General features: G+C 66.3%; 58 protein-coding genes and 3 tRNA genes (2 of these 61 cut by a window edge). 26 read left to right on the plus strand and 35 right to left on the minus strand.

Annotated elements, in window-relative coordinates; all coding sequences use genetic code 11:
• Positions 1-989, minus strand: partial view of a catalase/peroxidase HPI gene (gene katG, locus ASE48_RS21190; RefSeq protein ID WP_057169124.1) — the 5' end (the start) only. Its footprint begins 1,231 nt before the window's first position; 989 of the gene's 2,220 nt are visible here — the first part of the coding sequence; the start codon lies at positions 987-989; its stop codon lies off the left edge, out of view.
• A gap of 36 nt (positions 990-1,025) precedes the next feature.
• Positions 1,026-1,436: a Fur family transcriptional regulator gene (locus ASE48_RS21195; protein ID WP_442928751.1), complete on the minus strand. Its 411-nt coding sequence runs from the start codon at positions 1,434-1,436 to the stop codon at positions 1,026-1,028.
• A 128-nt stretch (positions 1,437-1,564) separates the two neighbouring features.
• Here ASE48_RS21195 and ASE48_RS21200 point away from each other — a divergent pair, with 128 nt between their 5' ends.
• Positions 1,565-2,749 carry an alpha/beta hydrolase family protein gene (locus tag ASE48_RS21200; RefSeq protein ID WP_082614329.1) on the plus strand — a complete coding sequence of 395 codons (1,185 nt, stop codon included), beginning with the start codon at positions 1,565-1,567 and terminating at the stop codon, positions 2,747-2,749.
• On the opposite strand, the gene ASE48_RS21205 is transcribed toward ASE48_RS21200, so the two are convergent.
• Together ASE48_RS21205 and ASE48_RS21210 are read right to left on the minus strand one after the other, a co-directional pair.
• Positions 2,746-3,420 carry an SIMPL domain-containing protein gene (locus ASE48_RS21205; RefSeq protein ID WP_057169126.1) on the minus strand — a complete coding sequence of 225 codons (675 nt, stop codon included), beginning with the start codon at positions 3,418-3,420 and terminating at the stop codon, positions 2,746-2,748. The two genes, ASE48_RS21200 and ASE48_RS21205, sit on opposite strands and share 4 nt — an antisense overlap.
• Positions 3,421-3,497: 77 nt before the next feature.
• Complete coding sequence (locus ASE48_RS21210; protein ID WP_156409308.1) at positions 3,498-6,167, minus strand: Ig-like domain-containing protein; 2,670 nt, start codon at positions 6,165-6,167, stop codon at positions 3,498-3,500.
• 486 nt (positions 6,168-6,653) lie between these two features.
• Between ASE48_RS21210 and ASE48_RS21215 the strand changes: the two genes are divergently transcribed.
• The 4 genes from ASE48_RS21215 (at position 6,654) to ASE48_RS21230 (ending at position 12,226) form a co-directional block, all read left to right on the plus strand.
• Positions 6,654-7,613, plus strand: a complete 960-nt coding sequence (locus ASE48_RS21215) for a GGDEF domain-containing protein (RefSeq protein WP_235571413.1) — start codon at positions 6,654-6,656, stop codon at positions 7,611-7,613.
• 8 nt (positions 7,614-7,621) lie between these two features.
• Positions 7,622-9,283 (plus strand): SLC13 family permease, encoded by a 1,662-nt coding sequence (locus tag ASE48_RS21220; RefSeq protein WP_057169128.1) that lies wholly within the window; start codon positions 7,622-7,624, stop codon positions 9,281-9,283.
• Complete coding sequence (locus ASE48_RS21225) at positions 9,283-9,939, plus strand: GNAT family N-acetyltransferase (protein WP_057169129.1); 657 nt, start codon at positions 9,283-9,285, stop codon at positions 9,937-9,939. The genes ASE48_RS21220 and ASE48_RS21225 overlap by 1 nt, the downstream gene beginning before the upstream one ends.
• Positions 9,940-10,003: 64 nt before the next feature.
• Positions 10,004-12,226: an MMPL family transporter gene (locus tag ASE48_RS21230; RefSeq protein WP_235571414.1), complete on the plus strand. Its 2,223-nt coding sequence runs from the start codon at positions 10,004-10,006 to the stop codon at positions 12,224-12,226.
• Here the strand turns inward: ASE48_RS21230 and ASE48_RS21235 are convergent.
• A complete protein-coding gene (locus ASE48_RS21235) occupies positions 12,223-13,062 on the minus strand; it encodes a PE-PPE domain-containing protein (RefSeq protein WP_057169130.1) in 840 nt (279 codons plus the stop codon). The two genes, ASE48_RS21230 and ASE48_RS21235, sit on opposite strands and share 4 nt — an antisense overlap.
• Before the next feature lie 357 nt (positions 13,063-13,419).
• Between ASE48_RS21235 and ASE48_RS21240 the strand changes: the two genes are divergently transcribed.
• From ASE48_RS21240 to ASE48_RS21260, 5 genes are all read left to right on the plus strand, one after another.
• Positions 13,420-13,692 (plus strand): hypothetical protein, encoded by a 273-nt coding sequence (locus ASE48_RS21240; RefSeq protein WP_057169131.1) that lies wholly within the window; start codon positions 13,420-13,422, stop codon positions 13,690-13,692.
• An 84-nt stretch (positions 13,693-13,776) separates the two neighbouring features.
• On the plus strand, positions 13,777-15,477 hold the full coding sequence (gene oxc, locus ASE48_RS21245; protein ID WP_057169132.1) for an oxalyl-CoA decarboxylase: 1,701 nt from the start codon (positions 13,777-13,779) through the stop codon (positions 15,475-15,477).
• Positions 15,474-16,961, plus strand: coding sequence for an AMP-binding protein (locus ASE48_RS21250; protein ID WP_057169133.1), 1,488 nt, complete (start codon positions 15,474-15,476; stop codon positions 16,959-16,961). The genes oxc and ASE48_RS21250 overlap by 4 nt, the downstream gene beginning before the upstream one ends.
• Before the next feature lie 73 nt (positions 16,962-17,034).
• The gene (locus ASE48_RS21255; protein WP_057169134.1) at positions 17,035-17,352 is read left to right on the plus strand and encodes a hypothetical protein; all 318 of its coding nucleotides are present in this window, start codon (positions 17,035-17,037) and stop codon (positions 17,350-17,352) included.
• 74 nt (positions 17,353-17,426) lie between these two features.
• The gene (locus ASE48_RS21260; protein WP_156409309.1) at positions 17,427-17,879 is read left to right on the plus strand and encodes a hypothetical protein; all 453 of its coding nucleotides are present in this window, start codon (positions 17,427-17,429) and stop codon (positions 17,877-17,879) included.
• A gap of 156 nt (positions 17,880-18,035) precedes the next feature.
• Here the strand turns inward: ASE48_RS21260 and ASE48_RS21265 are convergent.
• Positions 18,036-18,118, minus strand: a tRNA-Leu gene (locus ASE48_RS21265).
• Positions 18,119-18,334: 216 nt separating this feature from the next.
• Between ASE48_RS21265 and ASE48_RS21270 the strand changes: the two genes are divergently transcribed.
• The 7 genes from ASE48_RS21270 (at position 18,335) to pknB (ending at position 27,762) form a co-directional block, all read left to right on the plus strand.
• The gene (locus tag ASE48_RS21270; protein ID WP_057169136.1) at positions 18,335-19,747 is read left to right on the plus strand and encodes an FhaA domain-containing protein; all 1,413 of its coding nucleotides are present in this window, start codon (positions 18,335-18,337) and stop codon (positions 19,745-19,747) included.
• Between the two features lie 82 nt (positions 19,748-19,829).
• A complete protein-coding gene (locus ASE48_RS21275; protein ID WP_057169137.1) occupies positions 19,830-20,297 on the plus strand; it encodes an FHA domain-containing protein FhaB/FipA in 468 nt (155 codons plus the stop codon).
• A complete protein-coding gene (locus tag ASE48_RS21280) occupies positions 20,294-21,814 on the plus strand; it encodes a PP2C family protein-serine/threonine phosphatase (RefSeq protein WP_057169138.1) in 1,521 nt (506 codons plus the stop codon). Before ASE48_RS21275 ends, ASE48_RS21280 begins: the two co-directional genes overlap by 4 nt.
• Complete coding sequence (locus tag ASE48_RS21285; protein WP_057169139.1) at positions 21,811-23,232, plus strand: FtsW/RodA/SpoVE family cell cycle protein; 1,422 nt, start codon at positions 21,811-21,813, stop codon at positions 23,230-23,232. Before ASE48_RS21280 ends, ASE48_RS21285 begins: the two co-directional genes overlap by 4 nt.
• A complete protein-coding gene (pbpA, locus tag ASE48_RS21290; RefSeq protein ID WP_057169140.1) occupies positions 23,229-24,704 on the plus strand; it encodes a D,D-transpeptidase PbpA in 1,476 nt (491 codons plus the stop codon). The genes ASE48_RS21285 and pbpA overlap by 4 nt, the downstream gene beginning before the upstream one ends.
• Positions 24,701-25,894: a protein kinase domain-containing protein gene (locus ASE48_RS21295; protein ID WP_082614330.1), complete on the plus strand. Its 1,194-nt coding sequence runs from the start codon at positions 24,701-24,703 to the stop codon at positions 25,892-25,894. The genes pbpA and ASE48_RS21295 overlap by 4 nt, the downstream gene beginning before the upstream one ends.
• Complete coding sequence (pknB, locus tag ASE48_RS21300; protein ID WP_057169141.1) at positions 25,891-27,762, plus strand: Stk1 family PASTA domain-containing Ser/Thr kinase; 1,872 nt, start codon at positions 25,891-25,893, stop codon at positions 27,760-27,762. The genes ASE48_RS21295 and pknB overlap by 4 nt, the downstream gene beginning before the upstream one ends.
• Positions 27,763-27,784: 22 nt before the next feature.
• Here pknB and ASE48_RS21305 read toward each other — a convergent pair whose 3' ends face one another.
• Positions 27,785-28,444 (minus strand): aminodeoxychorismate/anthranilate synthase component II, encoded by a 660-nt coding sequence (locus ASE48_RS21305; protein ID WP_057169142.1) that lies wholly within the window; start codon positions 28,442-28,444, stop codon positions 27,785-27,787.
• Positions 28,445-28,470: 26 nt separating this feature from the next.
• Complete coding sequence (locus ASE48_RS21310; protein ID WP_057169375.1) at positions 28,471-29,265, minus strand: DUF881 domain-containing protein; 795 nt, start codon at positions 29,263-29,265, stop codon at positions 28,471-28,473.
• 42 nt (positions 29,266-29,307) lie between these two features.
• Here ASE48_RS21310 and crgA point away from each other — a divergent pair, with 42 nt between their 5' ends.
• Both crgA and ASE48_RS21320 read left to right on the plus strand, forming a co-directional pair.
• Positions 29,308-29,589, plus strand: coding sequence for a cell division protein CrgA (gene crgA / locus ASE48_RS21315; RefSeq protein ID WP_057169143.1), 282 nt, complete (start codon positions 29,308-29,310; stop codon positions 29,587-29,589).
• 155 nt (positions 29,590-29,744) lie between these two features.
• Complete coding sequence (locus tag ASE48_RS21320; RefSeq protein WP_057169376.1) at positions 29,745-30,158, plus strand: PH domain-containing protein; 414 nt, start codon at positions 29,745-29,747, stop codon at positions 30,156-30,158.
• Positions 30,159-30,261: 103 nt separating this feature from the next.
• On the opposite strand, the gene ASE48_RS21325 is transcribed toward ASE48_RS21320, so the two are convergent.
• Positions 30,262-30,798: a peptidylprolyl isomerase gene (locus ASE48_RS21325; protein ID WP_200962229.1), complete on the minus strand. Its 537-nt coding sequence runs from the start codon at positions 30,796-30,798 to the stop codon at positions 30,262-30,264.
• Positions 30,799-30,854: 56 nt separating this feature from the next.
• On the opposite strand from ASE48_RS21325, the gene cwsA reads away from it, so the two are divergent.
• Positions 30,855-31,280, plus strand: a complete 426-nt coding sequence (gene cwsA / locus ASE48_RS21330; protein WP_057169145.1) for a cell wall synthesis protein CwsA — start codon at positions 30,855-30,857, stop codon at positions 31,278-31,280.
• A gap of 232 nt (positions 31,281-31,512) precedes the next feature.
• Here the strand turns inward: cwsA and ASE48_RS21335 are convergent, their stop codons facing one another.
• Positions 31,513-31,815, minus strand: a complete 303-nt coding sequence (locus ASE48_RS21335) for a hypothetical protein (RefSeq protein ID WP_057169146.1) — start codon at positions 31,813-31,815, stop codon at positions 31,513-31,515.
• Between the two features lie 179 nt (positions 31,816-31,994).
• On the opposite strand from ASE48_RS21335, the gene ASE48_RS33850 reads away from it, so the two are divergent.
• Both ASE48_RS33850 and ASE48_RS21345 read left to right on the plus strand, forming a co-directional pair.
• Positions 31,995-32,180 carry a plasmid mobilization protein gene (locus ASE48_RS33850; protein ID WP_057169147.1) on the plus strand — a complete coding sequence of 62 codons (186 nt, stop codon included), beginning with the start codon at positions 31,995-31,997 and terminating at the stop codon, positions 32,178-32,180.
• A gap of 155 nt (positions 32,181-32,335) precedes the next feature.
• Positions 32,336-32,566 (plus strand): hypothetical protein, encoded by a 231-nt coding sequence (locus ASE48_RS21345; RefSeq protein ID WP_156409310.1) that lies wholly within the window; start codon positions 32,336-32,338, stop codon positions 32,564-32,566.
• 264 nt (positions 32,567-32,830) lie between these two features.
• On the opposite strand, the gene ASE48_RS21350 is transcribed toward ASE48_RS21345, so the two are convergent.
• Positions 32,831-33,706 (minus strand): hypothetical protein, encoded by an 876-nt coding sequence (locus ASE48_RS21350; RefSeq protein WP_057169149.1) that lies wholly within the window; start codon positions 33,704-33,706, stop codon positions 32,831-32,833.
• Positions 33,707-33,777: 71 nt separating this feature from the next.
• Between ASE48_RS21350 and ASE48_RS33855 the strand changes: the two genes are divergently transcribed.
• Positions 33,778-34,032, plus strand: coding sequence for a DUF7459 domain-containing protein (locus ASE48_RS33855; protein WP_442928743.1), 255 nt, complete (start codon positions 33,778-33,780; stop codon positions 34,030-34,032).
• Positions 34,033-34,058: 26 nt separating this feature from the next.
• Here ASE48_RS33855 and ASE48_RS33515 read toward each other — a convergent pair whose 3' ends face one another.
• The 4 genes from ASE48_RS33515 to ASE48_RS21370 all read right to left on the minus strand — a co-directional run bounded on the left by ASE48_RS33515 (position 34,059) and on the right by ASE48_RS21370 (position 37,374).
• Positions 34,059-34,928 carry a DUF2510 domain-containing protein gene (locus ASE48_RS33515; RefSeq protein ID WP_235571415.1) on the minus strand — a complete coding sequence of 290 codons (870 nt, stop codon included), beginning with the start codon at positions 34,926-34,928 and terminating at the stop codon, positions 34,059-34,061.
• A gap of 257 nt (positions 34,929-35,185) precedes the next feature.
• On the minus strand, positions 35,186-35,386 hold the full coding sequence (locus tag ASE48_RS21360; protein ID WP_156409311.1) for a hypothetical protein: 201 nt from the start codon (positions 35,384-35,386) through the stop codon (positions 35,186-35,188).
• A gap of 443 nt (positions 35,387-35,829) precedes the next feature.
• Complete coding sequence (locus tag ASE48_RS21365; RefSeq protein WP_156409312.1) at positions 35,830-36,732, minus strand: hypothetical protein; 903 nt, start codon at positions 36,730-36,732, stop codon at positions 35,830-35,832.
• 261 nt (positions 36,733-36,993) lie between these two features.
• On the minus strand, positions 36,994-37,374 hold the full coding sequence (locus ASE48_RS21370; RefSeq protein WP_156409313.1) for a hypothetical protein: 381 nt from the start codon (positions 37,372-37,374) through the stop codon (positions 36,994-36,996).
• A gap of 517 nt (positions 37,375-37,891) precedes the next feature.
• Between ASE48_RS21370 and ASE48_RS21375 the strand changes: the two genes are divergently transcribed.
• Positions 37,892-38,245 (plus strand): hypothetical protein, encoded by a 354-nt coding sequence (locus ASE48_RS21375; protein ID WP_057169154.1) that lies wholly within the window; start codon positions 37,892-37,894, stop codon positions 38,243-38,245.
• Here ASE48_RS21375 and ASE48_RS21380 read toward each other — a convergent pair.
• The 11 genes from ASE48_RS21380 to ASE48_RS21415 form a co-directional block, all read right to left on the minus strand.
• Entirely contained in the window at positions 38,234-38,482 is a 249-nt protein-coding gene (locus ASE48_RS21380) for a hypothetical protein (RefSeq protein WP_057169155.1), read from the minus strand. The two genes, ASE48_RS21375 and ASE48_RS21380, sit on opposite strands and share 12 nt — an antisense overlap.
• 240 nt (positions 38,483-38,722) lie before the next feature.
• A complete protein-coding gene (locus ASE48_RS33860) occupies positions 38,723-38,953 on the minus strand; it encodes a DUF7302 family protein (protein ID WP_442928744.1) in 231 nt (76 codons plus the stop codon).
• Positions 38,954-38,980: 27 nt separating this feature from the next.
• Entirely contained in the window at positions 38,981-39,616 is a 636-nt protein-coding gene (locus ASE48_RS21385) for a hypothetical protein (protein WP_057169156.1), read from the minus strand.
• Between the two features lie 12 nt (positions 39,617-39,628).
• Entirely contained in the window at positions 39,629-40,048 is a 420-nt protein-coding gene (locus ASE48_RS32285) for a helix-turn-helix domain-containing protein (protein ID WP_082614332.1), read from the minus strand.
• Positions 40,045-41,835, minus strand: coding sequence for a hypothetical protein (locus ASE48_RS21390; RefSeq protein WP_057169157.1), 1,791 nt, complete (start codon positions 41,833-41,835; stop codon positions 40,045-40,047). Before ASE48_RS21390 ends, ASE48_RS32285 begins: the two co-directional genes overlap by 4 nt.
• A complete protein-coding gene (locus ASE48_RS21395) occupies positions 41,832-42,572 on the minus strand; it encodes a bifunctional DNA primase/polymerase (RefSeq protein ID WP_156409314.1) in 741 nt (246 codons plus the stop codon). The genes ASE48_RS21390 and ASE48_RS21395 overlap by 4 nt, the downstream gene beginning before the upstream one ends.
• A complete protein-coding gene (locus ASE48_RS33865; RefSeq protein WP_442928745.1) occupies positions 42,565-42,726 on the minus strand; it encodes a DUF6011 domain-containing protein in 162 nt (53 codons plus the stop codon). The genes ASE48_RS21395 and ASE48_RS33865 overlap by 8 nt, the downstream gene beginning before the upstream one ends.
• The gene (locus ASE48_RS21400) at positions 42,723-43,010 is read right to left on the minus strand and encodes a hypothetical protein (RefSeq protein ID WP_057169159.1); all 288 of its coding nucleotides are present in this window, start codon (positions 43,008-43,010) and stop codon (positions 42,723-42,725) included. The genes ASE48_RS33865 and ASE48_RS21400 overlap by 4 nt, the downstream gene beginning before the upstream one ends.
• A complete protein-coding gene (locus ASE48_RS21405; RefSeq protein WP_057169160.1) occupies positions 43,007-43,207 on the minus strand; it encodes a hypothetical protein in 201 nt (66 codons plus the stop codon). Before ASE48_RS21405 ends, ASE48_RS21400 begins: the two co-directional genes overlap by 4 nt.
• Positions 43,204-43,701, minus strand: a complete 498-nt coding sequence (locus ASE48_RS21410) for a hypothetical protein (RefSeq protein WP_057169161.1) — start codon at positions 43,699-43,701, stop codon at positions 43,204-43,206. Before ASE48_RS21410 ends, ASE48_RS21405 begins: the two co-directional genes overlap by 4 nt.
• Positions 43,702-43,870: 169 nt before the next feature.
• On the minus strand, positions 43,871-44,104 hold the full coding sequence (locus tag ASE48_RS21415; RefSeq protein ID WP_235571416.1) for a helix-turn-helix domain-containing protein: 234 nt from the start codon (positions 44,102-44,104) through the stop codon (positions 43,871-43,873).
• Between the two features lie 133 nt (positions 44,105-44,237).
• Here ASE48_RS21415 and ASE48_RS21420 point away from each other — a divergent pair, with 133 nt between their 5' ends.
• Both ASE48_RS21420 and ASE48_RS21425 read left to right on the plus strand, forming a co-directional pair.
• Positions 44,238-44,918 (plus strand): helix-turn-helix domain-containing protein, encoded by a 681-nt coding sequence (locus ASE48_RS21420; RefSeq protein ID WP_057169162.1) that lies wholly within the window; start codon positions 44,238-44,240, stop codon positions 44,916-44,918.
• Positions 44,902-46,035 carry a tyrosine-type recombinase/integrase gene (locus ASE48_RS21425; RefSeq protein ID WP_082614333.1) on the plus strand — a complete coding sequence of 378 codons (1,134 nt, stop codon included), beginning with the start codon at positions 44,902-44,904 and terminating at the stop codon, positions 46,033-46,035. The genes ASE48_RS21420 and ASE48_RS21425 overlap by 17 nt, the downstream gene beginning before the upstream one ends.
• 48 nt (positions 46,036-46,083) lie before the next feature.
• Here ASE48_RS21425 and ASE48_RS21430 read toward each other — a convergent pair.
• The 9 genes from ASE48_RS21430 to dnaN all read right to left on the minus strand — a co-directional run.
• Positions 46,084-46,156 (minus strand) — tRNA-Ala (locus ASE48_RS21430).
• A gap of 129 nt (positions 46,157-46,285) precedes the next feature.
• Positions 46,286-46,359: transfer RNA gene (locus ASE48_RS21435), tRNA-Ile, on the minus strand.
• 66 nt (positions 46,360-46,425) lie between these two features.
• On the minus strand, positions 46,426-47,340 hold the full coding sequence (locus ASE48_RS21440; RefSeq protein ID WP_057169164.1) for a DUF3566 domain-containing protein: 915 nt from the start codon (positions 47,338-47,340) through the stop codon (positions 46,426-46,428).
• Between the two features lie 48 nt (positions 47,341-47,388).
• Positions 47,389-49,944, minus strand: a complete 2,556-nt coding sequence (gyrA, locus tag ASE48_RS21445) for a DNA gyrase subunit A (protein WP_057169165.1) — start codon at positions 49,942-49,944, stop codon at positions 47,389-47,391.
• 56 nt (positions 49,945-50,000) lie between these two features.
• Entirely contained in the window at positions 50,001-52,028 is a 2,028-nt protein-coding gene (gene gyrB, locus ASE48_RS21450) for a DNA topoisomerase (ATP-hydrolyzing) subunit B (protein WP_057169166.1), read from the minus strand.
• 208 nt (positions 52,029-52,236) lie between these two features.
• Entirely contained in the window at positions 52,237-52,797 is a 561-nt protein-coding gene (locus tag ASE48_RS21455; protein WP_057169167.1) for a DUF721 family protein, read from the minus strand.
• Positions 52,794-53,954, minus strand: coding sequence for a DNA replication/repair protein RecF (gene recF, locus ASE48_RS21460; protein WP_057169168.1), 1,161 nt, complete (start codon positions 53,952-53,954; stop codon positions 52,794-52,796). The genes ASE48_RS21455 and recF overlap by 4 nt, the downstream gene beginning before the upstream one ends.
• A gap of 2 nt (positions 53,955-53,956) precedes the next feature.
• The gene (gene gnd / locus ASE48_RS21465) at positions 53,957-54,877 is read right to left on the minus strand and encodes a phosphogluconate dehydrogenase (NAD(+)-dependent, decarboxylating) (RefSeq protein ID WP_442928752.1); all 921 of its coding nucleotides are present in this window, start codon (positions 54,875-54,877) and stop codon (positions 53,957-53,959) included.
• Positions 54,878-54,881: 4 nt separating this feature from the next.
• A protein-coding gene (gene dnaN / locus ASE48_RS21470; protein ID WP_057169170.1) for a DNA polymerase III subunit beta crosses the window boundary here: on the minus strand, positions 54,882-55,770 show its 3' portion. 311 nt of this gene lie beyond the right edge of the window; only the last 889 of its 1,200 coding nucleotides appear in the window; the start codon falls outside the window, past its right edge — the gene reads right to left on this strand; its stop codon occupies positions 54,882-54,884.

The raw sequence follows: 55,770 nt of genomic DNA on the forward strand, positions 1-55,770 counted from the left end.
TGGGTCCAGATGACCTCCAGGCCACTGCTGACGGCGTCCATGCCGACGCCGGTGCCCTGCGGGTTGTGCCAGCCCAGACCCTGCAGTTCCAGGGGTGCCGCCTCGGGCTCGGGCCCGACGAGCTCGGCGTCACCGTTGCCGTGGGTCTTGCCGAAGGTGTGGCCGCCGACGATCAGTGCCGCGGTCTCGATATCGTTCATCGCCATCCGGCCGAACGTGTCGCGGATGTCTGCCGCCGAGGACAGCGGATCCGAATTGCCGCCCGGGCCTTCGGGGTTCACGTAGATCAGGCCCATCTGGACCGCGGCCAGCGGGTTCTCCAGATCGCGCTCACCGGTGTAGCGCTTGTCGTCGAGCCATTCCAGCTCGGGGCCCCAGTAGACGTCCTCCTCCGGCTCCCAGCGGTCCTCGCGACCGAACGCGAAACCGGCGGTTCGGAAGCCCATGTCCTCCAGCGCGACGTTGCCTGCGTAGACCAGCAGGTCGGCCCAGGAGAGGTTCTTGCCGTACTTCTGCTTGACCGGCCACAGCAGGCGGCGGGCCTTGTCCAGGCTGACGTTGTCGGGCCAGCTGTTCAGCGGGGCGAAACGCTGCATACCGGTGCCGCCACCGCCACGTCCGTCCTGCACGCGGTAGGTGCCGGCGGCGTGCCAGGTCATGCGGATGAAGAACGGGCCGTAATGGCCGAAGTCGGAGGGCCACCATTCCTGCGAGGTGTGCATCACGTCGATGATGTCGGCGCGCACCGCGTCGACGTCCAGCGACTGCACCGCGGTGGCGTAATCGAAGTCCGCGCCCAGCGGGTTGATCACGTCGGGGTTCTTCTGCAGGATCTTCAGGTTGAGTTGGTCGGGCCACCAGTCACGGTTGCTGCCACCGGCCACCGGCGGCTTGACCTTGCCGAAACCGGCCGGGCAGCCACCCTCGGTCTGATCGGTCTGAGCCTCGCCGATCGGCGGGCTGTCTTCGATGGGTCGATCCTCAGGCACTGTGTAGATCCTCTCCGGGGCTGTCGGACTGGTTGGTTACTTCGAAACGCTCTGTGCGGTGATGCAATCGGGGCACAGGCCCCAGTAGATGACCTCGGCCTCATCGATGGCGAACCCGAGATCATCGGAGGCGGTCAGGCAGGGGGCTTCCCCGACCGCGCAGTCGACGTCGGCGATGACCCCACACGTTCGGCACACGACGTGATGGTGGTTGTCCCCGACACGTGACTCATAGCGCGCCACGGAACCGGACGGTTGGATGCGGCGCACCAGGCCGGCGGCAGTCAGCGCGTTGAGCGAGTCATAGACGGTCTGGTGCGACACCTCGGGCAATTCCGCGCGTACCGCGCGAATGACCGAGTCCGTATCGGCGTGCGGATGCCGGGAAACGGCGCCGAGCACCGCCACCCGGGGACGGGTCACGCGCAGCGAGGCTCCCCGCAGCATCTGCTGAAAGTCCGCTGTCGTGTCCACGCTGCGAGTCTGTCCCGTTTTCTGGAATTAGTCAAGATTAAGCTCGGGGTGAGTCTGAGTCCCGCGAGGAGGACCGCGGGCCGCCGCTTAGGGTGTCGGGCATGGCCGGTCTGCGACGCGCGCTGCGCGCCACTCTGTTGCTCGCCCTTGCAGTCGTCCTCACAGTGCCCGGCGTTGCGCACGCCGCGGCGCCGAACTGGTCCGGGCTGGACGCCCGCCACTACGCGGGCCCCATCCCGGCGCCCGGCAACCTCATCGAAAGCGTCCCGCTGGCACCGGAACTGTCCGTCGCCGGCGCCGGCGCCGGCTACCGGATCCTGTACTCCACCACCGACCAGCACGATGCCCCCGCGGTGAGCACCGCCGCGGTGTTCCTCCCGCGCACGCCGGCACCGCCGGGCGGCTACCCGGTGATCGCCTGGGCGCACGGCACCGTCGGTCTGGGCGACGACTGCACCCCGTCGGCGCTACCCCGCATCCCGCGCGACGACGAATACCTGTCGCACTGGCTGAACCAGGGATACGTCATCGTCGCCAGCGACTACGCCGGGCTCGGCACCCCGGGTCTGATGAGCTACCTCAACAGCGTCACCACCGCCCACGGCGTCATCGACTCGGTGATCGCCGCCCACCGGATGGACATCGCGCTGTCCCCGAAGTGGGCCATCGTCGGCCAGTCCCAGGGCGGTGGCGCAGCCGTCGCCAGTGCCCGCTGGGCCACCGAATTCAGCGCGGGCAGTGGGCTGGACTACCGCGGCGTGGTCGCCACCGGCACCCCGGCGAACATCCAGAAGTTCGTCGCCCAGGCCGGACCCGATCTCCAACTGCCCGAGCTCGGGCCGGTGGCCAACGCCTATACGGCCTACATCATCGCCGCACTGCGCGAGGCGCGGCCCGATCTGGACGTCAACAGTGTCTTGTCCCCGGCGGGCCTGAACGCCGCCGCCCGCGCCGAGACGGTGTGCGTGCATCCGCTCACCGACGAACTGGCACAACTGCGCCCGGCCGACATGTTCTCGGCACCGCTGCTCTCGATCCCCGGGATCGAGGACGCGCTGCACGATTTCATGGGCACGCCGGTCTCGGGATACGACCGGCCGATCTTCCTCGGGGTGGGTCTGCTGGACCGGGACGTCCCGCCGGCGTCCACCTTGGCGTTCTACGACCAGCTGGTGGCCAACAACCAGAATGTCGAACTGCGCATCTACCCGGAGGAAGACCACAGCGGGACGGTGCTGGCCTCGCTGGTCGATTCGACCCCGTTCCTGCACAACGCCTTCGGCTAGGGTCCGCCGGCGAGAAACCGGGCGTCGACCGTCGCGGCCACCTCGATGTCCTCGGGGAGCAGTTCGACATCGCCGCCGCCGGCCGGACTTGCCGCTGCCCGCAGGAAGGTACCGCTGTGGCCGCCTTCTGGATGCGATTGCGCAGCAAGCATTCCGGCGTCGGCGATCGCCACCGGCCGCACCGTATCGAGCTCGAGGGCGTCCGCGTACTGCTGGGCCCGGGCCACGGCATCACGCACGGCGCGGGTACGGGCATCGGCGAACAAGGCGTCGCGGCGGGCGGCGGTGAGCGCCCAGACCACCTGGGCCACCCGGAATCCGCCGGTGCCGGAAACATGTTCACCGACCCACCGCGACAGTGCCTCGAAGTCACGAAACTTCACGTCGATGTCGACCCCGGCGTGGTGCACCATCGGCAACTGCTTGCCGTCCTTGTGCCACGGCCGCTGTGACCAGGTGCGCAACTGGCCGGCCGACCACCAGGTGACCGGTGCCGGATCGAGGGCCTGCAGCCGGGTGACCGAGGCTTTCACCGCGGCGAGATCGTGGGCCACCCGGTCATACACCGTTCCCATGTCCGCGCCCTCGTAGGTGATCGACGCCCGCACGGTCCCCCGCTCGGGCGGCTGGAAGGCGGAAAACGACCCGCGCACGGTGATCTCGGTTGCCATGGGATCGAGCCTAACCACCCTCAGACGCCGAACGGGCAGGTCCGACCGTCACCGATCGAACCTGCCCGCCGGATCTGTCAGAGCCTCGGGCTTATCGGCACGGTGATGATGGCGAAGTTGCTGCTGTAGCCGTTGGAGACGGTCACCGTGAAGATATCGGAGAGGGGGTCGCCGACCAGATCCGCTAAGGCCGATGCTCTGCGGGCCGCAGTCGTCGGCAGGTAAGTGAAGGAACCGTTCGAGTTCATCACCACGGTGCCACTGACCGCGCCCGTGGTGACGGAGTACGTCAGCGGGAGGCCGGACGGATCGGTCGCGGAGACCGAGCTGGTCACCAACCCGTTACCGGTGTTGATCGTGTGCGAGCCCTTCGACGGGGCGCTCGGCGGTGCCGGGTTCGGCGCGATCGGCACGGTGATGGTCGCAATGCTGCTCGTCCCCGCGGCATTCCGAGCCACCACCGTGAAGACATCGGGTGTGGTCACCCCGGCCGAGGCCAGCGTCCGCGCCGCCGCCGACGGCGTGTAGGTGTACGCGCCGGTGGCTCCGTTGAAGTTCAGGGTGCCCGCGATGGTCGAGGTGATGATCTCGTAGGTGACGCCCTGACCGATCGGGTCGGTGGCCGACACACTGCCCGTGACCAGACCACTTCCCGCATTGGTGGTCTGCGACCCGCCGACCGGCGTGCCCGGCTTGCCGTTTGCCGCCGTGATCGGCACGGTGATGATGGTCGGCATGCTGGTGAGGACGCCGTTGCTGGCGACCACCGTGAACACATCGGAGACCGGGCCGATGCCGGCACCGGCCAGCGCCATCGCCAGCGCGGACGGCTGATAGGTGTACCCACCGGTCTGGCTGTTGAAGGTCAGCGTGCCGCCCAGCGTCGAGGTGATCACGTTGTAGGTCAGCGGTTGACCCGCCGGATCCGTGGACCCCACACTGCCGGTCACCAAACCCGTTGCCGGACTGGTGGATTGTGAGACAGTGGTCGGTGCGCTCGGCGTCGCATCGACCGCCGTGATGGGCACCGTGATGATGGCAGGCAGGCTGGTGAGGACGCCGTTGCTGGCGACCACCGTGAACACATCGGACACCGGCCCGATGCCCAGACCGGCCAAGGCCATGGCCAGCGCCGAGGGCTGATAGGTGTAGGCGCCGGTGTTGCTGTTGAGCGTCAGCGTGCCGCCCAACGTCGACGTGAGCACGTCGTAGGACAGCGTCTGCCCGGCCGGATCATTCGATCCGAGCTGGCCGGTCACCAAACCGGTGGCCGGGTTTGTGCTCTGGGACACCGAGACCGGGGTTCCCGGGGTCGCGTTGCCCGCGGTGATCGGCACCGTGATGATCCCCGGCAGACTCGTCAGCGAGCCGTTCTTGGCGACCACCGTGAACACGTCGGAGACCGGCCCGATCCCCAGGCCGGCCAGCGCCATCGCCAGGGCCGACGGCTGATAGGTGTATTCGCCGGTCGCGGTGTTGAAGGTCAGCTGGCCGCCCAGCGTGGAGGTCAGCACCTGGTAGGTCAAGGTGTGCCCGGCAGGCCCGGTCGAACCGACCTGACCCGTCACCAAACCTGTTGTGGTGTTGGTGCTCTGCGACACGGTCGCCGGAATGCCCGGGGTGCCGGCGGTCGTCGCACCGATCGGCACCGTGACCAGTGCGTAGTTGGACGCAATGCCATTGGAGACAGTGACGGTGAAGATATCGCTGAGGGGCGCGATGATGGCGGCCAGTCGCGCCGCTTCCGACGGGGTGTAACTGAACGCGCCGTTGGCGCCCAGCGTGACCTCACCGAGCAGGGGATCGATGGCCACCGTGTAGGTCAGCGCCAGGCCGGACGGATTGTTGGCGCTCAGGAATCCGGTGACCGTGCCGGTTTCCGGGTCCGGCTCGGTGGGCGTGGCGGTGACACCGGTCGGCGGCGCGATGCCCCACTCGGTCTGCAGTTGCCGGAACCAGGTCCATGCCGCGGCAAGGCCCACATCCAGTTGCGGCAGCGGGGAATTGGTGTTGACCCCGAACAGGTTCAGGATTCCGCCGACGAACTTCAGGACCGGAACGGCGATCGCCTTCGGGACCGGCGCCGGGTCGGCCGCGGCAGCTGCGTTGGAGGAGATCTGGTTGGCGCCGGCCAGGGACGTCGTCGACGATGTCGACGCGTAGGTGGTGACACTCGGCGAGGAAGCCACCTCCGGCGTGGTGGAGGTGGCGCCCGCCTGCGGTGCGCCCGGATCCTGGAGAGAGTCCTCGGTGGCGGCGACACTGACCTCGGGCGTCTTGGCGATCTCACTGGCGGCTGTGGCCGCCGAAAGCCGGTTCTGCAGAACGGACTTCGCGCCGCGGACGTGCGTGCCCCGGGTGTTCTTCTTGGTGGTGTCGGCTTCTTCCGGGTCCGGGAGGCCGACGTCGATGCCGGTGTCGTCCTCGGTCGACTCTTCGGGCTCGTTTGTGGTCTGCGGCCCGGTGGTGGACGAATCGTTCGGCGAGGAGCTGTCGTTCTCCGAAGAGCTCTGACCGGTCGGCGTGGACGACTGGCTGCTCGTCGACGTCGAACCGGTGGCACCGTCATCGGCGTAGGCGACCCCGGTGCCGCTGGCCAGGGCAGCGCCCAGGCCGAGGGTCACCGCGCTCGCACCCAGCCAGGCGTACGGTTCCGGGCGCGTGCTCTTGGCGCGGTGGCTGCCGCGACGTCCGCTGCCTGACCGATTCGTCTTGGCGCCCTTCGGCAACCGGTGCCCACCTGCCATCGATGTTTCCCCACTTCATTTCGTTGCCGGTATGGCCCACGCCGTGACGGACATCACAGCGAACAGAATATTAACGCGTACGTTAGTGGGAATCTGCAATTCTGTCAGTTTTTGCCACATGTGTCGCACGATCGGCGTACACGTGTTCGGACCGCAGATTTGGAGGGACACCGCCGTTGCTATCGCGGAGCCGGGAAAGAATACGGGTTCTCGGAAGCTGACTCGCCGGCGGTCGGACCACAGGTGTCGGACCGTCGGTCGAAGTTTGCCAGATCTCCTGGGCGCGGCCCAACACCGAGTACCGGACCGCCAGCGCTTGCGCGGAATTCGCTGGCTGCCGCCCGCCGACGCGCCGGTAGCGGGACGCCGTCAACCTGACAGGCGTTGGACGCCCGTCCATTCGACGCTCTCACCCATCCCGTACCGCAATTCGGTAGGAATGTGCACAATGGTTTGCTGATCAACGCGGGTGGGGACGGGGTGGGTGTGCCGGTTCTGAATACGGTGCTGCGTCGCCAGATGCTGCTCATCTACCTGACGACCGGGCTGGTGCTCTACGTCCTGGCCATCGCGACCGCGTTCGGCCGGCCAGATGCGTGGGGCGAATGGATCTCGGTGGCACTGAGTGTGGTCGGGCTGCTGGCCGCCCTGCCGCGGCAGCTGTGCGGTTGGCGCTACACGGTGGCCCTGGTGTGCGCGTGTATCGCACCCCTGGCCGCGGTGCTGGGCCATCAAGAGCCGGCCGCGCAGGTATGGGCGTTGGTCCCGTTGATCCTCATCGCCGTCTTCGTGCGCAGCTGGCACCGGCCCACGACCGCGCGGGTGGTCGGCGCCCTGCTCGCCGCCGGGGTCAGCGTGGGTATGTGGATCGCCCCGGCACCCGTCCCATGGTTGTGGTACCTGCTGTTCCCGGTGTGCATCCTGGGTGCCGCCGAGCTGCTGGGATTACTGCACGCGGCCCTGATGGAGGCGGCCCTGCGTGACCCGCTGACCGCCGTGTGGAATCGTGCCGGGCTGAACCGGGAACTCGACGACCTGCTGCCGCGCGCACGGCGGCGCGGGGAATCGCTGGCCGTCATCGTGCTGGACATCGACGATTTCAAATCCGTGAACGACCGCGACGGGCACGCCGCCGGAGACAGCGTGCTCATGCAGCTGACCCGGCGCTGGACCCGGCAGCTACCCGCGTCCGCTCTCGTCGGACGGCTCGGTGGTGATGAGTTCGTGGCCATCGTCTCCGGGTACGACGAGAGTCAGGCTCGCGCGCTGGCCGACACCCTCCGCGGGGACGGCCCGGTACACGTCAGCACCGGCATCGCGGTCGGACCCGCCTACGAGCCGGGCTCGTTCGCCAAGATGCTCACCGAGGCGGACCGGGATCTGTACCGGCTGAAGAACGTCCGCAAGAGCAGCCCGCCCGCCGACGAGGCGCCGGCAGGGCGATAATCCCCGGCATGGAGATAGTCGCGGCGATCATCGTCGTCGCCACCCTCACCGCCATGACCACCGGAGCGGTGCCCGCCGTGCTCGCGTTGATCTGCGCGCTGGTGGCGGCGGGCCTCGCCGGTATCGCCACGCCGGCCGAGTTGTTCGCCGGGTTGAGCAATGGCGGTGTCATCACCATCGCGGCGATGCTGGTGATCGCCAAGGGCGTGCTGCACACCGGCGTCATCTCCCGCGTGATGTACCGGCTGCTGGCCGGGGTGGCCACGCCGCGGCAGGCGCTGGGCCGGCTGATCCCGCCCACCGGCGTTGTGTCCGCGCTCATCAACACGACACCGCTGGTGGCCATGCTGATCCCCGCGGCCAGGGAACTGCAGCAACAGTCCGGGGTGCCGGCGCGTTCGGTGTTGCTGCCCATCGCGCACGCAACCACGCTCGCCGGTTCGGCCACCTTGATCGGCACCAGTTCCAACCTGCTGATCGCCGGACTGGCCGCTCCCGCCGGGGTCGAGGTGTCGATGTTCTCCTTCGCACCGGTCGCGGTTCCGGTCGCCATCGTCGGCTGGGTGGTGCTGTTGATCACCGGCCCGCTGATGCTGCGCGGGCGATCCGAGACCGGCGGTGACACCGCGTCCTGGCGCGCCGAGATCCCGATCTCGGCCAATGCCAATGCGGTTGGACGCAGCGCGGCGAACCTCGGCATCCACACCACCCCCGTCTTCGAATTGCTCGAGGTGCTGCGCCGGGGGCGGCCGGTCGATACGGGCAGCGTTCTGCAGGCCGACGATGTACTGGTTTACCGCGCCACCGAAGCGGGTGTGCGCATGCTGTGGGCCAGCCCGCGGTTCGGCCTGTCACCGCAGGACCTGTACATGGTGTCCATCGCCACCAATGAACAATCCTCGGTACGCGTACTCGAGGAGAACGAGGACATCACCGTCGTCGCGGCCGAAGGCGATGAGCGGCTCCGGGACATCCCCGCCACGCCCGGGGAGATGTGCCTGGTGACCGCCGCCTCCCCGGACGTCCTGACCGGCCATCCCTCGATCGGGTTGTGGCAGAAGGTCGCCGGTAAGGCCCCGCAGACCGGTAAGACCTGGGTGGCGCTCGCCATCCTGGTGGCCGTCATCGTCGCCGGTTCGCTGGGCTTGGCGGCCATCGAACTCGTCGCGGTCACCGGGGCGGCGCTGATGGTCGTCACCCGGGTGCTGACACCGCGGTCGGCGGTGCGGGCCCTGGACTGGAACATCCTCGCGATCATCGCCGGTTCGGTAGGGCTGGGCACCATTGTGGTGAACAGTGGCCTGGGCGAACGGATCTCGGACGCGGTGCTCACGCTCTCGGCCGGCAACACCGCCCTGGTGGTGTTGGTGATCGCCATCGGCACCACCTTGTTGACCAACCTCGTCACCAACTCGGCGGCTGCGGCCATCCTCACACCCGTCGCCATCGCGGTCGCGGGCAGCAGCGGCCTGGACCCCGTGCTGCTGTTGACCATCATCGGGACCTGCATCTCGTTCACCTTCCTCAACCCGTTCAGCCACCAGTCCAATCTCATGGTGATGAAGCCGGGCGGCTATTCCACGCGCACCTTCTTCCGCTTCGGGGTCCCGCTGACGGTGGTCTCGCTGGGTACGGTATTCCTGGTCGGGTGGGGGCTACTGTCGACGTGATGACCCACGCGGGAGCGCAATTCGCGTTGCGGATCGCGGTGGACGGTGCCGAATTGGCGGCTCCCTCGGATGCCCAACTCGCCGAGCTCGCCCGCCATGCCGCGACACCGGGGGCGGTGCTGCCCACCGACCAGACGCATTTCGTGAAGTGGATCGACGGGCGGACGCCGCAGCAGATCGAACGTCAGCGCATCGCCCGTGTGCAATCCAATCGCGATCTCACCAGCCGACCGGGCTGGACACTGGATTTGGCGGTTCTGGTCGACGGCGTACCGGTCGGCCTGCAGAGCGTGTCGGGTTTCGAGCAGTGGCCACAGCGCCGGGTCGTCGGCACCACCTCCTGGCTGACGGCGCCGTTCCAGGGCCGCGGGTTGGGCACCCGGGCGCGGGCCGCCGTGCTCGAGCTCGCGTTCGCCCACCTGGACGCCGAGGCAGCGAAATCCTGGGCGCTCGAGGAGAACACCGCCAGCACCACGGTCTCCACCACCCTCGGCTATCGATTCGTCGACAGTCATGTCCTGGCGGAGGACGGTCGCGAGCTCATCGAGCACGTCTACGAGCTGCGGCGCGAGGACTGGCTGGGTTCAGCCGCGCGCAGGCGGATTGCCCCGGTGATCACCGGGGCCGACGCCCTCGTCCGGCAGTTGGCTGTCTGAGTTCGTCGCTGTACCCGACATCACGTGTCAAACCGCCGTCGATGGGCATACATAGCGTGACCAGTTGTCTTGTCTCGAGTACCCGGGGGTTGTGGTGTCCCGTTATCTGTATGCGCTCGGCAGATTCAGTTTCCACCGTCGCTGGTTGGTGCTGGGCGTATGGCTGGCGGTCCTGCTGGGCATGGCGGCGGCCTTCATCGGCCTACGGGGCCAGCCCTCGGACAACTTCTCGATTCCCGGCACCGAATCGCAGCGCGCGGTCGAGCAGCTTCAGCAGAACCTGCCCGCCTTCTCCGGTGCGCAGACTCAGCTGACCATTGCCGCGCCGGAGAACCGTGCGGTCACCGACCCCGCCTTCGCCCCCGCGATCGACCGGGCCGTTGCCAACCTCACCGCCATCCCGGATATCGCCGCGGCCGCCGGACCCGCTCAGACCCGCCAGATCGCTCCCGACGGCAGGGTCGGGTTGGGCACGGTGCAGTGGAAGGCGCCGATCGGCGAGGTGAGCGACGATGCTCTGACCGAGCTGGAGACGGCGATGAAACCGGTGCAGGACGCCGGGCTCCGCGTCGAATACTCCGGCAGTGTCTACCCGGGCTACAAGGTGGAACCCCCGATGATCGCCGAGATCATCGGGATCGTGGTCGCGTTCCTCATCCTGCTGGTCACCTTCGGCGCCGTGGTGGCCGCCGGGCTGCCGATCGTCACCGCCGGCATCGGCGTCGGCATCGGCCTTTTCGGCATCTTCGTGGTGGCGGCGTTCGTCGAGATCCCGTCGGCCACCCAATCGCTGGCCCTGATGCTCGGGCTGTCCTGCGGTATCGACTACGCGCTGTTCATCCTCAACCGCTACCGCAACAATCTGCTGTTGCTGATGCCCCGCGACGAGGCGGCGGCACTGGCCGTCGGCACCGCCGGTGGATCCGTGGTGTTCGCCGCACTGACGGTGATCATCGCGTTGTGCGGCCTCGCGGTGGTCGGCATCCCGTTCCTCACCTACATGGGGGTGGCCGCGGCGGTATCGGTGTTCATCGCCATGCTGATCTCCCTGACCCTGCTCCCGGCCATGTGCGGGTTCGCCGGCGGCAAGGTCGCGAAGTTCATCGACACCCCGCTGCAGCCCGGCCGTGCCAAGCAGGTCGCCCAAGTCGCCGCCTACACCCCACAGCGCACGATGGGCGCCGCCTGGGCCCGCTTCGTGGTGCGCTTCCGCACGCCACTGCTGCTCGGCGGGACCGCGGCCCTGGTGATCATCGGACTACCCGCCCTCGGCATGCATCTCGGGCTGCCCAGCGGCGCGTCTCAACCCGAATCCAACACCTCACGCCAGGCCTACGACCTGACCTCCGAGCATCTCGGCGCCGGCTTCAACGGGCCCCTGCTCGTGGTGGCCGATGTCTCCAAGGCCACCGATCCGGGTGCGGTGGCCACCATCGCCGCCAATATCGGCCGCGAAGACGGCGTGGTGGCCGCGGCGCCGGCCGGCGGCGACAATCGTACGGCCGTCATCCAGGTGATCCCGGAGACCGGGCCCAACGACCTCGCCACCGCCGATCTCGTCCGGCAGATCCGTGCCGACCGCACGGCCATCGAAGCCGGCACCGGCGCAACCATTCTCGTCGGCGGCAACACCGCTTCCAACATCGACACTTCCGACAAACTCGCCGCGGCACTGCCGATCTTCGTAGTGGTCGTGGTCGGGCTGGCGTTCATCCTGCTGACCGTCGCGTTCCGCGCCGCCCTGGTGCCGCTGACCTCGATCGTCGGGTTCCTGCTGTCGGTGTTCGCCGCCCTCGGTGTGCAGGTGGCGGTCTTCCAGTGGGGCTGGGGCGCAGGCCTTCTGGGTGTCACACCGGGCGAGACGATCAGCTTCCTGCCAATCATCCTGCTGGCCATCATCTTCGGCCTGTCCAGCGACTACGAGGTGTTCGTCGTCTCCCGGATCAAAGAGGAACTCGGCAACACCACCGACGCGCTCGAGGCCGTGCGCAACGGTGTCGGTCTGTCGGCACGGGTGGTGACGGCGGCCGCACTCATCATGTTCGGTGTCTTCATCGCCTTCCTCGCCGGCAATGACCCGATCATCAAATCCATCGGCCTCAGCCTGGCCGTCGGCGTCTTCCTCGATGCGTTCGTCGTGCGGCTCACCTTGATCCCGGCCATCATGAGCATCCTCGGCGACAAAATGTGGGCGCACTCCAAGTGGTTCGACAAGTACGTGCCCGATCTGGATATCGAGGGCACATCGCTGGAAGCGGCCCGCAAGAGTCCGGTCGAGGTCCGCTAAGGCGCCGCCGGAATCGGCAGCGTGCCCATCGGCCGGGTGTATGCGGCTTCGACGATGGGACGCAACCGGGCGTCATCCCCCACTTTCTGACTGTTGGATGTCCACTGCTGGGTGACCATCGGCAGGAAATAGGTGGCCGGGGCCCCCAAGATGTAGGTGGCGTTGCCCTCGACGAAGGTCTTGTTGGCGGGGTCGTTGAGACCGATGTTGCTGTAGTCGTTGTGGACCGGTTTGAGCTCGCCCTTGCCGCCCACCAGGCTGGCGGCGCCACGGTTCTTCTTCGCGTCCGCGTTGTTCAGGTCATTCGGGCAGTCCGCGAAGTAGTCGTATTGGCGGGCGATCACTTTGACGGTGTACGGGGTGTCATCGGGGAAGCCGTTCCCGCCGTAGGCGGCCACGCAACCGCTCCCCGGGACGTTGGCGCAGCCGTTGTACTTGCTCTCCAGATCACCGGTCATCACGAATGTCACTGTGGCGGGGTCGATATCGCTGGTGGGCCCGTACCGGCGCAACCAGGCGTCGGCGACCTGGGCGCCCTGGCTGTGCCCGGCCACGATCTTGGGCCCCGGGGTCGAATGCAGCATCTCGTTGAGCTTGTCGGCGCCCTTGTTGGTGTTGGTGGCGCCGGGAAAGTTGTTGTACGGCACTTTGAGCACCTCATTGGGTGCGGCGAACAGCTCCCCGCGCAGCCAGTCGGAGTCCAGCGGTCCGAAAGCCGGCGCCAACGTGAGGACCGTGGCTCCACTCGCGCCCGGGGCGGCCGTCGCCGGCACCGGGGCCACCATGGCCGCGCTCATCCCGAACAGCAACGCGATGGTCGCGCGCAGAATCTTCATCAAAGTTCTCCCCTTGCCGAGACGGCATCCCTGGATCGATCCCCCGCCACGATGGTGCGCGGCGCGGCCCAGGTATCCCAAGCGTCGTGTCGTGAATAGCTAAGAGTTGGTACGGATTTGAGACCACCCGACCGTGAGCTTGGTGCGCGGATCGGGGCGGCACCGACCGGCTCGGCAAAGGCTGGTCGCAGCCCACCGGGCCGTGGACATCGCCCTTCGCACCCGCGGCCCGGGACGCCGCACAGTCGAAGATCTTGCGGGGTCAAGGATTCATGCCCGATATCCGCAATCCCCGTCCCCGCACCCCTACGACCGCGACAATTGTCACCAGGCACCGCGCCCCCTAAGGAGACTCCCATGGTCACACGCACCACCACCCTGCTGGCCGGCGCGCTGCTCAGCGCATCGGCGGCCGTCCTGCCCGTCGTATCCGCGCCGGTGGCCGGTGCCGATGTCTGTGCCGGGGCCGATGGCCGGCACTTCGCCGCCGGCGGGTGTACCAACATCGTCGGCGATGTCGCCGTCGGTGCCGCCATCGCGTCAGCGCACGTACCCTACGTTCCGGGAGAAATCCCCTGCTACACGGTCGAAGGCGTGCCCTACTACACCCCGCCCGGCGATCCCTGCTAGCGCGCCGAGGTAGGGCTAGCCCCCACTGCTCATTCCCGGTCAGCCGGATATCGCCGAGGGTGTCCCCGGACGCAGACTTTCCCCATGAACGGGACGGCGCGTACCGACGGCTTCCATCTCCTGGTGGCCGCGTTGCAGCGCAATCACGTCGACACCCTTTACGGCGTCGTCGGCATCCCGATCACCGACCTGGCACGACTGGCCCAGGCATCGGGCATCCGGTACGTGGGCTTTCGGCATGAGTCCGCCGCGGGTCATGCCGCAGGCGCTGCCGGCTTTCTCACCCAGAAACCCGGTGTGCTGCTGACCGTCTCCGGCCCCGGTTTCCTCAACGGCATGGTGGCGCTGGCTAATGCGACGGTGAACTGCTTCCCGATGATCCACATCGCCGGGTCCAGCGACCGGGCGATCGTGGATCTGCAGCGCGGGGACTACGAGGAACTCGACCAGCTGGCCGCGGCGCGTCAGTTCGCGAAAGCCGCCTTCCGGATCAACCGCGCCGAGGACATCGGCCGCGGCGTGGCCCGGGCCATCCGGGTCGCCGTGTCCGGTCGCCCAGGCGGGGTCTATCTGGACATCCCCGGCTCGGTGCTGAGCGAGGTGGTCGACGCCGGCACCGGACGGCGATCGCTGTGGGAGGTCGTCGACCCGGCTCCGGCGCAACGGCCTGCCGACAGCAGCGTAGCGGCCGCCGTGGACCTACTGGCCTCGGCGCGCCGGCCGCTCATCGTGCTCGGCAAAGGCGCCGCCTACGCGCGGGTGGAGGAGTCCGTCGGCGCGTTCGTCGAGCAGACCGGCATCCCGTTCCTGCCGATGTCGATGGCCAAGGGCCTGCTGCCCGATGCTCATCCGGCGTCGGTCGCGGCGGCCCGCTCGCTGGCGCTGGCCGAGGCCGACGTGGTGCTGCTGGCCGGCGCGCGACTGAACTGGCTGCTGGGTCACGGCGAGGCACCGCAATGGTCGCCCGATGCCCAGTTCATTCAGATCGACATCGACCCAACGGAATTCGACAGCAACCAGCCGATCACCGTGCCGTTGGCCGGCGACCTGGGCTCGGTGCTGGACGCGCTGGCGCGCGGCGCGGCGCAGCGTGACGTGCGCTGCCCGCCGCAGTGGCGGGACCGGCTGGCCGAACGCCGGCGCACCAACGACGCGAAGATGGCCGCCCGGCTGGCCGAGGATCCGCATCCGCTGCGCTTCCACAACGCCTTCGGCGCGATCCGTGAGGTCCTCGCAGAACGGCCAGATGTCTATCTGGTCAACGAGGGCGCCAACACCCTCGACGTCGGGCGCAACGTGCTGGACATGCAGCTGCCGCGGCACCGACTGGACAGCGGCACCTGGGGTGTGATGGGCGTCGGGCTGGGTTACGCGATTGCCGCCGCGGTCGAGACCGGTCAGCCGGTCGTCGCGGTGGAGGGCGACAGCGCCTTCGGATTCAGCGGGATGGAGATCGAGACCATCTGCCGCTACCAACTTCCGGTCTGCGTGGTGGTGCTCAACAACGGCGGCGTCTACCGCGGCGACGGCAATGACCCGGCGAGCACCGATCCCGCCCCGACGGTGCTGGCACCGCGCGCGCATCACGAACACCTCATCACCGCGTTCGGCGGCGTCGGCCAGCACGTCCGCACGGCCGACGAACTGCGGGCCGCACTGACCGAGGCGCTGGCCTCGGGCCGGCCGACGCTCATCGACTGCGAACTCGACGTCACGGCCGGTACCGAGTCCGGCCATCTGACGAACCTCAATCCCCGAACGGATCTCGCGGAGGCAAACCGATGACGAACACGAATGCTCCGTCCTGGCGGCTGGGCGACATCCTGCGCACCGCCGACCCGTCGCGCACCGCGCTGATCAGCGGCTCTGGATACCGGCACCACAGCTACGCCGAATTATCCTATGCCGCAGACCAACTGGCCACACAGCTGATGAGTGCAGGGTTGTCCCGGGGCGATGTGATGGTGCTGCAGGCCGCCAACGGCCCGCAGTTCGTGGTCGCGCTCATCGCGGCCGCCCGCGCCGGCGTGGTGGTGGCACCGATGGACCCCACGGTGCCCGGAGCCGACAAACGCCGGCGGGTGGAAGCGCTGGGAGCACGGGTGGTGGTGACCGACCGGTTGCGCACCTGGGACTTCGACACCGACTGCCCGGACTGGCTGCTGATCCCCGATCAGGCCGGCCTGCCGACCATGCTCGATGCTGCCGCACCTCCCCGTGCCGCGTCCGGGCCGGCAGGGTTGAGCGGCGACGACGCGCTCATCATGATGACCTCGGGCAGCACCGGCGCACCCAAACTCGTGCCGTGGACCCACCACAACCTGGCGTGCTCGATCACGGCGATCGTCAACGGGTACCGGCTCACCGAGACCGACGCCACGGTGGCGGTGATGCCGTTGTTCCATGGGCACGGTCTGGTCGCGGCACTACTGGCGACGCTGGCCAGTGGCGGGACGCTGCTGTTGCCGGCCAGTGGACGGTTCAGCGCGCACACCTTCTGGGATGACATCGCGGCCGCGAAGGCGACCTGGTACACCGCCGTGCCCACCATCCACCGCATCCTGCTCAGTCGCGCCACCCCGGGAGCCACCTACCCCCGGCTCCGATTCATCCGCAGTTGCAGCGCCCCGCTCAGCGCGGAGGACACCGCGGCGCTCGAGTCGACTTTCGGCACCGTCGTGCTCGCCGCGTACGGCATGACCGAAACCACCCACCAGGCCTCGACCGCAGTGGCCGGTGACGACGTCACGGTTCGCACCCACACCGTCGGGCGCCCCAGCGTGGTCACCGCCGGGTTGAGCGCGTCGGGGACCGGCGAGATCCTGCTCAACGGACCGACGGTCGTGCGTGGATATCTGGGGCCCGCAACAGAACCCGGCGCCGCGGCCTTCGCCGACGGCTGGTTCCACACCGGCGACATCGGCACCATCGACGACGGCGGCCACCTCGCCGTCACCGGGCGGATCAAGAACCTGATCAACCGCGGTGGTGAGAAGATCGCACCGGAACGCGTCGAGTCCGTGCTGCACACCCACCCGGACATCACCCGCGCCGCCGTCGTCGGGGTGCCCGACGACCTTTACGGGGAGCGGGTCGCGGCGGTGATCGTCGGCGCCGGATCACTGACCACCGTGGGTATCGCCGACTTCTGCCGCACGCGGCTCGCGCCCTACGAGATCCCCGAGGTCGTCGTGTTCGCCGCCGATATCGCCGTCACCGCCAAGGGCGATATCGATCGGTCCGCGCTGCCCGCGCAACTGCAGCACTGAAAATCTCTGTCGGGAGCATGCCCGCACCGCCATAGGCTGGTGATGACAAGTCTGGCGGTCGGGGGGAGCCACGATGGGGACCATTGATTCTGCGCTGATTCTGGCGGACGCGAACCATCCGGCCCGGGTGGTCGGTGAGGTGCTGGGGCGCCTGTTCATTCTGGCGCTGATCGTCGGGCTGATCGTCTGGGCGATCGTGAAACTGGTGAAGAAGCCGCCCCGGCCGGGCCCGCCGCAGTATCCGTACTACCCGCCACCGCAGTGGCCGCAGTGGCAGGGTCAGCAGCCGTACTGGCAGACGCAACAACAGCCGCCGCCCCCGGGAAGCCAGTGGCCCCCGCCGTACCCGCAGCAGCCTCCGCCGCCGCCGCACTGGCCGCCGCAGTACTGAAATCGCTGATCAGCGACGACGCTACGGCCGTCCTGCGATACTCCCGTCAGCGGACCCCTGCGGGAGGACACACCATGATTGTTGTTCGCGCCGTTTCCACACTTGCCGCGCTCAGCGGCGCCGCCGTCATGCTCGCCGGTCCGGCGTCCGCCGAGGAACTCTCCGGCATGTACGACCAGTACGTCCAGGGCAGCCGGCAGTTCACCGTGCTCGGCACCGAGCAGTGGCCCGACCCCGACACCGACTCGCATTGGTACCTGACCCTCTCCCCGTGCGGGGAGGGTTGCACGACGGTGACCTCCCAAACGGGCGGCTGGACGCACGAGATGCGGCTGATCGACGGGCGCTGGCAGTTCAGCCGGCCCAATCCCGCCGGGGCCACATGTGACGGCGTCCGGCAGCCGTCGACCTTCGAGTACTCCTATGATCCCGTCACCCTGACCGGCACCCTGCGCGATGCGTCCATCTGCCGTGGGCTGCGGGCCTACAGCGAGACGCCGGTGTCGCTGATCCGGACCGGCGCGTGAGCCGAACTGCAGGAATCCGTCCGTCGGCCTCGTAATCCGGCTGCGCCACAACGTCATCGGCGACCGCGCGCGCCGATTTCCACGGCGGGGTCGCAATACCCCGACCCCCGGAAAGCACACAGGGCCCCGGATAACCGAGGCCCTGCGAACATGTTGTGGGCGAAGGGGGACTTGAACCCCCACGTCCCGAAGGACACTGGCACCTGAAGCCAGCGCGTCTGCCATTCCGCCACTCGCCCGAGCGACCGCGCAACATTATCACTCCACGCCCGCCGCCCCCAAACCCATGGAACTCGATCGCCACCACCCCTTCTGACCTGGCGTGATCCGATTCTCAGAGATCTGTTGGTCACGCTTTTGCGCGATAGGCCGATAACATGCCTGTGAGCAGTGTGGCCAGAGCGACACGCGGCGCGGGGACCGACGACGGTACGACGAGGCAGAGAGGCGGTGAGATGGGTCTGGCAGACCGCATCGAGCGACGCCTCGAATCCACCGTCGGTGACGCCTTCGCCCGGGTCTTCGGCGGGTCGATCGTCCCGCAGGAGGTCGAGGCGCTGTTGCGCCGCGAAGCCGAGGCCAGATCTCGCAACGTCGGCGGCGGCCGTATTTTGGCCCCCAACGACTACGTCATTACCCTCAGTGAGGCTGATTACCAGAAGGTGAGCGCCGACCCTGACCGGACATCGACCACATTTGCCCGTCACCTGGAGGGTTTCATCCATGACCAGGGGTGGCAAACGTATGGTGATGTGGTCGTCAGGTTTGAGCCATCGCCGAGCCTGCACACCGGACAGTTCCGCGCCCGTGGAGCGGTCAACCCAGACACGACCACCCGCGAACCCGCACCAGCAGAACGAGACCGCGCGTCCACAGAACCAGGAGCACCAGCGATGACCGACAACCCGAGCTACCGAGGCCAGGGACAGGGTCGGCCCGGCGACGAACAGTACGACGACCGGTACCGCCAGCCTGAAGAGGCCCGCGAGGGCCACCCGCAGGAACAGGGCGGTTACCCGCAGGAGCAGGGTGGCTACGCGCCGCGTCCGGGCGGCTACCCCGACCAGGGTGGCTACCCGCAGGATCGGGGCGGCTACCCGGATCAGGGTTACCCGCCGCCGTCGTATGAGCAGCGTCCGCCCGCGGGCTACGGCCAGCCCGGCGGTCAGCCGCCGGCCGGATACCCCGACCAGGGTTACCGCCAGCAGCCGCCGCCGGCCGGATACGGCCAGCCGCCGGCCTCGCCGCCGCCCGGGTACGGCGATTACGACTACGGTCGCCCCCCGGCCCGCCAGGACGAGGGCTACGGCCGTCCGCCCGCACCGCAGGCCCCGGGCTATCCCGATCAGGGTGGTTACCCCGACCAGGGCGGCTATCCCGATCAGGGCGGCTACGGCGGCCAGCAGTACGGCCGCGCCGACTACGCGGCACCGCCCGCCCCGGCGGCGCCCGACTACGGCCGTTACGGCGAGCCCCCGGCCCAGGGCGGCTACCCGGACCAGGGTTACGGCGAGCCCGCCGGCTATGACTACGGCGCCCAGCCCGCAGCACCCGCTCCCTACGGCGGCGGCTACGGCGCCGCGGCGACCGTCACCCTGCAGCTCGACGACGGCAGCGGCCGCACCTACCAGCTGCGCGAAGGCGCCAATGTGATCGGCCGCGGCCAGGACGCCCAGTTCCGGCTGCCCGACACGGGCGTGTCGCGCCGCCACCTGGAGATCCGCTGGGACGGCCAGGTCGCGCTGCTTTCGGATCTGAACTCCACCAACGGCACCACGGTGAACAACGCGCCGGTCCAGGAGTGGCAGCTCGCCGACGGTGACGTGATCCGGTTGGGCCACTCCGAGATCATCGTCCGGGTCCACTGAGCGTCGATCAGCAACAGGCCTTCGGGCCTCCCAGTATCGTGACGGCGGAACTCGCACGGAACTGGGACGGAGAGGACGTCGGATGCAGGGGCTAGTACTGCAGCTGACGCGCGTCGGATTTCTGCTGCTGCTGTGGCTGTTCATCTGGTCGGTGCTGCGCATCCTGCGCACCGACATCTATGCGCCCACCGGCGCCGTCATGGTGCGCCGCGGACTCGCGCTCCGCGGGTCACTGCTGCCCAAGGGGGAGCGGCGCCATATCGCCCGGCACCTGGTCGTCACCGAAGGCGCGCTGGCCGGCACCCGCATCACGCTGAGCAGCCAGCCGGTGCTGATCGGCCGTGCCGACGACTCCACCCTGGTGCTCACCGACGATTACGCGTCGACACGGCACGCCAGGCTGTCACCACGGGGGTCGGAATGGTACGTGGAGGACCTAGGATCGACCAACGGCACATACCTTGACAGGGCGAAGGTGACTACGGCGGTAAGGGTTCCGATGGGAACGCCGGTACGAATCGGCAAGACAGTGATCGAGTTGCGCCCGTGACACTCGTGCTCAGATACGCAGCGCGCAGCGACCGGGGTCTGGTGCGCGCCAACAACGAGGACTCGGTGTACGCCGGGGCCCGGCTGCTGGCGCTCGCCGACGGCATGGGCGGCCACGCCGCCGGTGAGGTGGCCTCCCAGCTGGTCATCGCCGCGCTGGCCCATCTCGACGACGACGAGCCCGGCGGCGACCTACTCAACAAACTCAATGTGGCGGTGCACGAGGGCAACTCGGCCATCGCCGCCCATGTGGAGGCCGATCCCGAGCTCGAGGGCATGGGCACCACGCTGACCGCGATCCTGTTCGCCGGTGGCCGGCTCGGGCTGGTGCACATCGGCGACTCCCGTGGCTACCTGATGCGCGACGGTGAGCTGACCCAGATCACCAAGGACGACACCTTCGTCCAGACCCTGGTCGACGAGGGACGCATCACCGCCGAGGAGGCGCACAGCCATCCGCAGCGATCGCTGATCATGCGCGCGCTCACCGGTCACGAGGTCGAGCCGACCCTGATCATGCGCGAGGCCAAGGTCGGCGACCGGTACCTGCTCTGTTCGGACGGACTGTCCGACCCGGTCAGCCACGACACCATCGCCGAGGCACTGCAGATCCCCGATGTGGTCGACGCCGCCGACCGGCTGATCGAACTCGCACTGCGCGGCGGTGGCCCCGACAACGTCACCGTGGTGGTCGCCGACGTCGTGGACTACGACTACGGCCAGACCCAGCCGATCCTGGCCGGTGCCGTCTCCGGCGTGGATGACGACACCATCCCGCCGAACACCGCCGCGGGTCGCGCCTCGGCGTTCAACCCGAAGCGAAACCAGCCGAAAAGGGTTGTCACCCAACCCGAGGAGCAACGACCGCCCCGCTCCAAACGCCGGATGCTGATCGCCGCTGTGGTGGTCCTTCTGGTGGTGGTGGCGGGGCTGACCATCGCCCGCGAGATCATCCGCAACAACTATTACGTCAGCGAGCAGGACGAAACGGTCGCCATCATGCGCGGTGTGCAGACCTCGTTCCTGGGTCTGTCCCTGCAGGAGCCGTTTCTGGTCGGCTGCCTGAACGCCCGAAACGAGTTGTCGCTCATCAGTTTCGGCCAGTCCAAGGGGCCGCTGGACTGCGAGGTGCTGCGCCTGGAGGACATCCGCGAATCCGAGCGCGCCCAGGTCGCCGCCGGCCTGCCCTCCGGTTCACTCGATGACGCGATCCGCCAGATCAACGAACTGGCCCGGACGTCGCTGCTGCCCATCTGCGCGCTGCCGATCCGGACCCCCACCACCACGCCCAGCCCGACCCGGCCGCCGGCCCCCGCGACTCCCCCGCCGCCCACCTCGGGCACACCGCGCCCGGCCACCCCGCCGCCCGCGACCTCGGCCGCGCCTCCGCCGGCCACACCCGCGCCGGAGACCCCGACCACCGCAGCACCGCCGCCGCGCCCGAGCCCTTCCCCCACAGTCACGGCTCTGCCCCCACCACCGCCGGAGCCGGGCACCAACTGCCGGACGGCGTCATGACCTCGTCGACCCAGCCACAGTCACCGGTCTCCGTCACCCCTCCCCTGCCCAATCGGCGCAATTCCGAACTGGCCCTGCTGATTTTCGCCGCGGTGATCACCACCGTGGCGTTGCTGATCGTGGAGGCCAATCAGGAGCAGGGCCTGGACTGGGATCTGGCCCAGTACACCCTGGGCTACCTCGCCCTGTTCGGCGCCGCGCATCTGGCGATCCGGCGCTGGGCGCCCTACGCCGACCCGCTGCTGCTGCCGGTGGTCGCACTGCTGAACGGGCTGGGGCTGGTCATGATTCACCGCCTCGACCTCGCTCAGCGCGAGCTGAGCCTGGACACCGTCGGCGGCAACGCCGACCAGCAGATGCTGTGGACCCTGGTCGGGGTGGCCGCGTTCTGTGCCGTTCTGGCGCTGCTGCGCGACCATCGCATGCTGGCCCGCTACGGCTACACCTGCGGCCTCATCGGCTTTGTGCTGCTTGTCATTCCGGCTCTGCTGCCGAGCCGGTTCTCCGAGCAGAACGGCGCCAAGATCTGGATTCGCTTCGAGGGCTTCTCCATTCAGCCCGCCGAGTTCTCCAAGATCCTGCTGTTGATCTTCTTCGCGGCGGTGCTGGTGTCCAAGCGCGAACTGTTCACCAACGCCGGCAAGCACGTCCTCGGTGTGGACCTGCCGCGCCCGCGTGATCTGGCCCCGCTGCTGGTGGCCTGGATCGCCTCGGTGGGCGTAATGGTCTTCGAAAAGGATTTGGGCACTTCGCTTCTGCTCTACGGCTCGTTCCTGGTGCTGTTGTACGTGGCCACCGACCGGCTGTCCTGGGTGGTCATCGGCCTGGCCCTGTTCGCCGCGGGCAGCGTGGTTGCCTACCAGCTGTTCGGGCACGTCCGGGTGCGGGTGCAGAACTGGCTGGACCCGTTCGCCGACCCGGACGGTGCCGGCTACCAGATGGTTCAGTCGCTGTTCAGCTTCGCCACCGGCGGCATCTTCGGCACCGGCCTGGGCAACGGGCAGCCCGGCACCGTGCCGGCGGCCTCCACCGACTTCATCATCGCCGCGATCGGCGAGGAACTCGGATTGGTCGGTCTCGCAGGCGTTCTCATGCTCTACACCATCCTGATCATCCGGGGGCTGCGCACGGCCCTCGCGGTCCGTGACAGCTTCGGCAAGCTGCTGGCCGCCGGGCTGGCCTCCACACTGGCCATCCAGCTGTTCATCGTCGTCGGCGGGGTCACCAAGTTGATCCCGCTCACCGGGCTCACCACACCGTGGATGTCCTACGGCGGCTCGTCGCTGCTGGCCAACTATGTGCTGCTGGCCATCCTGGTGCGCATCTCGCACGCGGCGCGGCGCCCGATCGACACCACCCGGGCGCCCAACCCGGCGCCCATCGCGGCCGCTTCCACCGAAGTGATCGGCCGCGTATGAACAACTCGCTGCGCCGGCTGTCGGTCGTCTTCATGGCACTGGTGGTCCTGCTGCTGGCCAACGCCACCCTCACCCAGGTGTTCACCGCCGACGGGTACCGCGCCGATCCGCGCAACCAGCGGGTGCTGCTCGACGAGTACTCGCGCCAGCGCGGCCAGATCACCGCAGGCGGTCAGCTGCTGGCCTACTCGGTGTCCACCGACGGCCGGTTCCGTTTCCTGCGCGTCTACCCCAACCCGCAGACCTACGCCCCGGTCACCGGCTTCTACTCACTGGGCTACTCCAGCAGTGGCCTGGAGCGCGCCGAGGATCCCGTGCTCAACGGCTCCGATGAACGGCTGTTCGGCAAGCGGCTGGCCGACTTCTTCACCGGCCGCGACCCGCGCGGCGGCACCGTCGACACCACGGTGCGGCCCGACGTGCAGGAAGCCGCCTGGGACGCCATGGCCGAGGGCTGCGACGGTCCGTGCAAGGGCGCGGTGGTGGCGCTCGAGCCCTCCACCGGCAAGATCCTGGCGATGGTGTCCTCACCGTCCTACGACCCGAACAAGCTGGCCAGCCACGACGGCGCGGTGCAGACGTCCACCTGGGACCAGCTGCGCGACGACCCGAACGCCCCGCTGGTCAACCGTGCCATCGCCGAGACCTACCCCCCGGGCTCCACGTTCAAGGTCATCACCACCGCCGCCGCGCTGCAGTCCGGCAGCACCCCGGACACCCAGCTGACCTCGGCATCGCGCATCCCGCTGCCCGACAGCACCGCCACGTTGGAGAACTACGGCGGCTCGGCCTGCGGCAACGGTCCGACCGCGTCGTTGCGTGAGGCGTTCGCCCGGTCCTGCAACACCGCCTTCGTCGAGCTGGGGCTCGACACCGGCGCCGACAAGCTGAAATCCACCGCGCAGGCGTTCGGCCTGGATTCGCCGCCGGCACCCATCCCGCTGCAGGTCGCGGCGTCCACGGTCGGCCCGATCAGCGACGGCGCGGCGCTGGGCATGTCCAGCATCGGGCAGCGCGATGTCGCGGTGACCCCGCTGCAGAACGCCATGGTGGCCGCGACCATCGCCAACGACGGCGTCACCATGACGCCATATCTGGTCGATACCCTCAAGGGACCGGACCTGTCCAATATCGCCACCACCGCCCCAACCGAACAGCGACGCGCGGTGTCACCGCAGGTCGCGGCTACACTTACCGATCTGATGGTCGGCGCCGAGCAGGTGACACAGCAGAAGGGAGCCATCGCCGGCGTGCAGATCGCATCCAAGACGGGCACAGCCGAGCACGGCACGGATCCCCGCAACACCCCGCCCCACGCCTGGTACATCGCGTTCGCGCCGGCGCAAGCCCCGAAGGTTGCCGTCGCGGTCCTCGTGGAGAATGGCGGAGACCGATTGTCCGCCACCGGCGGCGCAGTGGCCGCCCCGATCGGGCGGGCCACCATCGCCGCCGCACTCCGGGAGGCATCATGACGGCCCGGGTGGGAGTGACGCTGTCCGGCCGGTACCGGCTGCAGCGGCTCATCGCCACCGGCGGTATGGGACAGGTGTGGGAAGGACTCGACACCCGCCTCGGCCGCCAGGTCGCGATCAAGGTTCTCAAGGCCGAGTTCTCCGAGGACTCCGAATTCGTCGAACGGTTCCGCGCCGAGGCGCGCACCGTCGCGATGCTCAACCATCCCGGCATCGCCAGCGTCTACGACTACGGCGAGACCGAGATCGAGGCCGGCGAGGGCCGCACCGCCTACCTCGTGATGGAACTCGTCAACGGTGAGCCGCTGAACTCCGTCATCAAGCGCACCGGACGGCTGTCGCTGCGCCACGCGCTGGACATGCTGGAGCAGACCGGTCGTGCGCTGCAGGTCGCGCACACTGCCGGGCTGGTGCACCGCGACGTCAAACCCGGCAACATCCTGATCACCCCGACCGGCCAGGTGAAGCTCACCGACTTCGGCATCGCCAAGGCCGTGGACGCCGCACCGGTCACCCAGACCGGCATGGTGATGGGCACCGCGCAGTACATCGCGCCCGAACAGGCCCTGGGCCGCGACGCCACCGCCGCCTCCGACGTCTACTCACTCGGTGTGGTCGGCTACGAATCCGTGTCGGGCAAGCGCCCGTTCACCGGTGACGGCGCCCTGACCGTGGCGATGAAGCACATCAAGGAGACCCCGCCGCCGCTGCCGCCGGATCTGCCACCCAACGTGCGCGAGCTCATCGAGATCACGCTGGCCAAGGAGCCCAACCACCGGTACCGCTCGGGTGGTCCGTTCTCCGACGCCGTCGCCGCGGTGCGCGCAGGACGCCGGCCACCGCGCCCGAACTCCGCGCCGACGATCGGACGGGCCGCCCCCGCGGCCATCCCGTCGGTCACCCAGGCACGTGCCGCAGCGGCCGCCGAGTACCGGCCCCCGCCGACGGCCTCGCGCCCGCGGGCCGCCACCGGAAGCCACCGGCCGCCGCCACCGCGCCGGACGTTCTCACCAGGACAGCGGGCCCTGCTGTGGGCCGCCGGTGTGCTCGGGGCGCTGGCGATCATCATCGCCGTGCTGATCGTGGTCAACGCGCAGGACAAGCGGGACCAACCCGCCCAGCAGGAGACCTCCACCAGCACCACCGTCATCGGCGTGCCGCCCGAGCCACCCCCGAGTGAGACGCCATGACCACCCCCCAGCACCTGTCGGACCGTTACGAGCTCGGCGAGATCCTCGGCTTCGGCGGGATGTCGGAGGTCCACATCGCCCGGGACGTGCGACTCCACCGTGACGTCGCGGTCAAGGTGCTGCGGGCCGACCTGGCCCGCGATCCGAGCTTCTACCTCCGGTTCCGGCGCGAGGCGCAGAACGCCGCCGCGCTGAACCACCCGGCCATCGTCGCCGTCTACGACACCGGCGAGGCCGACACCCCCAACGGACCGTTGCCGTACATCGTGATGGAGTACGTGGACGGGGTCACGCTGCGCGACATCGTGCACACCGAGGGTCCGATGGAGCCCAAGCGGGCCATCGAAATCATCGCCGATGCCTGCCAGGCACTGAACTTCAGCCACCAGCACGGCATCATCCACCGCGACGTCAAGCCCGCCAACATCATGATCAGCAAGGCCGGCGCGGTGAAGGTGATGGATTTCGGCATCGCCCGCGCGCTGGCCGACAGCGGTAACAGCGTCACCCAGACCGCGGCGGTCATCGGCACCGCGCAGTACCTGTCCCCCGAGCAGGCCCGCGGCGAGTCCGTCGACGCCCGCTCCGACGTGTACTCCCTGGGCTGCGTTCTCTACGAAATCCTCACCGGCGAGCCACCTTTCGTCGGTGACTCACCGGTGGCGGTGGCTTACCAACACGTCCGCGAGGACCCGGTGCCGCCGTCCACCCGGCACGCAGGCCTGTCCCCCGGCCTGGACGCGGTGGTGCTCAAGGCGCTGTCGAAGAACCCGGAGAACCGCTACCAGAGCGCCGCCGAGATGCGCACCGACCTGATCCGGGTGCACAGCGGCGAAGCGCCGGAGGCGCCAAAGATCTTCACCGATGCCGAACGCACCAACATCCTGACCAATACCGGTCCGCACGCCCGCGCGCTGCCCACCGAGCACATCCCGGCCGCCGGCTACTCGCAGTCGGCTGGCAATGGATCGATCGGCCGCTGGCTCATCGCGGTCGCGGTGCTGGCCGTGCTGACCGTCGTGGTGACCATCGCGATCAACGCCTTCGGCAACAGCCCGCGCGATGTGCAGGTTCCCGATGTGACCGGCCAGGTGTCCGCGGATGCCATCGCCGCCCTGCAGAACCGGGGCTTCAAGACCCGCACCTCGTTGAAGACAAGTTCCACCGTTCCTCCCGACCACGTCATCGACACCGACCCATCCGCCGACACCGCGGTCGCGGCGGGTGACGAGATCACCATCAACGTCTCCGGCGGACCGGAGCAGCGCGCAGTGCCCGATGTCCGCGGGTTCTCCCTGGCCGATGCCACCCGCAAGATGCTCGACGCCGGATTCGGCCGGGTGCAGCCGTCGGAATCGGAGTCCACCCCCGAGCTCAAGGGCAAGGTGCTGGGCACCAACCCACCGGCCAACGCGACCTCGGCGATCACCAACGTCATCACCATCATCGTCGGTACCGGTCCGGGCAGCGTGGTCGTGCCCGACTGCGTGGGGCAGTCCGTGGACACCTGCCGCCAGATCCTGACCGCGTCGGGCTTTGTGAACACGGTGCCCGTGGAGGTGGATGACACCGCACCGGCCGGCCAGGTCGTGGGCCTGAATCCGCCGCCGGGTCAGCCCGCACCCAAGGATGCCGTGGTGCAGATGCAGGTATCGCGCGGCAACCAGTTCCTGATGCCGAACCTGTCCGGCCAGTTCTGGGTCGACGCCGAGCCCAACCTCCGCGCGCTGGGATGGACCGGGGTGCTCATCAAGGGCGCCAACGTCGACAACAGCGGTCAGCGCTCCAACGCGGTGGTGACCCAGAGCCCGGCCCCGGGTACCGGGGTGGGCTACCGGGACTCCATCACGATCAGTTTCGCTTCCTGAAGCGGAATGTGACCGGAAAGTCCTAGGCCCGAGCGGTGGCCGCCCGGACCGTGTCGGCGACTTCGGTTTCCAGCTTGCGGACCAGACCCTCATCGGGTGCCGCGCCGCAGTAGCCGAGCCAGTTGGCCAACATCCGGTGACCGCCCTCGGTGAGGATCGATTCGGGGTGGAACTGCACCCCGTGGATCGGCAACTCGGTGTGCCGGACCGCCATGATGACGCCGCTGTCGGTGCGGCCGGTGGCCTCCAGCACCTCGGGCAGGGTCTCGGGCAAGATGGTCAACGAGTGGTAGCGGGTCGCCGTGAACGGCTCCGGAAGTCCTTGCAGCACACCGGCATCGATGTGATGGACGACGCTGGTCTTACCGTGCAGCAGTTCTGGGGCGCGGTCGACGGTGCCGCCGAAGGCCACCCCGATGGCCTGGTGCCCGAGGCAGACGCCGAGCAGCGGGGTGCGCGCCTTCGCGCACGCCTCCACCAGCGCGATCGACGCGCCGGCCCGCTCGGGGGTGCCGGGGCCGGGGGAGAGCAGGATGCCGTCGAACTCCGCGGCGATCGCATCCGGATCTGAGAGCCGGGCGTCATCGTTGCGCCACACCTGTGCGTCCATGCCGAGCTGGCCCAGGTACTGGACCAGGTTGAACACGAAGCTGTCGTAGTTGTCGACGACCAGAACCTGCATGCGATCAGGCTACTGGCCTGCGCACTCTAATATCCGAGCGGACCGAGGGGCTTGGCGTAACGCATCCGCACCGGCGCAGTGTGGCCCACCAGCTCCACCTGGTCGCGGACCTGTTCGGAGTAGCCGAGCTCGAACCGCACCACGTACTGCTTGTACAGCGTCACCAGCGGCGCCGCGGCCAGCGCGGCCTGCATGGCCGGTACGTCGCCGACGGCGGTGACGACGTAGGGCGGGCTGTAGGTGCGCCCGTTGAGCAGCAAGGTGTTTCCGACGCACAGCGGCGCCGATGTCGCGACGATGCGTTGATCCTGCATCTGGATGCCCTCGGCGCCGGCACTCCACAGTGCGTTGAGCACCGCCTGGATGTCCTGCTGATGCACCACCAGGTCGTCGGGGGCGGCATCGATGGGGAAGCGGCCGTCGGCATCGCGCTGGGCGTCGTTCAGGGTGATCACCAGGCCGGGCCCGCGCAGCGGATCCAGTCCGGCCTGCTCGGCCAGGGTGTCCGAACGGCGGGTGATGGCGGCCAGCGCGGCATCGGCGCCGGGGGAGCCGCCGTGGTGGTGGTCGATCGTGGAGACCATCTCATCGCGCCGGGCGGTCAGGCGGTCCACGCTCGCGCCGGCTTCACGCACGAGGTCGACCAGGCGGGGGGAGTCGCTGCGGCGGATCTCGTCGCCGCCGGAGACACCGTGGGTGGTGGAGAGCAGGAGTCCGGCGAAGACGCACACGAGGGGGACACCGAATCGCCACAGCGACCGGCGCCGGTTGGAATTCCCGGCGGCGGGCGCGGCTGCGTTAGGCTCAGGTTTCTGATCCATGTTCGAGTCCCGGCCGTTCTCCATCGTCTTCAAAGGTTAACCATGCCCAAGTCCAAAGTCCGTAAGAAGAACGACTTCACCATCAACCCGGTGAGCCGGACCCCGGTCAAGGTCAAGGCCGGCCCGTCGAGCGTGTGGTTCGTGGTGCTGTTCGTTGGTCTGATGCTGGTGGGCCTGCTGTGGCTGTTGGTCTTCCAGCTGGGCGCGACCGGCCTGGACGCCCCGACCTGGCTCGGCTGGATGGCGGATCTGGGCCCTTGGAACTACGCGATCGCTTTTGCCTTCATGATCACCGGACTGTTGCTCACCATGCGGTGGCGCTGACGCCCGCGTGGCCCATTTTGAATTCAAAACTGCTGTCATGCGTTACCCGTACCGCAACCTGGTCGTAACCCAATCACACCGTTGTGATTCATCCCCATTGTGGATAGCGCCTGTGGATAACTTCAAAGCCCCCGGTGAGACGGTGTCCTGACGTGATCCAGCAAACTAGTTGGGCTCCCAAAACTATCGGCATCGTGTGGATCGGAATCATCGGTGTCGCGATGGCACTGGTGGCTGTGACTGTGGTCACAGACCTTCCCGGACGTGTCCTGGGAGGCGTTGCCGCACTGGGTTTGATGCTGTTTGCAACAGCTTCCTGGCGCGCACGTCCGAAACTGGCAATCACCGGAGCCGGTCTGGAGATCCGCGGCTGGCTGAACACCCGGGTGCTGGCGAAGGACGACATCACCCTGATCCGGATCACCGAATTCCGCCGGTTGGCGCGCAAGGTGCGCCTGCTGGAGATCGACACGGCCGATGACCGGCTGTATGTGTTCACCCGGTGGGACCTGGGGACCAACCCGCTGCAGGTGCTCGACGCGCTCACCGAAGCCGGCTACGCACGCTAGAAGGTCCCGCGAGCGTGCGTGTCTGTCGCCGGACACACCGCTCCGATCCCAAAGAAAACGCACGCTCGCCGACAATCGGCGAACGTGCGTTTCAGGGTTTACGTCAGGAGATGGTGACGGATTCGATCACGACGGGCTCGTTGGGCCGGTCACTGCGATCGACCGCCGTGGTGGCGATGGCGTCGACGACCTTCTGCGATTCGGGATCGACGACCTCGCCGAAGATGGTGTGCTTGCGGTTCAGGTGCGGCGTGGGGCCGACCGTGATGAAGAACTGCGAGCCGTTGGTGCCCGGTCCGGCGTTGGCCATGGCCAGCAGGTAGGGCTTGTCGAACTGCAGTTCGGGGTGGAACTCGTCGGCGAACTGGTAGCCCGGGCCGCCACGGCCGGTGCCGGTCGGGTCCCCGCCCTGGATCATGAAGCCGTCGATGACCCGGTGGAACACTGCGCCGTCGTAGAACGGGCCCGACGTGCTGCCGGAAGCGTTCTCGGTGCTGTAGTCCTTGGTGCCGTTGGACAGGCCGGTGAAGTTCGAGACCGTCTTGGGGGCATGGTTGCCGAAGAGGGCAATCTTGATGTCGCCACGGTTGGTGTGCAGCGTCGCGGTCGCTGTCTGAATGGGGCTCGTCACGGAATCCAGTCTGCCATTCGCGGTTCGGCGGCCGCCTCCGGCCCCACGCGAATAGGCTTGCCGTCATGAGTGCGAAGACGACCACCGCCCGGTTGACGCCCCGCGAGCGGTTCGCCCGCGGCCTGAAGTATTCGACTGTGGGCCCGTATGACATCACCAGGGGAGCGGTGGGGATCACCGCTGGCACCATCGGCTCGTCGGCAGGCTGGCTGCGCGACCAGTACCGCAGCGGCAAGCTCCGCGAGGAGCTGGAGACCGCCCAGGACGTGGTGGCCGGTGAGCTCGCCGCGGCCCAGGAGGTCATCGCCAACCTGCCCCAGGCGTTCCAGGAGGCGCGGCGCTCGAAGCGTCGTCCGCGACCGATCGTGCTCGTCGCCGCCGGGGTGGGCGTGCTGGCCGTCGGGGCCGTGACGTTCTCCATCGTGCGGCGCTCGATGCGCCCCGAGCCGTCCGCGCTGCCGCCGAGCGTCGAGGTGACCCCGAGGCCCTAGGCGCGTGGCAAAGATTGGCGCACAAACGGTTTCACACCACGTGCGGGACTGAGAGATTTGTGTGGAGCCTAGGAGATTCGAACTCCTGACATCTGCCTTGCAAAGGCGAATCTTGTTGCTTTTCAACGGGTTAGGGGACACGCGAAATGCGCTTACTCGTCACTGTGGCTAACGTGACTTATCTGTAACTGTGGGCAGATTGTGGGCAGCGAATGGGCATGAAGTTATCTAGCTAGTTGTTCGGGAGCTTTGGTGCTGTGTAGGCGCCGAGGTCGTCTGCCAGGGCTGCGTAGTTCTGACGCTGGACCAGGAGAGAGTTACGGAGGCGTTCGTTCTCCCTCTCTAACTGCTCAATCTGAGAGTAGGCGGCATCGCTAGCCTCCAGCGACATGAGCGTTTCGCCCAGTTCGTTCAGGCCTACAAGAAGTTCCTCAACCCGATCTCGCAGGTATCTGTACAGCGAGGCCTGGGTGATGCGCCGGATCCCTTCCGGCGACAGGAGCTCCAGGCGGTCTTCGTCGATCAGGCGTCGCACCGTCGATTCACTCTGCTTTGTCAGCCCAGCAGCTTCTCGGACTGTGTAGCTGGTTTGCATCGGCGGCCCGCCTCGACACTGCTGTCAAAAACCTGTCAAATGGCGGTTTAACCGCCTGCTCACCGCTATCCTTTCAGATAACCGGTAAATGACAGCCGTGTGGTTCTGGAGGCACTCTCATGCTTAATGCTCAAACCCAACAGGACGACCGACCTAAGCGCTCTGAACAGCGCCAGAGAACTGCGCTGGTAGCGCTGCGGATGTTGCCGGCAGAGCGCGATGCGCTGCACGCTGCTGCTCAGGCACGAGGGATCAGCATCTCGGAGCTGGTCCGGACGAGCGTGCTCGCAGAGATCCAGTCATAACCGGATACCACCGACAGCGAAGCTTTCACTTGACTGTTTTTCCGGCCTCTAGGCGGTATAACCGCGTGTCGGAGGCGGTATAACCGCCGAGTCATGCGAAGGTACTTCTCAGACGGGCTGACCGACGCCCGCCGATGGGAATGCGAGGTCGTCAGATGGCTTGGTGGACAAAGATTCCGAATCCTGTTCGACAACTCATGGCGCTGTCCGAGTCGGGTATCCGGATGGTCAAGGACCAGCTATACCCGGACCTAGACGCCGCCGACGTCGTAGTTGTCGTGAACTTCAACTACTCGTCCGACGTTGTCGACAAGGAACCGACGGACCCTGAGTCCGGTAACGGGCCTAAGCCGTGGCGTGGTCTCTGCGGATACGACACCGCCTAGCCGGATCCGTCGAGGGTCGTGCAGCACACGAGTCAGATCCCTTACCCAACCGCTTGGCGGCGTGTCGGCCCCATCCCTACCGGCGGCTGTTGTCTTCCCGCTCGATCTCCTTGATCCGTTCAGCAAGAACGGCATCATCTGGGTACAGTTCGCGAAGGCGCTTGTCATAGTGCTGCTCGGCCTCTTCGCGGGTCATTGGCGTAACTTTCATCTGCCTCACCCTCTCTTCGGCGGGTCTAGTCCCAGCCTCTGTATGCAACCATCCTAGAACTTGCCTACGTCATCCCTGGTCAAACGCGCGGTTCGTACCGCAATCGCTTCAATGTCTTCACCTTGCAGAATGCTCTGGGAGTCAGGGCCGGCGTAGGCGGTCGCAAGACAGTCGACGGATAAGACCCCGAGCTGCTCACCCTTATGAGGGGTCACCATCGGAACCGCGAGTATCTCGCCGTACTTATCAATGGTCTGGATGAACTCTTCGCGGTTCATGCCCCGCTTCTGATCGTCCTGCAGATCGGCAAACTGGGCCTCGCTGGGATACTGACCATTCTTCCCCCAGGTCGCTGCATCGGCTCGACGATCGTGGTGTACCGCTACGTTCGACTGCCAGCACACACCTATAGCGCCCTTGCCCTTCGTCCAACGCACGTTCGATTCGTTCGGGCTGTCACTTAGCCGCAGCCTGACGATTCGAACCAGACGTTTCTCAGACCACGGGATCACTCCACACCACAAGAACCAGACCCGAGAGATCTTGAAAACGCTTACACCTAAGTCGAATACGTGGATGCCTTCCCGGATATCCGATAGTGCGACAAGCGCACTGAACATGGGCCTGTAAAGCCGGGCGCGTGCAGCGTTCCGTTCCCGGGCGTCGTACTTGAACTTGATCAGACGGACGTTGTCGAACAGCGCGACCAAGCCGACGCCACAGGCTGCCCAGACCGCGACCATCGGGTCCCAATCGACGACCTTCTTTTCGATCAGAACGTTAAGAACGAGTAGCGCAAAACCAGCGAAGGCATAGAGGATGCGATACCCCAGCGCCAAACGTTCCCACACCGGCCTGGCCCCCGTCTTCTTCGTAGCGTCAGGGGGTACTACATCACTAATTTCCAGATTGAGCAGGGAACTGAGCATCGTCCGATCGGACGACATCTGGTTTCAGTGGTTTTCTGGCCACTTCACCCCCTCCAAGTACAACTGTGTCTATGACAACAACATGTGAGCACCGCCAGGTCCTTAACGCCACGTGGGAGTGCAGGGACTGTGGCACCAAGATGGTCGCTCAGCGGAGAGAACCTCAGCACCTCACATCGGGATCCTCGCCGGACGCGCGGACCTTCCTGGAGGGGTTCCACGTGCGCTACGACTGCGACCGCTGCAACTCCGTCGAGACACCCGGCTGCGGCCGTACTCACATTGGCGAGTACCTCAACGCCGCCGGCAAGTCACGCCGCGACTGAAGAGACGCTTAGCGCCTCGGGCATACCTAGCTGATGTAGACGATCAGCGGGTCGCCCTGTGGATTCGTTCCCGTGCAGCGCTGCGCCGTCGACCAGGCGTCCGTGTCCGCCGCGGCGCAACGCATCGTGTACAGCCTGCCCGTGACGGGACTGTAGGCCGTGACTACTGAGCCCGGTTGGCCGTACCAGGCTCGGCGGACGTTGTCCGCGAACGCGCAACTAGTCTCAGCCGAGGCGACGCCGGTCAGACCGGATGGGCACAGCCTGAAGTTCTCGACCTCGCCCGGGCTCAAGACTGGAGGCGGCGGGGGCGGCGGTACTCGTGGTGGCGGCGGCGCGGGTGGCGAGGGCCGACTTTCCTCTGCGAACGCGAACGCCCCGGGCGGGGTCTCCCACAACACGTTCTCGTCGTCGGCCGTGACGTCGACGGGAACGTCATGCTCGGTGTCGTCCGCCGCCTTCACGGTCGCGATGCCCTTGTACTCGTTGCCGGACTTGTGAACCAGCAGGACCTCAACCACGGTCAGGCCCTTGAGGTCCGGGTCATCGTCCAGCGTCCGCTGCATCGCCCTCTCTACCTCGCCCGCCACCGCTTCAGTTGGGGCCGGCGTCGGGCTCGCCGCGGTAGTGGTCGGTACGGCCGTCGGCGTTGCTTGCGGGGCATCCGAGGGTGTCCGTGTCATAACGAATGCCGCTGAGCCGACGGCAATCGCGGCGGTGGCGGCCAGTCCGACCCACACGGGCCAGTTACGCCGGGGCTTCTCCACCCGCGGCGGCGGGGGCTCGGGGAACTCCTGGGGCTCTGGCTGGATTGCGCCATCCCACTGGGTGCCATCCCAATAGCGGGCACCATGGCCGCCCAATGGATCGGGATACCAGCCTGGGGGGTTTGTCATGCCAATACCGCTGCCGTAACTACAACGACGCCCCAGGCGTGGTGCTGAATGACATGTGAGTTATACATTTCTGCTGCTCACCCCCGGGTTATATCAGAGACGGTAGTTAGTGCCGCTTGCCTCGGCAATACCGGCGCGGTACGCCAGTCTGCTGAGCAAGCTGCATTCGGGGCCCACCGGATGCCCGATCTCTTCGGAAACGCCTAGCTGACGATGTCTCAACCCCTATGCCGACATCGGTTGTCCGGCAGGTTCACTCAGCGGTATTGCTCCGGTACCGCAGAGGGGCAGATGGCTAAAGGAACTTCGAAGTACACGTCTGGATACGTCACCGGGTAGCCGTTGTCGTTCTTCGCGGCCCAGCACCCGGATGCCCCGGCTTGCGCGGCCATGCCCATCATGTAGCGAGGGTTGCCGATTTGCCAGTCCAGGACTCCTATCCTGGTCAGGTCCGTCACCCCTTTATCCCGAGCATCCTGCACCGTCTTGCATGTGAAGTTCGAGGCCCACTGGACCCCTCCTGGCTCAATCAGTGCGTATGCCTCTTCAAATGGGTAGGCATCCATTACGTTGCCGCTCCGAGTATCCGCCGGCGTCGCCTCCCACAGCTCAAGCCAAGCAGCGCGCGCATCCGCTGCCGAAGGGTTCGGCCCTTCGTAGGCGGCGCAACCCTCAACCTTCGGGGCCGCTACAGGTCGCGATTCCGAGCCATCGGAGGCAGTGCTTTCGGAAGCTGAACTGCTGCTTGGACTCTCTCCGCCACAGCCCGCCAGCATACTAGGCAAGATCAGCACTACGGCCAGAGCCCAAATTGCCGGTAGCCGAGAAAAACCACGCATTCCGCAGAAACCCTTCGATAGCGTATGTCGATCATCTTCAGCTGATACAAGCCGCGCGGCTCTCAGATCCAGGCCCATATCTCGTAGTACGCCGGAGGGCGGAGTGCGTTCACCCCAATCTGTTTCGGCTCTCCGCCCTGCGCCTGGACAAGAAACAGTTTGTTGTTCCCAGTTTTGAATACAACTTCGGACTTGTCTGGGCTGATGGCGAGTGAGTCGATGCCGAAGCTGCTGTTCGGCGTAATCGGAACTTTGGGGGCGTTGGCATCACACGAGTCAGCACGCACTATTTGATCGGGATTATTCGATATCGATACTACCGGAGGCACGCACGTATTCGGCGGATTCAATCCCAGTGTCCCATCGGCTAATTCACCGAAGCTCATGTCCCCGCCGCTGTCGACGCGCCCAACGAATTCGCCATTTCCTGTTTGGCCTGGAGGCACTCGGAAGTACTCGAAGAAGTGTTCGGCGTTGCCCATCGTCCCGTGCTCGACTTCGTAGTAGAAGTTGTCGTGATTGTCGAAGCCGATGGAACTCGGAGCTGTGGGCAGCCCGAAGTCGGATCGCGTGCTGTCGGGTCCTACTTGCACGAAGTCGCCGTTGGAGGTGGCCCACCCCGCTTGCGAATCGCCTCGTGATCCGTCGGTGACCGCAATGCGGTCGAAAGTCGTGGAGAACTGTAACGGGTCGGTGAGGCAACTGCCCATATGGTTCGGAAAGGTGGCGACGTGCGTCACGGTCTCGCTCGTGACGTTGAGCGACTCGAGTGTGCACTGGGTTGCATCGTCTTCGTCTGTGCCCCAAAGCAGCACGCCTGCAATCGGCTCCGCGGGCTGCGGAACCGACGTTGTGGTCGATGGAACTGACGGGTCTGAAGCTAATACTGATGTCGTCGTCGCTTCATTGGTCTCTGACTGCCCGGAGTCCGATGCCCCGCAAGCACTTAGGGCCAACGCCAGCACTGCGCAACCTAACGTCAAACCTCGCACAGAACAATCTCCCTATCTCGGATGTCTTACCGGACCCATTCATCCCGACGTTCGGCCGACTCCGAATTCGAGTCGGACGATCTATTTAGTTACCACACCTCCAGTAGCCACCCACGCCATTCTTCGCACTTACGTGGGGATCTCACGGCGGATACCCGTCATTCGAGGCCCTGGCCGAGACAGCCTGCGTGCTGGTCGTCGTCGTCAGTAGCGGCGGGCGTGGTGGACGTCGACCTACGACCCAAAGACTCTGGCCGCCACGAGATTGCCAGCGCATCCCATGAACACCTCTTTGGCGAGACCGGCGGGACCCCAGAACAGTCCGATCACGCCCATCATGATGCCTTCGCCGCAGCTCTTGAAGAACTTGCTTGCGCCAGCGTTGGGTATGCGGGGTCCGCCGATGTAGTACGGCGCACCATAAAGGTTGCAGCCGTTGCCTTTAACGCCCTTACCGGACGGTGCCTTGATGATGCAGTTTTTCGCGAACATCCCCTTCGGTGCCGCAGCGGCGACCGGCGGGCTGGCGACCTCTATCGCGGTGACCGTGCCGAGGCTAACAAACAAGGTGATGACCAAAGCCAACAAGCGATGACGCACCGAGGTGAATGCCACAAAGATTCCCTTCCCCCTGAGCGCCTTTGCGCTCTCAGGAGATAAATAGCATCTTCACAGCTAGCCGTCCACCGCAACAGGTGTCAATTATTGCTGTCGCGGCGAATGTCGTCCGAACGGGCTACAAACAACAGCAGACCGCCCGCACTTATCAGAGTTGCGGGCGGTCTTGGCCAGATGGTCCAGGCTGCTTACGAGCAGCCCACGGGGCCGGTTGGGTCGCCGGGAGAACGGAGTACAAATCGATGTCGACCCCCCGACTGCGCTACGCGTTCGCAATCACTAAGGGCGCCCAAACGCTGGGCTCGGTTGCGCCGGATGGCGAATCTGGACTCACCGCGAGGACACTTACATCGCGGCAAAAGGCAACCCCTGGAAAGCCTCGCTACATTTCGATGCTTCATGGCGCGTAGCTGTCACGAGTGAGCACGTCGCATCTGGGAAGTTGCCGATCGTGCCTGGAGGGCGCGCCACGTCCTGGGAATTCGAGCCCACCTCATTCGAACACGGGGGAAGAATGGTATTCGCCATCGCAGTGCCACGGAACAGCCTGATCCCCGTCAAGCCCAACCCGGCCGAAATAGTCATCGAAATGGTCGACAGTTGGGATCGCCTAACGGTCCTATACGTATGGATGACCGAACCTCAAATCAACTTGCAGACACACCGGGGCATCGTCAACGGTCCGCTTTACCTTAAAAGCGGCCGTCAGGTGTGGGTGACGGCACGTGAGGAATTTGTCGACCCATACCCACCCGAGCCGGTGCCAACAGGTCAGTTGGTCGAGCCGAGATGGCCCGGCGAACATGACGTCACCGCACCCGGATTCATGGTGCGCGGCGTAAACATAGCGGGCGACCTACGCACCTGACTTACGGAAGCGGTCAGCATCGAAAGCAACCACCGTGCCCGACTTCTCCTGCGACTCCGGCTTAACCGCCCGTAGCCGAAGGATTTCAGCCTTAGTCCGCTCCAGCGCAGGGTTGAGGTTCGCCCGCAACTGCGGCATGGCCTCGAAAGTCTCCGCCAACAGCCGATACCGAATCTCGGCCTCCGCAAGCTCATCCTTGGCCTCCATAGCGGCGCTCAGAGACGCATATTCAGGCATTCAGGCCACCTTTCGACACGAGGGGGTAGGGGGTGTCACACACACGTCGCGACCCCACCGAGCGGTCCTGGCTGGTGGGGGTCACGGGGACCCTAGCCCCATACCTGCAGTTCAGAGGCATGATGGTGGTGTGCGGCGGCGGGCGCAGGAACTTCTCGGCGTCGTCTGAAGTGCCATCGTGAAAGCCCTTGCCCGGGTGGAAAGGATGCACTGGGGTTTGACGCCTGCCGCCGCTGGTCTTCATCCGGCTTGGTCCCAGGTGGGGCCGGCTGCGGATTTGAGGGCGGCCGCGATGCTGGTTGGTCCTGTCTTGCTCTTGGTCTTCGCTGTCGGCTTTGGGGGTTCAGTTTCTTTGGGTGGTTGTTCGGCGGCGGGCACTGCCTTGTATGTGCCTTCTGCGATGAGCCTGGCTGCTTTGTCGTCGGTGACGACGACCTGGACGTTGGTGTCCGCGTGTCTCAATCTGATCATTGGGTGGGCCTTCGGTTTGTTGGGTGGTTAGCGGTACTGCTGGGGGCTGTTGTAGAACATCGAGTTGAGCTGACCTGATGACACTGTCGGCACTGACACGGGGGTGTCCGTCGTGAGTCCGGGCATGGCGTAGTTCATGGTCACCGCGAAGCTGTTCTGTTCGTACTCTCCGATCGCGGTGAGGTCGTCGAGGTCTGCGCGGGACTGGGGGTTTCGCTCTAGGTAGTCGTTGGTGACGTTGCTCCATCCGCGGGTGAGTGCTTGGGCGAGGATGGCTTGGGCTAGAACGGTGTCGTCGCTGCGGAGTGCGGACTTGTATGCCTGCTCGGCCTCGTCGCGGTCGGTGAGGCGGTTGGCGCGGTCTTGGGCGTCTCGGAAGCTGACGAGTCGAGCGGGGTCGCTTGTGGTGCCTGCTGGGAGTCCGTAGACATTGCGCTCCAGGGATTCCCGCTTGACCTTGACGATGTCCCTCTCCTGTTGGCGGAGGACTTTGAGTTGTGCGGTGGCTGATTCGTGGATGGGGGCGAGTTGTTCACGTTTGCCGGCGTCGGTGAGGTTGGGGTCGCGGGATACTTCGTCCTGGGTTCGGGCGTACTGGTCGACGACGTTGGCGGCTTCGGCGCGGATGTCGTCGATCTTTCCTTTGATGAACTCAAGGGACATATCTGTTCTCCTTTATGCGATTTCGCGTAGGGCGAGTGTGATGTTGTGGGGGTTGATGAGCCAGCGGGCTCCGACCATTTCGGCGTGGAGCCGGCCGGTGGCGATCCATTTGCGGACGCATCGGTCCGTGACGTTCAGCGCTTTTGCCGCTTGCTTGGTGCTCAACCACATCTCCGATCCTGCCGTGTTCTGTTGTCCAGCAGTGCTATTCGTTCCGCAATCGGCCCCGAGTGCTACGAGGTGAAGCGCTGCAAGCACGACATAGAATTCTGGGTCGGTGCCGCGTAATGCGATCCGCCGATCAGCGTTCATACCGGATTGCTTGTCCAGCCACCGCGCTACCCGTTGGGGCACGACAACTGATCCGTCGCGGGTGATGTGCTGAGCGATGCGTTCCTCCAGCGACGACGTTGTGGTTCGGCGTGTGGTCATGCACTGCACCCGTCGTCGGCGTCCTGGTCGGCGGAGATTCGCCAGATGCGTTCGTTCTTGGCGTCGCCGTGAGCGGGCAGCGATTCGAGGCGCAGCGATCTGCTGGCAGCTCGGCGGATGCTGTGCCAGGGATACCCGTCGCGGGCTGCCGCTGCTTGGACGTCGGCCGGGTCGATGGTCTCGCCCGCGTGGCGGTCGAGGTAGTCGTCGAGCCACTGGCGCGCCGGTTGGTACACCGGGATCTCTGCGGCGGGATTGATAGACCAGAGTGCGCTGCCGCCTCTGCCTCGGCGGTCGATGGTTCGCACGTCGGGGTGGTTCGCGGCGGTCTGTTTGAGGTTGGCTTTGGCGTACCCAGCGGCCATACCGTCCTGGTATACAGCAAAGCTCTCGACGGTGTCCTTGCCCTTTGCGCGGAGCTGTTCAAGGTACTGGGTCATCCACTTCGGGCACGGGACCCGTTCGGCGTCGGAGTCCTGCGACCTGCGGGTATCCAGGTCTGTGACTGTCGCAGGGTGGTCACGGGTGACAAGAGCGGTCACCCCTTCTGAACTGGGCATTTGAGGGGTGACCGGATAGGTCACGGGTGACCCGATCCGGTATCTCACACTGTTGTGCTCACCCGACATCGACGCGACCAACCCGGCGTTCTCCAGCAAAGCTACAGCTTGGTCGAACAGCTCGCGCTTCTCACGTTTACCGAGGCGCCGACGCAGGTCCCCACCGGACTGCTCCCCATCGTTCTCCAGCATCCGCAATATGCTTCGCTTGACCGTCTCCAGGCGGCTCTGGTCGTAGAAGTCCTCACCCGTGGCGCGCGCTATCGCCTTGCTGCGGGCTCTTTCACGGGCGGCGCGCCGGTCGTATTCCAGCACCGTGTTTCGGGTGTCGTCCGACTTGGCCATGATGAACTCCGAGAGCATCCAGTCTTTATCCGAGACCACGGATCGGTGGTCGAGGATCGCCAAGTCCGCCGCGACCTTGAGCCGCGTCAGGGTGCGGTGACCGTCGATCGCGTCGCCGTCGCCCCGACCGTTGGCCAGTAGGCCCGCGCGGACGTACTCGTTGATCGCGTCGGGTCCGTACTGGATCAACGTCTGCTGGCCCGACAGCGCCCACGACGGCAGTTTCGTGTTCAGAACCTCGTCGGGAATAGGTCCGGGCTCATCGGGCATGTCGGGGTCAGTGACGGGTGCCCACAACAGCCGTTGCGGTGTCCCGCCTGTCACGTCGTCCATCAGCACGGCGGTGTGCCCGTACTGCGCGCTGATCGACATGGCCAGCCGGTAGGAATCAGCGGGCACTGATCGTGTGGTGACGGCGGATGCGCCCTTGCTGCCCAGCCGGTCGCCGGTCAGCGCGGCCTTGACGGCGGCTCTTGTGTTGTTGCCCTGCCCGGCGTTGAGTGCTGCGAGGTGGTCGATCTCGGATACGGATATGAGTGCTCGGGTGATCCGGTCCTCGGCGTTCTTCTGTTCTTTGAACAGTTCGGCGATCCCTTGTCCGGAACCAAGACCTTCTTCGTGGATGTCGGCGGGCCAGACGACGCGGCCGACTTTGTCGGTGACGCCCTTGCCGGCCCCGGATCGGCCGACGAACACGACGCCTTGGTTCAGGCTTGCCGGTGCTGGGGGGCCGGGGAGCATGACGCCGGGTCCGGTGGATGCTGACACGCGTAGTAGGACGGCGAAGAGTAGTCCCAGCGGGGCTACGTAGCTGGCGCGTGCCCACTGGTGAATGAGTTTGAGTTGGTCGGTGGCCGACCAGAATTCGTCATCGTTGATCACGGGTTTGCGGCCTTTCTTTGGCCCGATTGGATGGTCTGCTGTATTTCGTGGACACCGAGCCCGATTTCGTGTGCGGCAGCGGCGAGCGCGCTGTAAACCGCTGCGGGGGCCGAATCGGCTGCTGCCCGTGCGGCCGCCCAGAACAGGGTGCCGTTGCGGTTGCCCTCGGTGGCCTCAGCGACTGTGCGGACGAGACCGTCCCACCGGTCGCCTGACGAGAAGGTCGTCGTCTGACGATGACCTTCTCGTTCAGGTGGTGTGTAGGTGGGTTGGACGATCAGCCCCCGCAGGTGTTCTGGGAGATTGGCGATAGGGGCGTCGCGGTGGAGACGGTAGGGCTTACCGGTGTCTGGGTGGATGCTGCCGGGTGCGACGAGATACCCCGTGCCACCGGCCTTCACGTCGATACCGGCGAGGCCTTGAACCTTGCCCCGTACGGGACCGGATAGCCGGTAATACAAATGCCACCCACCCCCGCCTGTCTGCACGCAGAGAGTCGCGTGCTCGGGACGCAAGTCGAGCGCTGATACGTGGCCATCGTGGCGAGGGTCAACGTCGAGGGCGATGACACCCACTTGCGTGACTCCCCAGTTGCAGCCCCGGAACTTCCGTTGCCAGGAAGCGATTACGTTGCGGTCGGTGGTGAAGTCCTGCACACCGTGTGCGGTGATGGGAATCTTGCCGGCAAGTGGCCCGACGCTGAACCCGTGGCCCAGCATGATTTCGAGGTCAACCACGGTCGCCTCGGCATGTTGGCCCTGCGCCCGCGGCCACACTGTTCGGCGCCGTCAGCCATCGCCGACAGACACTGCAGCGCCGCGCGATTCGCCAGTCTGACGAGGGGGTGCCCCCGGCATTGCTGCCGGGGGCCACCTCGTTGTTGTCGGTCACAGCCGCACCGCCGTGAAGATCGCGCCGACCGCGGCAAACTTGCGCTTGCAGAAGCGGCAGCGGGCGCTACCGTGTGCTGCCAACGATTCCTCGGCCAGTCGGAGGAAGTGCGCGTTGTAATGCTGCGTGCACATCAGGAAGTCAGCGCACCCATGCTGTCGCACAAGCCAGGTGGCTGCTCTCTTGCAAGGTCGGCCGAGGGCTTTGGCGAGGTCGCACTGGATTTTGTCGTCCCAGCCGGCGATCGCTTCTGTGAAGGCTGTGTCGATGTCGGCGGCGCTCATCGAAGGACCTCCGCCAGTCGGTCGAGGTCTGCCAGGACCAGGCGTGCCCGGTCGAGGATCGCTTCCGCACAGGTACGTTGTGCGCCGTCGAGATGTTCGGTGGCGGAGTCGATCAGGCAGCACATCGTGTCTGCGTGACCCCGGGCTCCGTCGACCTCCCATCGGGCCGCGTAGTCGCGATCCACGGCGGCGGTCACTGGTCAGCACCAATCATCTCGACTGCGGTGCTGAGAACTTCGATCAAGTCCCGGGCCTCGGACAACGTCATAGTGCAGCCGGCTTCGCGCCACTCGCCGTCGTCATAGCGGGTGACAGTCATCCCCACGCCTAGCCATCCGCAGCCTATGAGGCGCCCGCGAACGCTAAGTCTGGACGGCAGGACGGAGTCTTCGTGAGACTCACCGCCCATGTAGGTCAGCGGGATAGCCGCGTAATCGGTGTTGTAAGAGGAAGAGCACACCGAGTGTCCGACAACGTCACATAATGGATCGGCCCATGCTGGCCGCGGGAGGGGTATGACCTTCTCGGCATCGTCATCGTGGTTGATCAAAAGATCGATATCGGCGAGACCCTGCCAGCGCGCGATGACCGGGTCGGGCGGGTCGAGTTCGACCGGTGCGAGTTCGGCCGGGGACACCGCGTTGGTGGTGTCGACGGTGTTCGTGTTGCGCTTTGCGCGGGGCGTAGACATGATGACTAGACCTGCTTTCTTTAGCGAGATGGGTGGGTGTGAGCGGTCCCCGCCAGGTGTTGGCGCACCTGGGGTTCGGGGGCCGTTCTGCTGTTCCGGCGCAAATCTTCGGTGTCGTCGTTCTCGATCAACCCGAGATCGCAGTGATCCTGCTGCGGCAGAGCCCGCATCAGGCCGCACCTTCAACGCGGTTAGCGGCCAGGAACTCGATCACATCCGATCGCAGGTACCTGACTCGGCGGCCAATCTTGGTGTACGGAATTCCCTTGTGCTGGTAGCGCTCCTGGCTCAGGGCGGCCTCGCTAGTCCCGATGACGGCGGCCACCTGGCGGCTGGTAGCGACCGGCGGTAGAACTTCGATGGGCAACTGGCGACTCAGTTCGTCGCACAGCTTCTGGGTCAAGGGGGATGTGCTCGGCGGGCTCATGGTGTCGTTCGCTCCTCATCTCAGATCATCGCAAATCTTGCGACTTCACGAATTAACCACAGGCCTGGCAATCCGTCAAGTCGCAACATATGAGATAAGCTGACGTGTCGTGGAGCCTGAACAGATCGCCGTCGTTGCCGGACGCAACGCACAGTTGATCCGCAAGGCATCAGGCGTGACGCTCGCCGAGGTCGCGAAGGCCGCGACGGCCTACGGGCTAGCCTGGACCACCGGACGCGTCGGAGCATTTGAGTCTGGTCGCGTAAGCCCGACGCTACCAACACTTTTGGCCATCACGGACATCCTCGGTGGACTCATCGGGACGCCCGTCACCCTCGCCGATCTGTTCCAGGGATCAGGCCGAGTAATCGTCACGGACAACGTGACCTTCGAGCTCTCAAAGGTGCGCGCCGTTCTCACCGGCGCCGCCGTGCAATCGACCCCCTCGGATCGGCGGCATGGCCAACAAGAGCTGACAGATTTTTTGGACGCCGCCGCACAAACACTGAGCGACGAACTGACCGGTCTCAAGCGGGGGGCTACTGGCGAGGACGTACGCGTGGCCAGTCGACTCGCCGCGGACTTCGCTGATGCTGACTTCAAAATAGTGAAGTCGATTGGCCTCAGCCGACTCGTGGGAGCACTCGCGATGTCTCAACTATGGGGTCAGACATACGTCGCCGAACGTGACAACAGATCGGGTGCGGATGCCAATCCCCAGCGCAAAGGCCGAGTAGCGCGGGAACTCAAGGCCGAGCTCGAAAGGTGGCGTGATGGCGACGATCAGTAAGTATCAAACATCAGGCGGATCTATCCGCTATCGCGTTCGATACCGGACCCCCGATCGACGGCAGACCGACAAGCGCGGCTTCACGACGAAACGCGACGCCGAGGCATTCGCCAACCAGTTGGAGGTGGACAAGCGCCGAGGTTCGTACGTCGCTCCTGCTGCCGGCCGGGTAAGGCTGGGGGAGTACGCCGGGGAGTGGTTGGGGTCGAAGCACAACTTGAAGCCGTCGACTCGGGCGCGCTATCGAGTAGTGCTGGACACGTTCATTGCCAGTCATGCTGATGTCGCGCTGGGTGACATCTCGCGTCAGCTGGTCCGTGAGTGGGTTGCCGAGCTCAGTGTCAGTCACGCCCCGGCGTCGGTGCACAAGACGATCGGTGTGCTGCGCCAGGTGCTCGCGATGGCCGTCGCGGATAACCGGTTGGTCCTCAACCCTGCCGATGGCGTCGAGCTGCCGGCTGTGGGGACGGTGGAGCAGCGGTTCCTGACGCTGGAGCAGCTGCACGCGCTCGCGGCTGCTGCGGGCGAGCACCGGGCGCTGGTGTACGTGCTGGGGACGTGTGGGTTGCGTTTCGGGGAGGCGGCGGAACTCCGTTGGCGAGACGTTCTTCTCGACAAGAAGACGATCTCGGTCCGGCGGTCGGTCACCCTCGTGGACAACAAGTTCGTCGTCGGGACACCGAAGGGCGGCAAAGGCAGGACGGTCAGCATCTCCGACTTCGTGGCCGATCTGCTGACACCGGGGGCAGCTGACGAACTTGTGTTCCCCGACACGGCCGGCGGCCATATGCGCGGCACGAACGTCCGCCGCCGCTGGTGGTCCGACGCCGTTACCGCGGCGAAGCTATTTCCCCGGATCGAGAAGAATGCAGCCGGCGAGAAGGTCACGGTCTACGAGTTCAAGATCCACGAGCTGAGGCACACGGCGTCGTCTCTGGCGATCCAGGCCGGCGCGAACATCAAGAGCCTGCAGAACATGCTGGGCCACGAGTCGGCGGCTCTGACGCTGGACCGCTACGGCCATCTTTTCGACTCCGATGTCGAGACCGTAGGTATCGCGATCAATCAGCTGTTAACTCGTGATTGTGGGCAAAGTGTGGGCACAGACGCCGCCTAACGCAAAAGCAGGCCAGACCATATAGGGCCTGACCTGCTGTATTGATTGTGGAGCCTAGGAGATTCGAACTCCTGACATCTGCCTTGCAAAGGCAGCGCTCTACCAACTGAGCTAAGGCCCCTTTCGGGGTTATGCGAGCCGGTCCTCGGTGGTGTGCCAGACCTCGACACCGTGCCGGGATCGGTAGACGATCACCGCTACGGCTGCCAGCACCGCCACCAACACCAACCTCATGGTGCATACCCTTCCGTGGGCCTAGGAGGACTCGAACCTCCGACCTCTTCGTTATCAGCGAAGCGCTCTAACCACCTGAGCTATAGGCCCGTAACAACCTTTACGGCCGAGCGACGAGATTACCGTAACCACGGCCCATCGCCCAAACCGCGTGGATCAGTCCCGATCCGCCAGGGTCACCTCGACGCCGCCGACCAGGTCGGTGATGAGGTTGTAGATGAACGCACCGGCGGTCGCCATCGCCGTCAGCAGCACGATATTGACCAGACCGATCAGCGTGGCGCCGCCGAAAATCGTTCCGCTGGAGATGAGTTCGCCGCCGGTCCCGCTGTCACTGGTCAGCAGGTCACCGACGTTGCTGTTCAGCTTGGTCCACACCCCCATGCCGCCGAGGACCAGGTACAGGAAGGCGACGGCGATCATCCAGACGAAGAACAGCGCGCCGGAGAGCACCAGGGAGACCTTGAGGGTGCTCCACGGATCGATCCGGCGGATCTGCATGCTCGCCCGCACGGGGCCCGCAGACTTCTTGGCCACCTGCACCCGGCCGGCCGGGGCCGGCGGGCGCTGCTCGGCGGGCGCGGGGGCGCTCGCCGGGCGGGCCGATCGCGACTGCGCGGACAGATCCGGCAGCTCGCTGGCGTAATTCTCCGAACGCTGGCCCTCGGGCCGTTCCGGCGCACGGCTCGGGACGACCTCGGTGTCCCGGTTGGCCGTGCTCGGGCCCCCGGAGATGAACTGTCCGAGGCGGGCATCGGTGCCGGGGGAGCGCACCGGCGGACGCTGAGCTTCGGTCGGACGTTGCGCATCGGGGGGACGCTGGGCCTCGGTCGGCCGGGGCGTCTCCGGTGGCCGCTGCCCTTCGATGACCCGGGGCGCCTCCGCGGGACGGGGTGGGGTGCCCTGCTCCGCGGGACGTGGCCCGTTCGCCCGGGCGGCCGGTCCCCGTTGCCAGGGGGGAACGTCGCCGGACTCGGCGGCCGCGCGTCCCGGCGGCCCGGCAGGCGCTCCGTTGGCGCTGCCGGGGCCCTCGCCCGCACGCGGGTGTCCGGGCTCGTTCGGTGAAGTCACCTAGCGGCTCCTTGTCTCAGGCCGTGCCGAGATGGCAGCGGCGTCGCGTCACGTTGCGTCGGGCTCGGTGCTGTCGGCTTCGATGGCTTCGGGTTCGGCGCCCTCGACCTCGTCACCGTCAGACTCGTCGCCGCCTTCGGCATTCCGCGCAATCGCAATCAGTGTGTCGCCCTCGCCCAGGTTCATCAAGCGGACGCCCTTGGTCTGGCGCCCGGCCTTGCGGACCTGGCGAGCGGCCGTCCTGATGACACCGCCGCCGGAGGTGATGGCGTACAGCTCGGTCTCATCGTCGACGATCAGCGCTCCGACCAGACTGCCACGCTTGGGGTCGTACTGGACGGTGAGGATGCCCTTGCCGCCACGGCCCTGCGCGGAGTACTCCTCGATCGCGGTGCGCTTGGCGTAACCGCCGGACGTCGCGACCAGCAAATACGTGCCCTCCCGGACGACGTTCAGCGACAGCAGTTGGTCTTCTTCGTTGAACCGCATGCCCTGCACGCCGGAGGTGGCGCGGCCCATCGGACGTAATGCCTCATCGGTGGCCGAGAACCGGATGGACTGGCCCTTCGCGCTGACCAGCAACAGGTCTTCCTCGGCCGAGCACAGCACCGCTCCGACCAGTTCGTCGTCATCGCGCAGATTCACCGCGACGATGCCACCGGAACGGTTCGAGTCGAAGTCGGTGAGCCTGGACTTCTTGACCAGCCCCTTGCGGGTCGCAAGCACCAGGTACGGGGCGTCCTCGTAGCTCTTGAGCTGGATGACCTGGGCGATGCGCTCCTCTGGCTGGAACGCCAGCAGATTGGCGACGTGCTGGCCACGGGCCGTCCTCGACGCCTCCGGGAGCTCGTAGGCCTTGGCCCGGTACACCCGGCCCTGCGTGGTGAAGAACAGGATCCAGTCGTGGGTCGAGCAGACGAAGAAGTGGTTGACGATGTCGTCCTGCTTGAGCCCCGCGCCCTGAACACCCTTGCCGCCACGCTTCTGGCTCCGGTAGAGGTCGGACTTCGTGCGCTTGGCGTAGCCGGTCTCGGTGATCGTGACGACGACCTCTTCACGGGCGATGAGGTCCTCGTCGGCGACGTCACCGTCGGCCGGGACGATCCGGGTGCGCCGGTCATCGCCGTACTTGTCGGCCAGTTCGGCCAACTCGTCGTGCACGATCGCGCGCTGGCGCTCCGGCTTGGCCAGGATGTCCTCGAGGTCGGCGATCTCGGCTTCGATCTTGGCGAGGTCGTCGACGATGCGCTGGCGCTCGAGAGCGGCGAGGCGCCGCAGCTGCATGTCGAGGATCGCCTGCGCCTGGATCTCATCGACATCGAGCAACTCGATCAGGCCCGACCGCGCGACGTCGACGTTGGCCGACGCCCGGATCAACGCAATGACCTCGTCGAGCGCGTCGAGCGCCTTGACCAGACCGCGCAGGATGTGGGCCCGTTCGTTGGCCTTGCGCAGCCGGTAGATGGTCCGCCGCACGATGACGTCCAACTGGTGCACCACATACAGCCGGATCAGCTGATCGATGCGCAGCGTGCGGGGCACGCCGTCGACGATCGACAGCATGTTCGCGCCGAAGCTGGTCTGCAGCTGGGTGTGCTTGTAGAGGTTGTTGAGCACCACCTTCGCCACGGCGTCGCGCTTGACCTCGACGACGATCCGCAAGCCGACGCGGTCGGAGCTCTGATCTTCGATATTGGAGATGCCGGCGAGCTTGGCGTCGCGCACCTGGTCGGCGATCGAGGTGATGAAGTTGTCGTGGTTCACCTGGTAGGGCAGCTCGGTGATCACCAGCAGCGTGCGTCCCCGGGAGTCCTCCTCGACCTCCACGACACCGCGCATGCGGATGGAACCGCGGCCCGTGGTGTACGCGTCGTGGATGCCCTGTGAACCGACGATCAGGCCGTAGGTGGGGAAGTCGGGTCCCTTGACCCGCTCACACACGGCCGCCAGCGTCTCTTCCTCGTCGGCCTCGTAGTTGTCCAGGCACCAGAAGACGGCCTCCGCGAGCTCACGGAGGTTGTGCGGCGGCATGTTGGTGGCCATGCCGACCGCGATGCCGCCCGAACCGTTGGCCAGCAGGTTCGGGAACCGGCTGGGAAGGACGGTCGGCTCCTGCACGCGGCCGTCGTAGTTCGGGATGAAATCGACTGTCTCTTCGTCGATTTCGCGCAGCATCTCCATGGCCAGCGGTGTCAGCCGGGCTTCGGTGTAACGCATGGCGGCCGGCGGGTCGTTGCCCGGCGAGCCGAAGTTGCCCTGGCCGTCGACGAGGGGGTAGCGCAGCGACCACGGCTGGGCCATCCGGACCAGGGTGTCGTAGATCGACGAGTCACCGTGCGGGTGATAGTTGCCCATGGTCTCGGCAACCGAGCGCGCCGATTTCGCGTGACCGCGGTCGGGCCGGAAGCCCGAGTCGTACATGGCGTAGAGCACGCGACGGTGCACCGGCTTGAGCCCGTCGCGGACCTCCGGGAGTGCGCGGCCCACGATGACGCTCATCGCGTAATCGATGTAGCTGCGCTGCATCTCCTGCTGGATGTCGACCGGTTCGATGCGATCGGTGGTTGCGCCGTCGTCGCCCGGGGGCAGGGTGGTGTCTGTCATGTGCTCCTCGCTCGTCTATGAGCAGCTGGGAATGGGAAGAGAAAGGTCAACGGGCGTCAGACGTCAAGGAAGCGAACATCTCTCGCGTTACGGGTGATGAAGCTGCGTCGGGCTTCGACGTCCTCACCCATCAGGATGGAGAACAGTTCGTCGGCTGCGGCCGCGTCATCGAGGGTGATCCGGCGAAGCACCCGTGCGCTGGGATCCATTGTGGTTTCCCACAGTTCCTTGGCGTCCATCTCGCCGAGACCCTTGTAGCGCTGGATGCCGTCCTCGGTGTTGATCTTGCGGCCTGCCGCCCGGCCGGCCTCGAGCAGGCCATCCCGCTCACGGTCGGAGTAGGCGAATTCGGGTTCGCTGCGTTGCCATTTGAGCTTGTAGAGCGGCGGCTGCGCGAGGAAGACGTGTCCGTTCTCGATGAGCGGTTTCATGAACCGGAAGAGCAGCGTCAGCAGCAGTGTCGAGATGTGCTGACCATCGACGTCGGCGTCGGCCATCAGAACGATCTTGTGATACCGCAGCTTGGCGATGTCGAACTCATCGTGGATGCCGGTGCCGAGCGCGGTGATGATCGCCTGGACTTCGGTGTTCTTCAGCACCCGGTCGATACGGGCCTTCTCCACGTTGATGATCTTGCCGCGCAGCGGAAGAATCGCCTGGTACATCGAGTCCCGGCCGCTCTTGGCCGAGCCGCCGGCCGAGTCACCCTCCACCACATACACTTCCGACAGACGCGGATCCGTCGAGCGGCAGTCGGCGAGCTTGCCGGGCAGACCACCGATGTCGGTGGCGCTCTTGCGCCGCACCAGTTCCCGCGCCTTGCGCGCCGCCATCCGGGCTTGCGCCGAGGAAACCGCCTTGTTCACAACAGTCTTGGCTTCGGCCGGGTTGGCCTCGAACCAATGGCTGAGCTGTTCATTGCAGATCTTCTGGACGAAGGACTTGACCTCGGTGTTGCCCAGCTTGGTCTTGGTCTGACCTTCGAACTGCGGGTCGCTGACCTTCACCGAGATGACGGCTGCCAGGCCTTCCCGGATGTCGTCGCCGGTGAGGTTCGCGTCTTTCTCCTTGAGCAGCTTCTTGTCCTTGGCGTACTTGTTGACCACCGTGGTCAACGCGCTGCGGAAACCCTCTTCATGGGTGCCACCCTCATGGGTGTTGATGGTGTTCGCGAAGGTGTGCACCGATTCCGAATAGCCGGCGTTCCACTGCATGGCGATCTCGACCTCGTGGCCGGGACCCTTGCCGTCGAAATCGATGATGCTCTGCTGGATCGCGGTCTTGGTGCGGTTGATGTGCTTGACGAAGTCCACCAGCCCGCCGGGGTAATGGTAGGAGCGGTGCTTGACCTTGTGCGGGCCCTTGGCCTCCGCCTCCTTCTCACCTGCGGACTTCGGCGCCTCGGCGGTATCGCTGACGACCTCGTCGACCACCTCATCGGCGGTGACGCGCTCGTCGATGAGGTCGATGGTCAATCCCTTGTTCAGGAATGCCATCTCCTGGAGGCGGCGGGCGATGGTCTCGAAGTCGTAGTTGGTGGTTTCGAAGATGTTGGGATCCGCCCAGAACCGGATGGTGGTGCCGGTCTTCTTCGTCGGCTCACCCTGGCGCAGCGTGCCGGGCACCGAGTATTCGTAGGTCTGGAACCACTCGGACCCGTCCGTGCGGATGTCGGCCTCCAGGCGCGTGGACAGGGCGTTGACGACGGACACCCCGACGCCGTGCAACCCGCCGGACACCTGGTAGGCGCCCTCCTCGAACTTGCCGCCGGCATGCAGCACGGTCATGACCACATCGACGGTCGGGATGCCGGTGCTGTGCATCGCGACGGGGATGCCGCGGCCGTCATCGGTGACCTCGACGCCGCCGTCCTCCAGGATGCGGACGTCGACCTTGCTGGCGAATCCCGCCATCGCTTCGTCGACCGCGTTGTCCACGACCTCCCACACCAGGTGGTGCAGGCCGCGCTCGCCCGTGGATCCGATGTACATGCCCGGACGCTTCCGGACCGCCTCGAGGCCCTCGAGCACCTTGATCGACTCCGCACCATATGCGGTTGGGGCACTGTTCTTCTGGGCAGCCACGTTGGACGCGTCTCCTTGGGGTTCGCGGGGGGCGGTTCGATACCGCCGGCAAAGCTCCCCACAGTCTACCGTTACGCACTGTCAGGACTGAATCTGTAGCGGCGTTTCCACCTACCTAACCGCGCCGTGCGCGGAATTTCTGGCCTATCGGAGCGTCGGGACGCTCAAGCAGCTCGTTTTCCGGCGTATCGAGGGCCTGAGGCGACCACTATCCGTAGGTATCCCGCGGGCCACGTCCGGGCACGCTGCGGTTGCCCTTGCGCCAGGATGGAGCCACCGGTCCCTGGATCTTCATCGAGGTCACCACCCCGTCCCCGACGGCGGCCGCGATCTTGGCCAGCAGCTGGGCCTGCACCATCCGCAGCTGGGTGGCCCAGGCCGTCGATTCGGCCGACACCGTCAGCACCCCGTCGCGCAGGCTGGTCGGCACCGCATGGTCGGCGATCTGGTCGCCGACGACCGTCGCCCACTGACCCATGACCGATCCCTCCGCGACCTGCTTGGACCAGCCACGTGACTGGGCGAGGTCGCGGGTAGCGGCACTGAACGTCTGCGGATCACGGGCGTCCGGACCGGGGCCCGACCATCGCCGGCGCTTACCGCCGGCCGCCGGCGCACGCTTGGCGGGTGACACCCTGCCGCGACCGACATCCTTGCCCTGGCTGCGTGCGGCACCGCGGGCCTCCTCGAGCGCCCGGCGCACCATGTCCATGCCGGTCAGACCGGCCAGATGATCGGGCGGTCCCTGAACCTCGTCATCCGCGGTCATGTCAGCACCTCCGAAATACGTCCGCTGTCATCATCGCGCATGCCGACCTCGATGCGGCGCACATCCCAGTCCGCGGGAAGATCCTCCGGGACGGCTGCCGTGACCAGAACCTGCTCCGCGGATGCCGCCACCTTGGCCAGCGCCTGCCGTCGTGCGCTGTCGAGCTCGGCAAACACATCGTCGAGCAGCAACACCGGGTCAGAACCCTCGGTACGCAACAGCTCGTAGGCGGCCAGCCTCAAACCCAATGCCATGGACCATGATTCGCCGTGACTGGCGAATCCTTTCGCGGGTTGCTCGCCCAGACGCAGCTCGAGATCGTCACGATGCGGCCCGACCAGGCAGACTCCACGTTCGAGTTCTGCGGAGCGCTTGCGGCTCAATTCCTCGAGCAGTGCGGACTCGTAGATCCCCGGATCGACGGTGCCCGCGCTCGCTTCATTCTCGACGATCTCGACCGAGCTCCGGTACCTGATCGCGGCGGGCCGCGACGCCGGTGCCAGTAACTGATAGGCCTTCTCTACCTCGGGTGCAAGCTGGTTGACCAGATCAACACGCGCCGAAATGAGTTGGGCGCCATGGGATGCCAGATGTCCGTCCCAGGACTCCAGGGTGTCCAGCATCGAGGTGTCGCCGCGGTGGCGTGCCGGCCCCGCGGATTTGAGCAGCGCGGTGCGCTGCCGGACCACCTTGTCGTAGTCGGCGCGCACACCCGCGATCCGGGGCCGCCGGGTGGTCGCGACCTCGTCGAGGTACCGGCGGCGTTCCGAGGGGTCGCCGCGCACCAGCGCCAGATCTTCCGGCGCAAACAGCACCGCACGCAGGACACCCAGGATCTCGCGCGGGCTGCGGACCGGTGAGCGATTCAGCCGGGCCTTGTTGGCGCGTCCGGTGGTGATCTCGAGATCGACACCGAGTTCGCGGCCTTCGTTGACGACGATGGTCGAGACCACCGCACGCTCGGCGCCCGAGCGAATCAGCGGCGCGTCGGAGGCCACCCGGTGCGACCCCAGAGTCGCCGAATACCAAAGAGCTTCAATGAGATTGGTCTTGCCATAGCCATTCGGTGCGACGAAAACCGTGTGTCCGGGCTCGAGTTCCAGGTCGACCCGCGGCCAGGACCTGAAGTCCGTCAATCCCAAATGGCGTACGTACAAAACTAGCCGGATTCCGAAATCCGCTGCACCGCATGGCCACCGAACTGGTTGCGCAGCGCGGCAACTGCCTTCATGGTCGGTGAATCTTCCTGCCGGGACAGGAATCTGGCGAACAACGAAGCGGCGATACCAGGAACGGGGACGCGCAGCCGGATGGCTTCCTCGACCGTCCAGCGGCCCTCACCCGAGTCTTCGGTGTACCCGGTCAGATTGTCCAGGCCCGGATCTTCCTTCAACGCCTTGGCCAGCAACTGCTGCAGCCAGGACCGGACCACCGTGCCATTCGTCCAGGCCTGGTACACCGCTTGCGGATCCTTGACCAGATCCTCGGCGGCGAGCAACTCGTAGCCCTCGGCGTACGCGGTCATCAACGCGTACTCGACGCCGTTGTGCACCATCTTGGTGAAATGGCCGGCACCCACCGGGCCGGCATGCACGAATCCGTCGGCTTGTTCGCCGGGGGGGCGCAAGGTGTCGAAGATCGGCATGGCGCGGGCAATGTCCTCATTGCTGCCGCCGACCATCAACCCATAACCCTCGGTGAGACCCCAGATGCCGCCCGACACACCCGCGTCGATGAACGAAACTCCCTTGTCACCCAACAGTTTCGCGTGCAGACCGTCTTCGGTGTAGCGCGAGTTGCCACCGTCGATCACCAGGTCACCCGGCTCGAGCACCTCCGCGAGATCCGCAATGGTCGTGCGGGTGACTTCACCGGAGGGCACCATCACCCACACCGTGCGTGGTGCCGGCAGAGCCTCGGCCAACGCGGCCAAGGTCGGCACATCCGTGACCTCGGGGCGGGGGTCGTAACCGACCACCTGGTGGCCTCCCGCACGCAGGCGTTCCCGCATGTTGAAGCCCATTTTGCCCAGCCCGATCAACCCGAGTTGCATATGCGTGCATCCCTCCGCGACGGTCAGCCGGTCAGCCCGGAAGCCGCACCGGCATCAACAAGTAGACATAGTCGGTCTGCGCGGCGGGGAACGGCCCCGTTGCGCCGGCCTCGACACCATTGTCCCCCGCGGGACGCAACACCGCGGGACGGCTGGGTGTCGTGAAGCCGAATGTCACACGCTCCGAGCGCAACGAACCCAGACCATCGGTCAGATACGTCGGGTTGAACGCGATGGTCAACGGCTCGCCGGCGAAATCCACCTGCAGATCTTCCTCGGCACGACCGACATCGTCAGCGCCTGCGGACAATCGCACGCCGTCCTCGTTGAACTCCATCCGGACCTGGGCACCACGATCGGCCACCAGAGCCACGCGCTTGATCGCTTCGGTCAGTTCGGCGACGCCGACGGTCGCGACCGCCGTGTGCTCGGTCGGAAGCAACTGACGGAACTTCGGGAATTCGGCGTCCAGCAGCCGGGTGGTGGTGCGCTTGCCGTTGCTGCGGATACCGAGCAGGCCCTCTTTACCGACGGCCGCACCGGCACCGAGTGCCAGGTGCACTTCGGTTCCGTCGGTGCCCGTCTTGGCTGCCTCGGACAATGTCTTCGCCGGCACCAGCACCGCCGCCTCGACGCCTGCGGAATCCGTCGACCAGGTCAGCTCACGCACGGCGAGGCGGAATCGGTCGGTGGCGGCCAAAACAACCTTGTCGCCGGAAATCTCGACGCGGATGCCGGTCAGCATCGGCAGCGTGTCATCGCGGCCGGCCGCGACGGCGACCTGGCCGATGGCCTCGCCGAACAGCTCGGCGGACACCACCCCGGTCTCATCGGGCAGCGCGGGCAGCGACGGGTAATCCTCGACGGCCATGGTGGGCAGCGAGAAGCGGGCGCTGCCGCAGCTCAGCGACACCCTGGTG

Source organism: Mycobacterium sp. Root265, from assembly GCF_001428895.1.
Classification (GTDB): domain Bacteria; phylum Actinomycetota; class Actinomycetes; order Mycobacteriales; family Mycobacteriaceae; genus Mycobacterium.

What these genes read in the sequence shown, in the direction of transcription:
- ASE48_RS21195 (WP_442928751.1), bottom strand. Translation starts at nt 1,436, where the DNA reads ATGCTGCGGGGAGCCTCGCTGCGCGTGACCCGTCCCCGGGTGGCGGTG.
- ASE48_RS21200 (WP_082614329.1), top strand. Translation starts at nt 1,565, where the DNA reads ATGGCCGGTCTGCGACGCGCGCTGCGCGCCACTCTGTTGCTCGCCCTT.
- ASE48_RS21205 (WP_057169126.1), bottom strand. Translation starts at nt 3,420, where the DNA reads ATGGCAACCGAGATCACCGTGCGCGGGTCGTTTTCCGCCTTCCAGCCG.
- ASE48_RS21210 (WP_156409308.1), bottom strand. Translation starts at nt 6,167, where the DNA reads ATGGCAGGTGGGCACCGGTTGCCGAAGGGCGCCAAGACGAATCGGTCA.
- ASE48_RS21220 (WP_057169128.1), top strand. Translation starts at nt 7,622, where the DNA reads ATGGAGATAGTCGCGGCGATCATCGTCGTCGCCACCCTCACCGCCATG.
- ASE48_RS21225 (WP_057169129.1), top strand. Translation starts at nt 9,283, where the DNA reads ATGACCCACGCGGGAGCGCAATTCGCGTTGCGGATCGCGGTGGACGGT.
- ASE48_RS21235 (WP_057169130.1), bottom strand. Translation starts at nt 13,062, where the DNA reads ATGAAGATTCTGCGCGCGACCATCGCGTTGCTGTTCGGGATGAGCGCG.
- ASE48_RS21240 (WP_057169131.1), top strand. Translation starts at nt 13,420, where the DNA reads ATGGTCACACGCACCACCACCCTGCTGGCCGGCGCGCTGCTCAGCGCA.
- oxc (WP_057169132.1), top strand. Translation starts at nt 13,777, where the DNA reads ATGAACGGGACGGCGCGTACCGACGGCTTCCATCTCCTGGTGGCCGCG.
- ASE48_RS21250 (WP_057169133.1), top strand. Translation starts at nt 15,474, where the DNA reads ATGACGAACACGAATGCTCCGTCCTGGCGGCTGGGCGACATCCTGCGC.
- ASE48_RS21255 (WP_057169134.1), top strand. Translation starts at nt 17,035, where the DNA reads ATGGGGACCATTGATTCTGCGCTGATTCTGGCGGACGCGAACCATCCG.
- ASE48_RS21260 (WP_156409309.1), top strand. Translation starts at nt 17,427, where the DNA reads ATGATTGTTGTTCGCGCCGTTTCCACACTTGCCGCGCTCAGCGGCGCC.
- ASE48_RS21270 (WP_057169136.1), top strand. Translation starts at nt 18,335, where the DNA reads ATGGGTCTGGCAGACCGCATCGAGCGACGCCTCGAATCCACCGTCGGT.
- ASE48_RS21275 (WP_057169137.1), top strand. Translation starts at nt 19,830, where the DNA reads ATGCAGGGGCTAGTACTGCAGCTGACGCGCGTCGGATTTCTGCTGCTG.
- ASE48_RS21285 (WP_057169139.1), top strand. Translation starts at nt 21,811, where the DNA reads ATGACCTCGTCGACCCAGCCACAGTCACCGGTCTCCGTCACCCCTCCC.
- pbpA (WP_057169140.1), top strand. Translation starts at nt 23,229, where the DNA reads ATGAACAACTCGCTGCGCCGGCTGTCGGTCGTCTTCATGGCACTGGTG.
- ASE48_RS21295 (WP_082614330.1), top strand. Translation starts at nt 24,701, where the DNA reads ATGACGGCCCGGGTGGGAGTGACGCTGTCCGGCCGGTACCGGCTGCAG.
- pknB (WP_057169141.1), top strand. Translation starts at nt 25,891, where the DNA reads ATGACCACCCCCCAGCACCTGTCGGACCGTTACGAGCTCGGCGAGATC.
- ASE48_RS21305 (WP_057169142.1), bottom strand. Translation starts at nt 28,444, where the DNA reads ATGCAGGTTCTGGTCGTCGACAACTACGACAGCTTCGTGTTCAACCTG.
- ASE48_RS21310 (WP_057169375.1), bottom strand. Translation starts at nt 29,265, where the DNA reads ATGGATCAGAAACCTGAGCCTAACGCAGCCGCGCCCGCCGCCGGGAAT.
- crgA (WP_057169143.1), top strand. Translation starts at nt 29,308, where the DNA reads ATGCCCAAGTCCAAAGTCCGTAAGAAGAACGACTTCACCATCAACCCG.
- cwsA (WP_057169145.1), top strand. Translation starts at nt 30,855, where the DNA reads ATGAGTGCGAAGACGACCACCGCCCGGTTGACGCCCCGCGAGCGGTTC.
- ASE48_RS33850 (WP_057169147.1), top strand. Translation starts at nt 31,995, where the DNA reads ATGCTTAATGCTCAAACCCAACAGGACGACCGACCTAAGCGCTCTGAA.
- ASE48_RS21345 (WP_156409310.1), top strand. Translation starts at nt 32,336, where the DNA reads ATGGCTTGGTGGACAAAGATTCCGAATCCTGTTCGACAACTCATGGCG.
- ASE48_RS21350 (WP_057169149.1), bottom strand. Translation starts at nt 33,706, where the DNA reads ATGCTCAGTTCCCTGCTCAATCTGGAAATTAGTGATGTAGTACCCCCT.
- ASE48_RS33855 (WP_442928743.1), top strand. Translation starts at nt 33,778, where the DNA reads ATGACAACAACATGTGAGCACCGCCAGGTCCTTAACGCCACGTGGGAG.
- ASE48_RS33515 (WP_235571415.1), bottom strand. Translation starts at nt 34,928, where the DNA reads ATGACAAACCCCCCAGGCTGGTATCCCGATCCATTGGGCGGCCATGGT.
- ASE48_RS21375 (WP_057169154.1), top strand. Translation starts at nt 37,892, where the DNA reads ATGGTATTCGCCATCGCAGTGCCACGGAACAGCCTGATCCCCGTCAAG.
- ASE48_RS21380 (WP_057169155.1), bottom strand. Translation starts at nt 38,482, where the DNA reads ATGCCTGAATATGCGTCTCTGAGCGCCGCTATGGAGGCCAAGGATGAG.
- ASE48_RS33860 (WP_442928744.1), bottom strand. Translation starts at nt 38,953, where the DNA reads ATGATCAGATTGAGACACGCGGACACCAACGTCCAGGTCGTCGTCACC.
- ASE48_RS21385 (WP_057169156.1), bottom strand. Translation starts at nt 39,616, where the DNA reads ATGTCCCTTGAGTTCATCAAAGGAAAGATCGACGACATCCGCGCCGAA.
- ASE48_RS32285 (WP_082614332.1), bottom strand. Translation starts at nt 40,048, where the DNA reads ATGACCACACGCCGAACCACAACGTCGTCGCTGGAGGAACGCATCGCT.
- ASE48_RS21400 (WP_057169159.1), bottom strand. Translation starts at nt 43,010, where the DNA reads ATGAGCGCCGCCGACATCGACACAGCCTTCACAGAAGCGATCGCCGGC.
- ASE48_RS21410 (WP_057169161.1), bottom strand. Translation starts at nt 43,701, where the DNA reads ATGTCTACGCCCCGCGCAAAGCGCAACACGAACACCGTCGACACCACC.
- ASE48_RS21425 (WP_082614333.1), top strand. Translation starts at nt 44,902, where the DNA reads ATGGCGACGATCAGTAAGTATCAAACATCAGGCGGATCTATCCGCTAT.
- gyrA (WP_057169165.1), bottom strand. Translation starts at nt 49,944, where the DNA reads ATGACAGACACCACCCTGCCCCCGGGCGACGACGGCGCAACCACCGAT.
- ASE48_RS21455 (WP_057169167.1), bottom strand. Translation starts at nt 52,797, where the DNA reads ATGACCGCGGATGACGAGGTTCAGGGACCGCCCGATCATCTGGCCGGT.